48 protein-coding genes and 1 pseudogene (1 of these 49 cut by a window edge) are annotated in these 48,305 nt (G+C 67.3%); 34 read left to right on the forward strand and 15 right to left on the reverse strand.

What is annotated here, in order from left to right; genetic code table 11:
* A protein-coding gene (gene tsf / locus BN972_RS07610; RefSeq protein WP_036354668.1) for a translation elongation factor Ts crosses the window boundary here: on the forward strand, positions 1 to 450 show its 3' portion. It extends 366 nt beyond the left edge of the window; only the last 450 of its 816 coding nucleotides appear in the window; its start codon lies beyond the left edge, outside the window; its stop codon occupies positions 448 to 450.
* 17 nt (positions 451 to 467) lie between these two features.
* Complete coding sequence (locus BN972_RS07615; RefSeq protein ID WP_036354671.1) at positions 468 to 1,868, forward strand: amidase; 1,401 nt, start codon at positions 468 to 470, stop codon at positions 1,866 to 1,868.
* A 4-nt stretch (positions 1,869 to 1,872) separates the two neighbouring features.
* Here BN972_RS07615 and BN972_RS07620 read toward each other — a convergent pair whose 3' ends face one another.
* The gene (locus BN972_RS07620) at positions 1,873 to 2,292 is read right to left on the reverse strand and encodes a MarR family winged helix-turn-helix transcriptional regulator (protein ID WP_036354673.1); all 420 of its coding nucleotides are present in this window, start codon (positions 2,290 to 2,292) and stop codon (positions 1,873 to 1,875) included.
* A 280-nt stretch (positions 2,293 to 2,572) separates the two neighbouring features.
* Here BN972_RS07620 and BN972_RS07625 point away from each other — a divergent pair, with 280 nt between their 5' ends.
* Both BN972_RS07625 and BN972_RS07630 read left to right on the forward strand, forming a co-directional pair.
* Entirely contained in the window at positions 2,573 to 3,253 is a 681-nt protein-coding gene (locus BN972_RS07625; protein WP_065140392.1) for an MPT63 family protein, read from the forward strand.
* Positions 3,254 to 3,382: 129 nt separating this feature from the next.
* A complete protein-coding gene (locus BN972_RS07630; RefSeq protein WP_036354676.1) occupies positions 3,383 to 4,318 on the forward strand; it encodes a lysophospholipid acyltransferase family protein in 936 nt (311 codons plus the stop codon).
* 4 nt (positions 4,319 to 4,322) lie between these two features.
* Here the strand turns inward: BN972_RS07630 and BN972_RS07635 are convergent, their stop codons facing one another.
* Entirely contained in the window at positions 4,323 to 5,039 is a 717-nt protein-coding gene (locus tag BN972_RS07635) for a winged helix-turn-helix domain-containing protein (RefSeq protein ID WP_036356897.1), read from the reverse strand.
* A 177-nt stretch (positions 5,040 to 5,216) separates the two neighbouring features.
* The gene (gene mbp1, locus BN972_RS07640) at positions 5,217 to 5,453 is read right to left on the reverse strand and encodes a microaggregate-binding protein 1 (RefSeq protein WP_036356898.1); all 237 of its coding nucleotides are present in this window, start codon (positions 5,451 to 5,453) and stop codon (positions 5,217 to 5,219) included.
* Between the two features lie 258 nt (positions 5,454 to 5,711).
* Between mbp1 and pyrH the strand changes: the two genes are divergently transcribed.
* The 6 genes from pyrH to BN972_RS07670 all read left to right on the forward strand — a co-directional run bounded on the left by pyrH (position 5,712) and on the right by BN972_RS07670 (position 10,837).
* Entirely contained in the window at positions 5,712 to 6,479 is a 768-nt protein-coding gene (pyrH, locus tag BN972_RS07645; protein WP_036354677.1) for a UMP kinase, read from the forward strand.
* A 66-nt stretch (positions 6,480 to 6,545) separates the two neighbouring features.
* Positions 6,546 to 7,103, forward strand: coding sequence for a ribosome recycling factor (gene frr / locus BN972_RS07650; protein WP_036354680.1), 558 nt, complete (start codon positions 6,546 to 6,548; stop codon positions 7,101 to 7,103).
* A 33-nt stretch (positions 7,104 to 7,136) separates the two neighbouring features.
* Positions 7,137 to 8,063 (forward strand): phosphatidate cytidylyltransferase, encoded by a 927-nt coding sequence (locus BN972_RS07655; protein ID WP_036354683.1) that lies wholly within the window; start codon positions 7,137 to 7,139, stop codon positions 8,061 to 8,063.
* A gap of 13 nt (positions 8,064 to 8,076) precedes the next feature.
* Positions 8,077 to 9,192, forward strand: coding sequence for a 23S rRNA (adenine(2503)-C(2))-methyltransferase RlmN (rlmN, locus tag BN972_RS07660; RefSeq protein ID WP_036354686.1), 1,116 nt, complete (start codon positions 8,077 to 8,079; stop codon positions 9,190 to 9,192).
* A 275-nt stretch (positions 9,193 to 9,467) separates the two neighbouring features.
* Positions 9,468 to 9,980, forward strand: coding sequence for a protein disulfide oxidoreductase (locus BN972_RS07665; protein WP_099051008.1), 513 nt, complete (start codon positions 9,468 to 9,470; stop codon positions 9,978 to 9,980).
* Between the two features lie 2 nt (positions 9,981 to 9,982).
* On the forward strand, positions 9,983 to 10,837 hold the full coding sequence (locus BN972_RS07670) for a cytochrome c biogenesis CcdA family protein (protein ID WP_036354693.1): 855 nt from the start codon (positions 9,983 to 9,985) through the stop codon (positions 10,835 to 10,837).
* Positions 10,838 to 10,840: 3 nt separating this feature from the next.
* On the opposite strand, the gene BN972_RS07675 is transcribed toward BN972_RS07670, so the two are convergent.
* The 4 genes from BN972_RS07675 to BN972_RS07690 all read right to left on the reverse strand — a co-directional run bounded on the left by BN972_RS07675 (position 10,841) and on the right by BN972_RS07690 (position 14,348).
* On the reverse strand, positions 10,841 to 11,098 hold the full coding sequence (locus BN972_RS07675) for a DUF2631 domain-containing protein (protein ID WP_036354697.1): 258 nt from the start codon (positions 11,096 to 11,098) through the stop codon (positions 10,841 to 10,843).
* A 97-nt stretch (positions 11,099 to 11,195) separates the two neighbouring features.
* Positions 11,196 to 11,786: a fasciclin domain-containing protein gene (locus tag BN972_RS07680; protein WP_036354700.1), complete on the reverse strand. Its 591-nt coding sequence runs from the start codon at positions 11,784 to 11,786 to the stop codon at positions 11,196 to 11,198.
* Positions 11,787 to 11,858: 72 nt separating this feature from the next.
* Positions 11,859 to 13,586, reverse strand: coding sequence for a cytochrome c biogenesis protein DipZ (locus tag BN972_RS07685; RefSeq protein ID WP_036354703.1), 1,728 nt, complete (start codon positions 13,584 to 13,586; stop codon positions 11,859 to 11,861).
* A gap of 111 nt (positions 13,587 to 13,697) precedes the next feature.
* Entirely contained in the window at positions 13,698 to 14,348 is a 651-nt protein-coding gene (locus BN972_RS07690; protein WP_036354706.1) for a fasciclin domain-containing protein, read from the reverse strand.
* 121 nt (positions 14,349 to 14,469) lie between these two features.
* Between BN972_RS07690 and dxr the strand changes: the two genes are divergently transcribed.
* From dxr to BN972_RS07750, 12 genes are all read left to right on the forward strand, one after another.
* A complete protein-coding gene (gene dxr, locus BN972_RS07695; RefSeq protein WP_036356903.1) occupies positions 14,470 to 15,672 on the forward strand; it encodes a 1-deoxy-D-xylulose-5-phosphate reductoisomerase in 1,203 nt (400 codons plus the stop codon).
* A 19-nt stretch (positions 15,673 to 15,691) separates the two neighbouring features.
* The gene (locus BN972_RS07700; RefSeq protein WP_036354713.1) at positions 15,692 to 16,906 is read left to right on the forward strand and encodes a M50 family metallopeptidase; all 1,215 of its coding nucleotides are present in this window, start codon (positions 15,692 to 15,694) and stop codon (positions 16,904 to 16,906) included.
* Between the two features lie 20 nt (positions 16,907 to 16,926).
* Complete coding sequence (gene ispG, locus BN972_RS07705) at positions 16,927 to 18,099, forward strand: flavodoxin-dependent (E)-4-hydroxy-3-methylbut-2-enyl-diphosphate synthase (RefSeq protein ID WP_036354715.1); 1,173 nt, start codon at positions 16,927 to 16,929, stop codon at positions 18,097 to 18,099.
* 49 nt (positions 18,100 to 18,148) lie between these two features.
* Complete coding sequence (locus BN972_RS07710; protein WP_036354717.1) at positions 18,149 to 19,003, forward strand: GNAT family N-acetyltransferase; 855 nt, start codon at positions 18,149 to 18,151, stop codon at positions 19,001 to 19,003.
* A gap of 97 nt (positions 19,004 to 19,100) precedes the next feature.
* Positions 19,101 to 20,912: a penicillin-binding transpeptidase domain-containing protein gene (locus tag BN972_RS07715; RefSeq protein WP_036354719.1), complete on the forward strand. Its 1,812-nt coding sequence runs from the start codon at positions 19,101 to 19,103 to the stop codon at positions 20,910 to 20,912.
* Between the two features lie 57 nt (positions 20,913 to 20,969).
* On the forward strand, positions 20,970 to 21,554 hold the full coding sequence (locus tag BN972_RS07720) for a DUF1707 SHOCT-like domain-containing protein (protein WP_036354722.1): 585 nt from the start codon (positions 20,970 to 20,972) through the stop codon (positions 21,552 to 21,554).
* A gap of 37 nt (positions 21,555 to 21,591) precedes the next feature.
* Entirely contained in the window at positions 21,592 to 22,449 is an 858-nt protein-coding gene (gene map, locus BN972_RS07725) for a type I methionyl aminopeptidase (protein ID WP_036354725.1), read from the forward strand.
* 74 nt (positions 22,450 to 22,523) lie between these two features.
* Positions 22,524 to 23,075 (forward strand): hypothetical protein, encoded by a 552-nt coding sequence (locus BN972_RS07730; RefSeq protein WP_036356906.1) that lies wholly within the window; start codon positions 22,524 to 22,526, stop codon positions 23,073 to 23,075.
* Between the two features lie 8 nt (positions 23,076 to 23,083).
* Complete coding sequence (locus tag BN972_RS07735; protein ID WP_036354728.1) at positions 23,084 to 24,445, forward strand: glutamine synthetase family protein; 1,362 nt, start codon at positions 23,084 to 23,086, stop codon at positions 24,443 to 24,445.
* Complete coding sequence (locus BN972_RS07740) at positions 24,432 to 25,160, forward strand: gamma-glutamyl-gamma-aminobutyrate hydrolase family protein (protein WP_261785889.1); 729 nt, start codon at positions 24,432 to 24,434, stop codon at positions 25,158 to 25,160. Before BN972_RS07735 ends, BN972_RS07740 begins: the two co-directional genes overlap by 14 nt.
* Positions 25,157 to 26,533 (forward strand): aldehyde dehydrogenase family protein, encoded by a 1,377-nt coding sequence (locus tag BN972_RS07745; protein ID WP_036354732.1) that lies wholly within the window; start codon positions 25,157 to 25,159, stop codon positions 26,531 to 26,533. The genes BN972_RS07740 and BN972_RS07745 overlap by 4 nt, the downstream gene beginning before the upstream one ends.
* Positions 26,533 to 27,315: a 3-oxoacyl-ACP reductase gene (locus BN972_RS07750; protein ID WP_036354734.1), complete on the forward strand. Its 783-nt coding sequence runs from the start codon at positions 26,533 to 26,535 to the stop codon at positions 27,313 to 27,315. Before BN972_RS07745 ends, BN972_RS07750 begins: the two co-directional genes overlap by 1 nt.
* Here BN972_RS07750 and BN972_RS07755 read toward each other — a convergent pair.
* The 6 genes from BN972_RS07755 to BN972_RS07780 all read right to left on the reverse strand — a co-directional run bounded on the left by BN972_RS07755 (position 27,312) and on the right by BN972_RS07780 (position 33,768).
* Positions 27,312 to 28,250 carry a PPE family protein gene (locus BN972_RS07755; RefSeq protein WP_051545122.1) on the reverse strand — a complete coding sequence of 313 codons (939 nt, stop codon included), beginning with the start codon at positions 28,248 to 28,250 and terminating at the stop codon, positions 27,312 to 27,314. The two genes, BN972_RS07750 and BN972_RS07755, sit on opposite strands and share 4 nt — an antisense overlap.
* A 110-nt stretch (positions 28,251 to 28,360) precedes the next feature.
* Entirely contained in the window at positions 28,361 to 29,476 is a 1,116-nt protein-coding gene (locus tag BN972_RS07760; RefSeq protein ID WP_036356911.1) for an alkaline phosphatase family protein, read from the reverse strand.
* Between the two features lie 20 nt (positions 29,477 to 29,496).
* The gene (gene hypB / locus BN972_RS07765) at positions 29,497 to 30,255 is read right to left on the reverse strand and encodes a hydrogenase nickel incorporation protein HypB (protein ID WP_036356914.1); all 759 of its coding nucleotides are present in this window, start codon (positions 30,253 to 30,255) and stop codon (positions 29,497 to 29,499) included.
* A 22-nt stretch (positions 30,256 to 30,277) separates the two neighbouring features.
* The gene (gene nicT / locus BN972_RS07770) at positions 30,278 to 31,375 is read right to left on the reverse strand and encodes a Nickel transporter NicT (protein ID WP_036354736.1); all 1,098 of its coding nucleotides are present in this window, start codon (positions 31,373 to 31,375) and stop codon (positions 30,278 to 30,280) included.
* Positions 31,376 to 31,384: 9 nt separating this feature from the next.
* Positions 31,385 to 32,764: a mycothione reductase gene (gene mtr / locus BN972_RS07775; RefSeq protein WP_036354739.1), complete on the reverse strand. Its 1,380-nt coding sequence runs from the start codon at positions 32,762 to 32,764 to the stop codon at positions 31,385 to 31,387.
* A gap of 8 nt (positions 32,765 to 32,772) precedes the next feature.
* Positions 32,773 to 33,768 carry an alpha/beta hydrolase gene (locus tag BN972_RS07780; protein ID WP_036354740.1) on the reverse strand — a complete coding sequence of 332 codons (996 nt, stop codon included), beginning with the start codon at positions 33,766 to 33,768 and terminating at the stop codon, positions 32,773 to 32,775.
* 115 nt (positions 33,769 to 33,883) lie between these two features.
* Here BN972_RS07780 and mqo point away from each other — a divergent pair, with 115 nt between their 5' ends.
* From mqo to BN972_RS07820, 8 genes and pseudogenes are all read left to right on the forward strand, one after another.
* Positions 33,884 to 35,368, forward strand: coding sequence for a malate dehydrogenase (quinone) (mqo, locus tag BN972_RS07785; RefSeq protein WP_036354742.1), 1,485 nt, complete (start codon positions 33,884 to 33,886; stop codon positions 35,366 to 35,368).
* 188 nt (positions 35,369 to 35,556) lie between these two features.
* Positions 35,557 to 36,027 (forward strand): GNAT family N-acetyltransferase, encoded by a 471-nt coding sequence (locus BN972_RS07790; RefSeq protein WP_036354744.1) that lies wholly within the window; start codon positions 35,557 to 35,559, stop codon positions 36,025 to 36,027.
* Positions 36,024 to 37,865 carry a magnesium chelatase subunit D family protein gene (locus BN972_RS07795; protein ID WP_036354745.1) on the forward strand — a complete coding sequence of 614 codons (1,842 nt, stop codon included), beginning with the start codon at positions 36,024 to 36,026 and terminating at the stop codon, positions 37,863 to 37,865. Before BN972_RS07790 ends, BN972_RS07795 begins: the two co-directional genes overlap by 4 nt.
* 14 nt (positions 37,866 to 37,879) lie before the next feature.
* The gene (cobO, locus tag BN972_RS07800) at positions 37,880 to 38,494 is read left to right on the forward strand and encodes a cob(I)yrinic acid a,c-diamide adenosyltransferase (RefSeq protein WP_036354747.1); all 615 of its coding nucleotides are present in this window, start codon (positions 37,880 to 37,882) and stop codon (positions 38,492 to 38,494) included.
* Positions 38,491 to 39,867, forward strand: coding sequence for a cobyrinate a,c-diamide synthase (locus tag BN972_RS07805; protein WP_099051009.1), 1,377 nt, complete (start codon positions 38,491 to 38,493; stop codon positions 39,865 to 39,867). Before cobO ends, BN972_RS07805 begins: the two co-directional genes overlap by 4 nt.
* A 70-nt stretch (positions 39,868 to 39,937) precedes the next feature.
* Positions 39,938 to 41,166 (forward strand): annotated as a pseudogene (gene cobA / locus BN972_RS07810) (uroporphyrinogen-III C-methyltransferase).
* Between the two features lie 22 nt (positions 41,167 to 41,188).
* Positions 41,189 to 42,781: an MFS transporter gene (locus BN972_RS07815; RefSeq protein WP_036354752.1), complete on the forward strand. Its 1,593-nt coding sequence runs from the start codon at positions 41,189 to 41,191 to the stop codon at positions 42,779 to 42,781.
* Between the two features lie 194 nt (positions 42,782 to 42,975).
* Positions 42,976 to 44,724, forward strand: coding sequence for a proline--tRNA ligase (locus tag BN972_RS07820; protein WP_036354755.1), 1,749 nt, complete (start codon positions 42,976 to 42,978; stop codon positions 44,722 to 44,724).
* Here BN972_RS07820 and BN972_RS07825 read toward each other — a convergent pair whose 3' ends face one another.
* Entirely contained in the window at positions 44,725 to 45,213 is a 489-nt protein-coding gene (locus BN972_RS07825) for a ferritin-like domain-containing protein (RefSeq protein WP_036354758.1), read from the reverse strand.
* Entirely contained in the window at positions 45,210 to 45,746 is a 537-nt protein-coding gene (locus BN972_RS07830) for a hypothetical protein (RefSeq protein ID WP_036356916.1), read from the reverse strand. Before BN972_RS07830 ends, BN972_RS07825 begins: the two co-directional genes overlap by 4 nt.
* Before the next feature lie 129 nt (positions 45,747 to 45,875).
* Between BN972_RS07830 and rimP the strand changes: the two genes are divergently transcribed.
* The 4 genes from rimP to BN972_RS07845 all read left to right on the forward strand — a co-directional run.
* Complete coding sequence (gene rimP, locus BN972_RS07835) at positions 45,876 to 46,418, forward strand: ribosome maturation factor RimP (RefSeq protein WP_036354761.1); 543 nt, start codon at positions 45,876 to 45,878, stop codon at positions 46,416 to 46,418.
* Positions 46,415 to 47,452 carry a transcription termination factor NusA gene (gene nusA / locus BN972_RS07840; protein WP_036354764.1) on the forward strand — a complete coding sequence of 346 codons (1,038 nt, stop codon included), beginning with the start codon at positions 46,415 to 46,417 and terminating at the stop codon, positions 47,450 to 47,452. Before rimP ends, nusA begins: the two co-directional genes overlap by 4 nt.
* A 238-nt stretch (positions 47,453 to 47,690) precedes the next feature.
* Complete coding sequence (locus tag BN972_RS28155) at positions 47,691 to 47,930, forward strand: YlxR family protein (RefSeq protein ID WP_390176202.1); 240 nt, start codon at positions 47,691 to 47,693, stop codon at positions 47,928 to 47,930.
* A 74-nt stretch (positions 47,931 to 48,004) separates the two neighbouring features.
* A partial coding sequence (locus tag BN972_RS07845) for a translation initiation factor IF-2 N-terminal domain-containing protein (protein WP_036354767.1) occupies positions 48,005 to 48,305 on the forward strand: 301 nt, incomplete at its 3' end.

Here is a 48,305-nt window from a genome sequence, read left to right on the forward strand (position 1 = left end):
GCGCTCTCGGCCAAGATCGGCGAAAAGCTGGAGCTGCGCCGGGTGGCAATCTTCGACGGCACCGTCGAGACGTACCTGCACCGTCGTTCGGCCGACCTGCCGCCCGCCGTTGGTGTGCTGGTCGAGTACAGCGGCGACAACGCCGAGGCCGCTCACGCAGTGGCGCTGCAGATCGCCGCGCTCAAGGCGCGCTACCTTACCCGTGAGGACGTGCCCGAAGACGTCGTCGCGAGCGAGCGCCGCATCGCCGAGGAGACCGCCAAGGCCGAGGGCAAGCCGGAGCAGGCGCTGCCCAAGATCGTCGAGGGGCGGGTGAACGGCTTCTTCAAGGACACCGTGCTGCTGGAGCAGCCCTCGGTGTCGGACAACAAGAAGACCGTCAAGGCGCTGCTCGACGAGGCCGGAGTCACCGTGACTCGGTTCGTCCGGTTCGAGGTCGGCCAGGCCTGACGGGCGGGCGAGCGGCCATGCCTCGCGTACACGCTTTCGGCGACGACGCCCTCGGCGAGCTGGACGCTGTCGGGCTCGCCGAGGCACTGCGATCCCGACAGCTGAGTCCGCATGAGGTCGTCGAGGCGGCGATCGCGCGCAGCGAGGCCGTCAACGAACAGCTCAACGGCCTGGCGTACCGGTCCTACGACACCGCGCGCGAGGAAGCGTCACGCGAGGTCACCGGCTTCTTCTGCGGCGTGCCGACCTTCATCAAGGACAACGTCGACGTCGCCGGTCAGCCGTCGATGCGTGGCACCGACGCTTGGACCCCCTACCCGGCGAAATCGCACAGCGAAGTTGCGCGAGTGGTGCTCGGCACCGGGCTGATCTCGCTGGGCAAGACCCAGCTATCGGAGTTTGGGTTCAGCGGCGCTGCCGAACACCCGCGCCTCGGGCCAGTGCGCAACCCGTGGAACCCCGAATACACCGCGGGTGCCTCCTCGTCGGGGTCGGGAGCTTTCGTCGCTGCCGGAGTGGTGCCGATCGCACACGCGAACGACGGCGGCGGCTCCATCCGCATTCCCGCCGCCTGCAACGGTCTGGTGGGACTCAAGCCGTCACGCGGCCGGTTGCCGCTGGACCCCGAGTTGCGCCGGCTGCCGGTGGTGATTGTCGCCAACGGTGTGGTGACCCGCTCCGTGCGCGACACGGCCGCGTTCTTCCGCGAGGCCGAACGCGCGTACCGGGCACGCAAGCTGCCCCCAATCGGCGATGTCAGCCGGCCGGGCAAGCAGCGGCTGAAGATCGCCGTGCTGACCCGTTCGGTCGATTACGAATCCAGCGCCGAAGTCACGGACCTGACGTTGAAGACCGCCACCCTGCTCGAGGAACTCGGCCACCGCATCGAGCACCTCGATGCCCCGCCCGTGGCAAGCACGTTCGGCGACGACTTCGTGCTCTACTGGGGTCTGTTGGCGCTGGCACAGCTGCGTACTGGCCGGCTCACCTTTGGCAAGACGTTCGACCCGTCCCGGCTGGACAACCTGACCCTGGGATTGGCTCGGCACGCCAGTCGTAACCTGCACCGGATACCCCGGGCGATCGTGCGGCTGCGCGGCGCGCGGCGGCAGAGCGCACCCTTGTACGCCAGTTATGACGCCGTCCTGACCCCGACGGTGGCTGCCGAGCCGCCCCAGATCGGTTATCTGGATCCCAGCGACTACCACCAGGTCATCGACCGGCTGTCACGTTGGGTGGCGTTCACGCCCCTACAGAACGTCACCGGCGACCCGGCGATCTCGTTGCCGCTGGCTCAGTCCGCCAACGGCCTGCCGGTGGGCATGATGCTCTCGGCGGCCGTCGGCGCCGAAGCGCGGCTGCTCGAACTGGCCTTCGAGCTCGAAGAGGCCAGCCCGTGGACCCGGATCCAGGACTGACCGCTCAGTCCGCACCCAGCGTCTCCAGCATGCGGCGGAACTCCCGCTGCTGAGCGTCGGTCAACCGGGCGAGCAACCGGGCGTCCGCGGCAAAGACGACGGTTTCGGCGCGCTGCAACAGCGCGCGGCCCGCGGCGGTCAACGATGCCGGCAGTGCCCGGCCGGAGGACACCGACGCCGGCCGCTCCACCGCCCCTAGGTCCTGCAGCTTGCGCAGCACCGTATTCATTGCCTGCGGTGTGACATTGGCGCGCCGGGCCAGGTCGGCGCTCGACGACCCAGGGGACTGGAAGAGTATCCGCAGGCAGACGAATTCCGCGATGGTGAGCCCCAGCGGGGTCAATGCGGCCGAGACCTCCGGTCGCAGCACGGCCCCCACTCGATATAGCAGGTAGCCCAGCGGGGCATCGCGACCTTCGGTCATATCAAGTATCTTGACATACTGACGGCCCTTTCCCTCGCAGCTTTGCCTGCAATTTGAATTGCCGCGCCTGATGCCAGTGTGAATGCTGTGGCGGAAATGGGATGTGGCTTAAATCAAAATCCGAGCGTCTGTGCAGGTCAGGGCGTGTTCAAAGGGCATTCCCGTAGATGCGCGTGTTTGAGCCTGCAATTCAGCGGCAATGCGGAAAAGCGTGCGGTTGAGCGCCCGATGAAGAGTTGCTGACCGCGTGCAACGAAACCCAACGGAGAGGATTCTCAGCGTGAAGTTCACCAAAACCACTGCAAAGACGGCCCTTGGCGCCGCCGGCATAGCGGCGGTGAGCCTTTTCGGCGCAGCCACTGCGTCGTCCGCGCCCACCATCGTTGAGGGACTTGGCACACCCGAGACTCTGGTCGACGGCCCACTGGTGACTGACTACACCGTCAGCAACCTGCAGCCGGCCAACATCACCATTCCTGGCTACACCCCGAAGGGCCAGCTGTGGCAGGCCGACGTGAACGTCAAGGCCAACAGCGGTGTGGTGACGCCGGTCGTGTCCAACTTCAACGCCCGCGCCGAGGGCCAGAACTACCGGGTGATCAGCGTGCCGGCCACCCCGCAGGGTCTCAGCCCGGCCCCGATCACGCAGGGCAACACCGCGACCGGCAAGATTTACTTTGACGTGACCGGTCCCGCCCCGACCGGAGTCGTCTACAACGACGGCGTCCAGGACGTCCTGGTGTGGGAGACCAGCCCGGGCAGCCTGCCGGCGCCCAACTCGGTGCCCGGCCAGCAGCTGCCGAACACCGTGCCCGGTCAGCCCAACACGGTGCCCGGCCAGGTGAACCCGGCTCCCAACCAGGTCAACCCCAACCCGGCTCCGGGCCAGCCGAACGCCGTGCCCGGCCAGGCCAACCAGGTCCCCGGACCGGTAACGCCTGAGTCGCCGGAACAGGCCTAAGGCTCACGCCTAACCAGGCTTGACCAACCCCTCAGCCACCCCGCGCCACGCCCTTGGCGCGGGGTGGCTGCTGTTGTGAGGCCGAGATTATCTGAATTGTGTGTGGGTGATCTGGGTATGCGAGAACACATGACTCACAGCGATCACCGGCCCTCGGAAGTTGTCGACCAAGCTCAGCGCCAAGCTGACGAAGCCCGTGCGTCCATGCAGCGCAAGCGCGAGAAGCAAGAGGGAGGCATCAGCGGTTGGGTGGCGCAGCGGGCCGGCCAGTGGGACCTGGAAGGGCAGGACGAGGCCACCATGCACCGCCAGAAGTTCTTCTGGAACGCGTTGGTGGATTACTGGTTCCGGATGGAGATCGACGGTTGGGAGAACATCGGCGAGGCACCCGTGCTATTGATCGGAATCCACTCCGGTGCCCCGTTCGTGTGGGATGCGTGGACGGTGGGACTGCAGTGGTGGCGGCGCTTCGGGCCCGAACGGCCGTTGCACGGGACCGCCCACGACGCGCTGATGGCCATCCCGGGAATCGGTCGTTACTTTCGGGCGATGGGTGTGTTGCCCGCGGCGCCGGACGCGATCGCCACCGCGCTTGCCGAGGGACGAGACGTCGCTTTGTGGCCCGGCGGGGAGGTGGATTCGCTTCGCCCATGGATCGAACGCGACCGTGCCAACCTGGCCGGTCGCAAGGGGTTCGTGAAGATGGCGATCCGGGCCGGGGTGCCGATTGTCCCGATCGCCACCGTAGGCGGGGCCGACGCGATGCCTGTGTTGATCCGCGGAGATCGCCTGTCGCGGGCGCTGCGGCTGGACAAGTTGCTGCGGCTAAAGGTATTTCCAGTGGCGATATCGCTGCCCTGGGGCATCGCGCCTGCGGCCCTGCCGCAACTGCCGCTGCCCGCCAAGATCAGGACTCGCTTCATGCCGCCGGTCGAGTTGGATAACGACGCCGCCCGCGCCGATGATGACGCGTACGTCGAGGCCAAGTACCGGGAGGTGCAGGACAGCATCCAACGTGGCATGGATGCGCTAGCGCGCAAGCGTGCCCTGCCCGTCTTCGGCTGAGGACTCAGCGAGCGACCGGTTCCCACGCGGGCTTCAGGACCGGCTCGAGGACGATCCAGCGGGGCAGCGGCGGAGAGACTGCCATGTAGCCCACGCCGCGCACGGTGTCGACCATCGACTCATGTGCGGCACCGAGTTTGGCGCGCAGTCGCCGCACGTGCACGTCGACGGTCCGGACTCGGCCGTTGCTCTCATAGCCCCACACCTCGTGCATCAACCGGGTCCGGCTGAACGCCCGGCCGGCGTGCTGCACGAGGAAATTGAGTAATTTGAACTCGGTCAGCGTCAGATCCAGGTCCCGTCCGGCCAACGACGCCGTGTAGCTGGCCGGGTGCAGTCGGAGGTCACCGAATTCCAAGGTGCCGCCGATGGCCTTACGTCGCCGCTGCACCGCCAGTCGCAAGCGTGCCTGCATCTCGGCCGCGCCGGCGGCGGCCACCACTACGTCGTCGTAGTTCCAGTCGACATCGACCTCGCTCAATGTGGCTGGGGCAACGACGACGACCACGGCCACCGCGGGCGCATTGGCAGTCAGCCAGCGACACGCCCGCCGGGCACTCACCGGATCGGTGCGGGCGTCAACAATCGCTACATCAGCACCTTCGGCGGCCTCGTGGTGTGCGGTGTCCAGGGGGAGGCTGCGCACGGTAAGCGCAAAGGTATCCAAATCCGGCAGGGTGACCCGGAAGTCGGCGTCGTCGGTGAACAGAAGCACATCCACCTCGCGCACCCCCGACCCGTAGCCACCTCCGCGGAGCTCCCCCCGACAGCGGTCCGAATACCCCTCTCATCGTGCGATTATTCCAGTTTTGTTACGACCGGGTGGGCCGAACCGGTCCCGGAAAGTTCGATGGGCCCGGTCCGAGATTCCAGACCGGGCCCATCCTGAGACAAGTTTCTATTGGTTGGACTTCTGGCGTTCCTCGGCGACCTGCGCGGCGCTGCGGGCCGCCTCGGCCTGCGCTTCCTTCTTGGCCGCGTCGCGCTGTGCCTCCGCCTTGTCCTGCTGTGCTTCACCCTCGTTGACGAGGTCGCCCCGCCCGGTCACCGTCCCGATGACCTCCTTGGCCTTGCCCTTGACGTCCTCGACGACGCCCTTGACCGCTTCCGCAGGTCCGGAGTTGCTGTCCGCCATGATTTCCTCCTCAGTTACCCGTACCGAGCGCCCAAAAACGCCGATCGAACGAGCGACCGGCAAGTGCGCGGCGGTGCGGGTCCTCAACTTCGCAAGACCGCGTCGACCGCCGCTCGCAGCGAATTCCCGGACCGGCGCAGGATCAAACATGCGCGCGCAATAGTGCACCCCGCCCACGCCAGAGCAGGGCAATGAGGCAGGATTGAGACGCGCCGCCCCGGGTCGTTGCCGGGTTGGCAATCTCGTGCGAGGAGATCGATGACGGAGCCAAAGCCGACGAGCAGCAACGGTGTGCCCGCCCATTCGGTTTCCGGCTCCCCGTCCAAGTATTCGCGGGTGCTGCTCAAACTCGGGGGAGAGATGTTCGGCGGCGGACAGGTGGGACTGGATCCCGATGTCGTCGCGCTGGTGGCTCGGCAGATCGCTGAGGTGGTCCGCGGCGGCGTACAGGTTGCCGTCGTGATCGGCGGCGGCAACTTCTTCCGCGGGGCGCAGCTGCAGCAGCGCGGCATGGAACGCACCCGCTCGGACTACATGGGGATGCTGGGCACCGTGATGAACAGCCTGGCGCTGCAAGACTTTCTGGAAAAGGAAGGCATCGCGACCCGGGTTCAGACGGCGATCACCATGGGCCAGGTCGCCGAGCCGTATCTGCCGTTGCGGGCGGTCCGCCACTTGGAAAAGGGCCGGGTGGTGATCTTCGGCGCCGGCATGGGGTTGCCGTACTTCTCCACCGACACCACCGCGGCGCAGCGAGCGCTGGAGATCGGCGCCGAGGTAGTCCTGATGGCCAAAGCGGTGGACGGGGTGTTCGCTGACGACCCGCGCGAGAACCCCGAAGCGGAGTTGCTCACCGCGATCAGCCACCGCGAAGTCATCGACCGGGGCTTGCGGGTGGCTGACGCCACCGCGTTCAGTCTGTGTATGGACAATGGCATGCCGATCCTGGTTTTCAATTTGCTGACCGACGGCAATATCGCCCGCGCGGTCGCTGGTGAGAAGATCGGGACGCTGGTCACCACCTGAGGGGAAGGCGCGCAAACCGCGCGCGGTGACGATGCAGAGGCAAACGATGAGGAGGAGCGGCGCAAGATGATAGACGAGGCTCTCTTCGACGCCGAGGAGAAAATGGAGAAGGCCGTATCGGTGGCCCGGGACGACCTCTCGACCATTCGCACCGGCCGCGCAAACCCTGGCATGTTCAACCGGATCGTCATCGATTACTACGGCGCCTCCACCCCGATCACCCAGCTGGCCAGCATCAATGTGCCCGAGGCGCGCATGGTGGTGATCAAGCCCTACGAGGCCAGCCAGCTGCACGCCATCGAGACGGCCATCCGCAACTCCGACCTCGGCGTCAACCCCACCAACGACGGCACCATCATCCGGGTGGCCATCCCGCAGCTGACCGAAGAGCGCCGGCGCGACCTGGTCAAGCAGGCCAAGGCCAAAGGCGAGGACGCGCGCGTTTCGGTGCGCAACATCCGTCGCAAGGCGATGGAGGAATTGCACCGCATCCGCAAGGACGGCGAGGCCGGCGAGGACGAGGTCGGCCGCGCCGAGAAGGACCTGGAGAAGGCCACTCACCAGTACGTCGCCCAGATCGACGAACTGGTCAAGCACAAAGAAGGCGAGCTGCTGGAGGTCTGAGGACCTGTCCAGCGGTTGAGTCCATCCACGTCCGTGGCAGCTACTGAAGCCGACGCCGGCAGCACGCCCGACGAGCCGGTTGACGCCTCACAGCAGCCAGACAAGAAGACCTCGCGGGCTGGCCGCGATCTGCCCGCCGCGATCGCGGTCGGGGCGAGCATCGGCGCGGTCCTGATTGCGACCTTGCTGTGGGTGCCGCATGTCTGGGTGCTGTACTGCGCGATGGCCGCTTTGGTGGCCAGCCACGAGGTGGTGCGCCGGCTGCGCGAGGCCGGCTATCTGATCCCGGTCATCCCGCTGCTGGTCGGCGGCCAGGTCACCGTCTGGCTGACGTGGCCGTACCGGGCCGTCGGCGCGGTCGCCGGGTTCGGCGGGATGGTCGTCATCTGCATGATCTGGCGGCTGTTCATGACCGACAAGCACTCGCCCGACATCCACGGTGCCGATGGCGCGCCGCCACCCAGCAACTACCTGCGCGACGTCTCGGCGACCGTCTTCCTGTGCGCCTGGGTGCCGCTGTTCGCGTCCTTCGCGGCGATGCTGGTCTACGACCCGCAACACGGGCCGGGCTGGGTCTTCTGCATGATGATCGCGGTCGTCTGTTCCGACACGGGCGGCTACGCGGTGGGGGCGCTGATCGGCAAACATCCGATGGTTCCGCGAATCAGTCCGAAGAAGTCCTGGGAGGGTTTCGCCGGTTCGCTGGTGTGCGGGATTACCGCGACCGTCCTTACCGCCACGTTCCTGGCCGGCAAGGAATGGTGGGTCGGTGCACTGCTGGGTTTGCTGTTCGTGCTCACCACGACGCTTGGCGACCTGATCGAATCGCAGGTCAAGCGTGATCTTGGCATCAAAGACATGGGTCGGCTGCTGCCCGGCCACGGCGGTCTGATGGATCGGCTGGACGGCATCCTGCCCTCGGCGGTGGCCGCGTGGACCGTTCTGACGCTGTTGCCCTGATACTGGACTGGTAATGGTTCAACAATTGATGTTCGAAGAGCCGTCGCCGCGCGGCTCCGTTCGGCGACCGCCGCGGCACCTCGCCGATCTCGATGCCGATGGCCGCGCCGCCGCCGTCTCGGAGCTCGGCCTGCCGGCGTTCCGGGCCAAACAGCTCGCCCACCAGTACTACGGACGGCTGATCGCCGACCCGCACCAGATGACCGATTTGCCCGCCGCGGTGCGCGACCAGGTCGCGACCACCATGTTCCCGACGCTGCTCACCGCGGTGCGCGAGGTGACCTGCGACGCCGGCCAGACGCGAAAGACGTTGTGGCGAGCCGGCGACGGTGCCACCGTCGAGTCGGTGTTGATGCGCTACCCGCAGCGCAACACCGTGTGCATCTCTTCGCAGGCCGGCTGTGGCATGGCCTGCCCGTTCTGCGCGACGGGCCAAGGCGGGCTGACCCGCAATCTGTCGACCGCCGAGATCGTCGAGCAGGTGCGCGCCGCCGCGGTGGCATTGCGAGACGATTTCGGACCCCAACCGCAGCGACTGTCCAATGTGGTGTTCATGGGGATGGGGGAGCCGCTGGCCAATTACGCCAGGACGGTAGCCGCGGTGCGTCGCATCATCGAGCCGCCGCCGTCCGGCTTCGGCATCTCGGCGCGGTCGGTGACGGTTTCGACGGTCGGGCTGGCACCGGCGATCCGTAAGCTGGCCGACGAACGCCTCGGCGTGACCCTGGCGCTGTCGCTGCATACACCCGACGACGAGCTGCGCGACACACTGGTGCCGGTGAACAACCGGTGGAAGGTCAGTGAGGTGCTCGAGGCCGCCCGCTACTACGCCGACGTGACGGGCCGGCGGGTGTCGATCGAGTACGCGCTGATCCGCGACGTCAATGATCAACCGTGGCGGGCCGACCTGCTGGGCAAGCGACTGCACCGGGCGCTGGGGCCGCTGGCGCACGTCAACCTCATCCCGCTCAACCCGACGCCGGGCAGCGACTGGGACGCCAGCCCCAAGCCGGTGGAGCGTGAGTTCGTCAAACGTGTTCGCGCGCAAGGGGTTTCATGCACGGTGCGAGACACGCGCGGCCGGGAGATCAGCGCGGCCTGTGGACAGCTGGCCGCCGAAGGCGGGTAGCTGGAGCACAGGCCGTTCGGCTTGAGCCTGTGGACAGCTGGCCGCCGAAGGCGGGTAGCTGGAGCACAGGCCGTTCGGCTTGAGCGTGTGGACAGCTGGCCGCCGAAGGCTAGACCGTTCCCGCCCAGACTGAAAATCTGCAGCCAAAGTTCAAGTAAACCCCTGCAGATTTTCAATCTCGAGGCCACGCGCGACTGACGGCACATCCAGGCGCCACGCGCACAGGTGTTGAACCATGCTCAGCGGGCAATACGTGATCAGGCAAATGCCAGCGAATGAGGTGTGCCATGAAACTGTTCTCCCCGCTCAAGACGTATATAACGATCGCGATCGCCACCGTGCTCTTGCTCGGACTGGGCACGGCACCGCGCGCGGACGCGGCAGACGAACGCCTGAATTTCACCGCGACCACCCTCAGCGGCGCACCGTTCAACGGCGCCACGCTGCAGGGCAAACCGTCGGTGCTGTGGTTTTGGACGCCGTTCTGCCCGTTCTGCAATGCTGAGGCGCCCGGATTGAGCCAGGTGGCGGCCGCCAACCCGGGTGTGACTTTCGTTGGTATAGCCGCACATTCGGACGTCGGCCAGATGCAGGGCTTCGTCGCCAAATACGGCCTGAATTTCACCAACCTCAACGACGCGGACGGTGCGATCTGGGCGCGCTACAACGTGCCGTGGCAACCGGCCTGGGTGTTCTACCGCGCCGACGGCACCTCCACTTTCGTCAACAACACCACCTCGGCCATGTCGCAGCAGGAGCTGGCCGGCCGGGTCGCCGCGCTGTCCTGACGTTGAATCAGCCCCTGATTGGGTTGGCGTTCGCCGCCGGACTGGTTGCCGCGCTGAACCCGTGCGGATTTGCGATGCTGCCCGCCTACCTGGTTCTGGTGGTTCGCGGGCAGCGCACGGCGCCGGTAACTGCGATCGGGCGCGCCTTGGCGGCAACGCTGGGAATGGCGCTGGGGTTCGTCACGGTCTTCGGTGCGTTCGGAGCGCTGACCATCTCGGCGGCCTCTTCGGTACAGCGATACCTGCCGTTCGTGACGGTGCTGATCGGTGGCCTGCTCATCTTGCTTGGCGGGTGGCTGCTAGCCGGTCGCGAGATTACGGCGCTGAAGCCGTTCGGCCCCCGCTGGGCGCCGACCGCGCGCCTGAGCTCCATGTACGGCTATGGCATCAGTTACGCGATCGCCTCGCTGTCGTGCACGGTCGGCCCATTTTTGGCGGTCACCGGCGCTGGGTTGCGGGGCGGCACGATACTCGACAGGATCACCGTCTATGCCGCCTACATCGGCGGCTTGACGCTCGTCGTGGGTGCCCTCGCCATTTCGGTGGCTACGGCGGGCTCCGCGCTGATCGACCGCATGCGGTCGGTGCTGGCGCTGGTCAACCGGGTCAGCGGAGCCTTGTTGGTGCTGGTCGGGGGCTACGTCGGCTACTACGGCCTCTACGAGATACGGCTGTTCCACGCGAACGGCGACCCGCGGGATCCCTTGATAATGGCGGCCGGGCGGTTACAGGGCACGCTCGCGGGTTGGGTGCACCAGCATGGCGGCTGGCCGTGGTTGGTGATGGCGGGCGCCGTGGTGACGGCCGCGATCGTCATCAGCCGGTTCGGCCGCAAGGCCAAGACGCGTCAGGGCTGAGCGTTAGCGCAACCAGCCGCGCCGACGGCCCCAGATGTCGCGCACCAGGACGAACAATGTGAGCGCGGCGAATCCGATCAGGAACCAGTCCTCGACGTGCCCGACGTGGTTGCCGTGCAGCATCGCCAGCAGGAAGATGACCGCGAAGATGCCCACGCCGTACCAGGTGCGGTAGTTGATCCTGCTCCATCCCCACTGCGCGGACGGCACTTCGGCTTCGTCGACGTCGCCGGTGAAGCGTTCCACCTCGGTACTGGGCACGGGGATCCTCCGCTCGGACTGGACTCGGACTGCCTCATTCTGGCACAGGCAGATTCCCCCGGGGCAGGTCAGCACCCGGGGGAATCGCCGTGACCGGTTACGCGGGCGGCATCAGCACCGTGTCGATCATGTACACCTGCGCGTTGGCCGTAGACACTCCGCCGCAGACCAGGCCGGCGTTGTTCACCCTGATGTTGTTGCCCTGGCCGGTCACCGTGACGGTGCCGCCCTGCAGGGTCTTGTGCGTGCCCAACACCCGGGCCGGGCTGGCCTGGCCCGACACGACGTGGTAGGTGAGGATGTTGTTCAGCAGCGCCGAATCCGTCTTGAGCTGCTCGATCGTGGCCGGCGGCAGCTTGTTGAACGCGGCGTCGGTGGGTGCGAACACCGTGTACTGGCCGCTGTTGAGGGTGTCGACGAGGTTCACCTGCGGGTTGAGTTTGCCTGACAGGGCCGAGGTCAACGTGGTCAGCATCGGGTTGTTGGCCGCGGCCTCGGTAACCGGCACCTGCGACATGCCTTGCACGGATGCCGGTCCGCTCGGGTTGGTGGCTGCGTAGTCCGCGCAACCGGGGCCCACCAGGTCACTGGCCGCAGCGGTGGGGGCCAGGGCCACACCGAAGGCCACCCCGCCGGCCATCAGCGCGGCGGTGAAACCGGTTCTTGCAATCGAGCTTCGAGCTTTCATGTCGTTCTCCTCATTGAGTGCTGGCTGTCCCCGACATTGCTGATTCGGAGCGGATCGGATTCCGGACGGGTCTCAGCCGTAGGTGAACGAAAAAAGCTGCAATCCCTTGCTCGGCCGCACCTCGATGGTCCCGGCCGACTGCGCAGTGTCGGCGACGATCTGGTGCGACGTCGGCGGTCCGCTGATCGGGAGCACGGTGGGCTTGCCGTTGCGCAGCACCGTGAGGGTGCCAGTGCCGCCGACGACGACATAGACGTCCTTGGCGTGGTAGTTGAGCTTGACCGCCGAGTCCTCCCCGGCCGCCGTCGCGCCCTGGTAGTCCAGCGACCAGGGACCGGTCAAGGCGAAGCTGTCCGACGCCAGGGTGGGCGGGTAGCGGAACGTTGCCGATCCTTCGTCATACACACCGCCGCCGCCGTAGTTCAATGCCTTGCCGACGGCGAAGTAGGTCTCGGCGGTGGTGAACGTCTTCGGCGTCAGGTCCGGCGCGTCCACCGGGGCCGGGAGTTGGGTGCCGGGCTTGGCGTCTGAGAGCAACTGCCGGATCAGAGCTTCGGTGGCGTCGTAGTCCCCCTCGCCGAACTGGAGGTGGCGCACGGTGCCGCTGGCGTCGATCAGGTATTCCGCGGGCCAGTAGCTGTTGCGGTAGTTCGTCCACGTCGAATAGTTGTTGTCCAGTGCGACTGGGTATTTGATGCCCAGGTCGGCCGCACCCTTGGCGACGTTCTCCGGCACTTTCTCGAACGCGTACTCGGGAGTGTGCACGCCGATGACTTCCAGTCCACGGTCGTGGTAGGCCTGATACCAGCCGACGACATGCGGGATGGCGCGTTGGCAGTTGATGCAGGAATAGGCCCAGAAGTCGATCAGCACCACCTTGCCGCGCAACGCATTCAACACCACAGGCTGCCCGCCCGGTGTGTTGAGCCAGCCGGTGATGCCCCGCAGATCCGGTGCGGCGCCGCAATTTTCGAGCCGGGTACCGCCGTTACTGCAGTTCGACAGCTGCACGTTCTGGTCGGTGACGATGCCACCCAGCTGTTGCCGGATCGGTTCGGTGCCGCCGACCCTGTCCTGTAGCGATGCCGTGTAATCGGGGATGGCACGTTGCAGCGCGGCCGGCAGGTTGAACACCAGCGCGACCGCCAACAGGATCGTGACGAGTCCCGCGCCGATCCGGATCTCGCGTTGGCGACGACGAAATGCGCTGACGCGCTGTGCCACCCGTTGCCCGGCGAGCGCGAAGAACAGCAGCGGCAACGCGGCGCCCACCGCGAACGTGCCGGTGAGCACGACGGTTCCGACGCCGATCTTCGCGGTGGCGCCGGCGACCACGATTGCGGCCAGCACCGGTCCCGCGCACGGAACGTACAGCACCCCGAGCGCCAGGCCGAGCCCGAAACCGTCGCCGCGAGTGACTATTTGCTTCTGCGGGATACGCGAGAACGGCCGCTCGAGAAGTTGCTCGAAGCGCGGGAAGATCAAGCCGAGGCCGATTGCGACCAACGCCAGCAGGGCCACCCAGCGAATGGCGTCTTGCGGTAGGTGCAGCGCGGACAGCATGGCGGACCCGAGCAGGGTCACCACACTGAAGCTGAGCACCAAGCCGCCGATCACCCGGTAGGGCCGCGATGCGGCCGTCCGGGTCGGCTTGGTCTGAACCGCTACCGCGCCGTCGGATTGTGTTGGCGCAGTGCTATTTGCGCCGGAGAAGAAGATCACCGGCAGCACCGGCAGGATGCACGGCGATATTCCGGTGATGAGGCCGCCGAGAAATCCGATCAACGCAAGAGTCCACATGTCAGTTATTCGTCACGGCACCGGCCCCGGATTGGTTCAGCGGCCGGCCAAAACAAAGGCAGCCCACTCGGAAGTGGGCTGCCTTTGCTCCGACGCCGAAACGGCAAACCTTCATTGACCGGGCGGCATCAGCACCGTGTCGATCATGTACACCGTCGCGTTGGCGGTGTGCACCCCTCCGCACACCAGGCCCGCGGTGTTGACCTTCAGGTCGTTGCCGGCGCCGGTCACGGTGACATCCGCGCCCTGCAGCGTCTTGTGGGTGCCGGGAACCTTGGCCGGGCTCGCCTGACCCGAGACGACGTGGTAAGTCAGAATGCTGTTCAGCAGCTTGGCGTCGGTCTTGAGTTGGTCGATGGTGGCCGCCGGGAGCTTGTCGAACGCGGCGTTGGTGGGTGCGAACACCGTGTACTGGCCGCTGTTGAGAGTGTCGACCAGGTTCACCTGCGGATTGAGCTTGCCGGACAACGCCGAGGTCAGCGTGGTCAGCATCGGGTTGTTCGACGCCGCGGTGGCTACCGGGTCCTGCGCCATGCCGGTGACCGATCCCGGGCCGGTGGGGTTCTGCGCGGCGTACTCCGAGCAACCCGGGCCGATCAGGTCGGCGGCCGGATCCGCTTTGGCGGGGCTGGGTGCTGCCGTGGCGTTCATGCTGGGCGCCGCCGCGGGGCTCACCTGCGCCGCGGGTTTGCCGCTCGAGCACCCCGCGAGCGCCAGCGCTGCCAGCGCCGCCGCGGCGATTGTCTTGGCATGTGTGTTCATCTCTCCAATTCCTTTGCACCAGAATGGTTTTGAGACGACGGCCGTCGCCCCTGCACTGAGTCATTCGGAGCGAGGCAGGTTGCGGATGGGTCCGAAAAGCAAAAAGCGGCACAATGGGTGGGTGACTATGTCCGGTGAAGGGGCCGCCGAAGGTCGGGTGCGAGTGCTGGTGCTGGGCAGCACCGGCTCGATCGGTACCCAGGCCCTTGAGGTCATCGCGGCAAACCCGGACCGCTTCGAGGTCGTCGGACTCGCCGCCGGCGGAAGTAACCTCGACACCTTGCTGCAGCAGCGCGCCGCCACGGGCGTGACCAATGTCGCGGTTGCAGACGCCGATGCCGCCGAGCGGGCCGGTGACATCCCCTTCACGGGCCCAGATGCCGTCACCCGGCTGGTGCAGGAGACCGAGGCGGACGTCGTGCTGAACGCCTTGGTGGGTGCGCTGGGGTTGCGGCCGACGCTGGCCGCGCTGGAATCCGGGGCCCGGCTGGCGCTGGCCAACAAGGAGTCACTCGTTGCCGGCGGCCCGCTGGTGCTGCGGGCGGCGCGCCCGGGACAGATCGTGCCCGTCGACTCCGAGCACTCCGCGCTGGCGCAGTGCCTGCGTAGCGGCGCCGCCGACGAGGTCGACAAACTGGTGCTGACCGCCTCGGGAGGTCCGTTCCGCGGCTGGTCAGCGGCCGACCTCGAACACGTCACCCCGGAACAGGCCGGCGCGCATCCCACCTGGTCGATGGGGCCGATGAACACGCTGAACTCGGCGTCGCTGGTCAACAAGGGCCTCGAGCTCATCGAAACCCACCTGTTGTTCGGCATCGCTTATGACCGCATCGAGGTCGTTGTGCACCCCCAGTCGATCGTCCACTCGATGGTGACCTTCAACGACGGGTCGACGATCGCGCAAGCCAGCCCGCCGGACATGAAGCTGCCGATCTCGCTAGCGCTGGGCTGGCCGCGCCGGGTCGCCGGAGCCGCCCTGGCCTGCGACTTCAGCACCGCCTCCAGCTGGGAATTCGAGCCGTTGGACAGCAATGTGTTCCCGGCCGTCGAGCTCGCTCGGCACGCCGGCGAGGCCGGTGGCTGCCTGACGGCGGTGTACAACGCGGTCAACGAGGAGGCGGCGCAGGCCTTCCTCGAGGGCCGGCTCCGATTCCCGGCGATTGTCGCCACCATTGCCGACGTGCTGCACGGCGCCGACCAATGGGCCGTTCCACCCGCTACCGTGGATGAGGTACTCGAGGCGCAGCGCTGGGCCCGTGAGCGAGCGCAACGCGCGGTCGCTACCGCTGGCTCGGCGCCGGTCAGAGTTTCCGGCTTGGCGTAAGAAAGGTCGTAACAGGCTGATGATGTTCGTTATCGGCATTGTGCTGTTCGCACTTGCCATCCTCATCTCGGTCGCGCTGCACGAATGCGGCCACATGTGGGCGGCGCGGGCCACCGGAATGAAGGTGCGGCGTTACTTCGTCGGGTTCGGTCCCACGCTGTGGTCCACCCGGCGCGGGGAAACCCAGTACGGCATCAAGGCCATCCCTGCGGGCGGCTTCTGCGACATCGCCGGCATGACGCCGGTCGAAGAGCTCGCGCCCGACGAGCAAGACCGGGCCATGTACAAGCAGGCGACGTGGAAGCGGGTCGCGGTGCTGTTCGCCGGCCCGGGGATGAACTTCGTCATCTGCCTGGTGCTGCTCTACGCGATCGCCCTGATCTGGGGCCTGCCCAACCTGCACCCGTCTAACAAGGCGATCGTCGGCGAAACCGGGTGTGTCGCGCAGGAGGTCTCGCAGGGCAAGCTCGACAAGTGCAACGGCCAGGGCCCTGCCGCACTCGCCGGGATCCGGGTCGGTGACGTCGTCGTCAAGGTGGGCGACACCCCGGTCTCCACGTTCGAGCAGATGGCGACGGCGGTGCGCAAGCTGCACGGCACCGTTCCGGTGGTCGTCGAGCGGGACGGCAAGACCATCACCACCAGCGTCACCGTCGAAAGCACCCGGCGCTACATCCCCACCGGCCAGGGCAACCAGGTTCAGCCCGCCACCGTCGGCGCCATCGGCGTGGGCGCACCGCGCAACGAGCCGACCCAGTACAACGCGCTCACGGCCGTGCCGGGCACCCTCGCGTTCGCCGGCCAGCTGACCGTCGAGGTCGGCAAGTCGCTGGCCGCCATCCCGACCAAGGTCGGGGCGTTGTTCAACGCGATCGGCGGCGGCGAGCGTGACCCGCAGACGCCGATGAGCGTGGTCGGCGCCAGCATCATCGGCGGCGACACCGTCGACCACGGCCTGTGGGTGGCGTTCTGGTTCTTCCTGGCGCAGCTGAATCTGATCCTCGGCGCCATCAACCTGCTGCCGTTACTGCCTTTTGATGGCGGCCACATTGCTGTTGCGCTGTTCGAGAAGGTGCGCAACATGATCCGTTCGGCACGCGGCAAGGTGGCGGCGGCGCCGGTGAACTACCTCAAACTGATGCCGGCGACCTATGTGGTGCTGATCTTCGTGGTCGGCTACATGCTGTTGACCGTCACCGCTGACCTGGTCAACCCGATCCGGCTCTTCCAATAGAGAGAGAAGGCGAAAAAGAAGTGACCGTTGGCCTGGGCATGCCGCAATCTCCGGCGCCCACGCTGGCCCCTCGGCGAACCACCCGTCAGCTGATGGTTCGCGACGTCGGGGTCGGCAGCGACTATCCGATTTCGGTGCAATCGATGTGCACCACCAAGACGCATGACGTCAACTCGACCCTGCAGCAGATCGCGGAATTGACTGCGGCGGGTTGTGACATTGTCAGAGTGGCCTGCCCCCGGCAGGAGGACGCCGACGCGCTCGGCGAGATCGCGCGGCACAGCCAGATCCCCGTCATCGCCGACATCCACTTCCAGCCGAAATATATTTTCGCCGCCATCGACGCCGGGTGCGCCGCGGTGCGCGTCAACCCGGGCAACATCAAGGAATTCGACGGCCGGGTCGGCGAAGTCGCCAAGGCCGCCGGCGCCGCGGGCATCCCCATCCGCATCGGCGTCAACGCGGGATCGCTGGACAAGCGGTTCATGCAGAAGTACGGCAAGGCCACCCCCGAAGCGCTGGTCGAGTCGGCGCTGTGGGAGGCCTCGCTCTTCGAGGAACACGGCTTCGGCAACATCAAGATCAGCGTCAAGCACAACGACCCCGTGGTCATGGTCGCCGCCTACGAGCAACTGGCCGCACAGTGCGACTACCCGCTGCACCTCGGCGTCACCGAGGCCGGCCCGGCTTTCCAGGGGACGATCAAGTCCGCCGTCGCCTTCGGTGCGTTGCTGTCGCGCGGGATCGGCGACACCATCAGGGTGTCCCTGTCCGCACCTCCGGTCGAGGAAGTGAAAGTCGGCACCCAGATCCTCGAGTCGCTCAACCTGCGGCCGCGGTCGCTCGAGATCGTGTCCTGTCCGTCCTGCGGGCGCGCCCAGGTGGATGTCTACACGCTGGCCAACGAAGTGACCGCCGGTCTGGACGGCCTGGACGTCCCGTTGCGGGTGGCCGTGATGGGTTGCGTCGTCAACGGCCCCGGCGAGGCGCGCGAGGCTGACCTCGGCGTCGCCTCCGGCAACGGCAAGGGCCAGATCTTCGTCAAGGGCGAAGTGATCAAGACCGTGCCCGAGGCGCAGATCGTCGAGACGCTGATCGAGGAAGCCATGCGGCTCGCCGAGCAAATGGGTGAGGAATCGGAAACGGATCCGGGGACGGCAGCAAGCGGTTCGCCTATTGTGACCGTAAGCTGATAGGGCCACAGCTCACTGGCCCTCGGTTCGCACCACAGAGAGTTTCCCGATGTCGGCTCCGCCCATCTTGCGCCTTGTCGGCGAGCGACGGGTATCGGTGGTGCGTGACGCCGCCACCGTGTGGAAGGTGCTGGGCGACAACCCCGTCGAATCGTGCATGGTCGCCGCGCGCGTCGCCGATTACGGCGTCGAACCCAATTCGATCGGCGGCGAACTGTGGACGGTACGCGGTGCCGAGGAATCGCTGTGCTTCGCCGGCGCGAACCTGATTCCGCTGCGCGGCAACCTGATCGACCTGAGGGCGTTCGCCGACGAGGCCAAGAGCACGGCGCGCCGCTGCTCGTCATTGGTCGGTCGGGCCGACCTGGTGCTGCCCATGTGGCAGCGGCTGGAACCCGCCTGGGGGCCGGCGCGGGACGTGCGCGACAACCAACCGCTGATGGCGCTCAACTCCCACCCGAGCTGTGCGCTCGACACCGAGGTGCGCCAGGTACGGCCCGAGGAACTCGACGCCTACCTGGTGGCCGCCGTGGACATGTTCATCGGTGAAGTCGGCGTCGACCCGCGAGTCGGTGACGGCGGGCGGGGCTACCGCCGCCGGGTGGCCAGCCTCATCGCGGCCGGGCGGGCCTGGGCCCGTTTCGAACAGGGCCAGGTGGTCTTCAAGGCCGAGGTGGGCTCGCAGTCGCCGTCCGTCGGGCAGATCCAAGGGGTGTGGGTGCACCCCGAGCGGCGCGGGCTGGGCATCGGCACCGCGGGCACGGCGACGCTGGCCGCGGTCATCGTCGGCAGCGGGCGGATCGCCAGCCTCTACGTCAACGACTTCAATGCGGTGGCCCGCGCCGCCTATGCGCGGGTGGGATTCAAGGAAGTCGGGACTTTCGCCACGGTTTTGTTGGACTAGCACAGCTGGACTAGCACTGTCCGACCCGCGCGCGTCACGGTTCGATCTCGGTGTGTCGGCGATGCGGTGACGGCATCTGTTCATAACATCAGTAACGATGGTAACTAGAAGAACTTTGGCCTCATCTGTCACAGGCTTGTTGCTGGTCGCGGTGATCGCGCTGCCTGGCTGCACCCCCAAGCCCGAAGGGCCCGGCCCGACGGCGGAGAAGTTCTTCGCTGCGCTGTCCGTCGGCGACACCGCGACGGCCGCGCAGCTCAGCGACAGCCCCAACGACGCCCGCGAAGCGCTCAACGCCGCCTGGGCCGGCCTGCAGGCCACCCATCTCGACGCGCAGGTGCTGAGCTCTAAGTACGCCGAGGACACCGGCACCGTCGCCTACCGCTTCACCTGGCACCTGCCGAAGAACCGGACCTGGACCTACGACGGGCAGCTGAAGATGGCCCGCGACGAGGGACACTGGCAGGTCCGATGGGCGACCACCGGGCTGCACCCCAAGCTGGGTGAGCACCAGACGTTCGCGCTGCGCGCCGACCAGCCGCGGCGGGCCTCGGTGAACGAGTTGGGCGGCTCCGACGTGCTGGCGCCCGGCTACATCTACCACTACGCGCTGGACGCCGGCCAGGCCGGACCCGCCCTGATCGAAACCGCACACGCCGTCGTGGACGCGCTGCGGCCGTTCAACGACACCCTGAACGACCCGCAACTGCTGGCCGAAATGGCCAGCTCGACGACCAAGCCGGTCGATCTGGTGACGCTGCTGCCCGACGACAGCAACAAAGTCTTCCCGGCCATCGGCACGCTGCCCGGTGTGGTGATCACCCCACAAGCCGAACTGCTCCCCACAGATCCGCACTTCGCGCCGGCGGTCATGGCGGAAGTCAAGAAGGCGGTGGTCGATCAGCTGGACGGCCAGGCCGGATGGCGCATCGTCAGCACCAATCAGAACGGCGTCGACGTCGCCGTCCTGCACGAGGTCGAGGGTTCACCGGCGCCGTCGGTGTCGATCACGCTGGACCGGGCCGTGCAAGACGCCGCTCAGCATGCGGTCGACACCCGGGGCGGCAAAGCGATGCTGGTCGTGATCAAGCCGTCGACCGGGGAGATCCTGGCGGTCGCCCAGAACGCCGGCGCCAACTCCGAGGGCCTGCTGGCCACCACCGGCCTCTACCCGCCCGGGTCAACATTCAAGATGGTGACCGCGGGCGCCGCCGTCGAACGGGACATGGCCACCCCGAACACGATGCTGGGCTGCCCCGGGCACCTCGACATCGGCCACCGCACCATCCCGAACTACGGCGGCTTCGACCTCGGTGTGGTGCCGTTGTCGCGGGCGTTCGCGAGCTCGTGCAATACCACCTTCGCCGAGCTGAGTAGCAAGTTGCCGCCGCGCGGTCTCACCCAGGCCGCCAGCCGGTACGGCATCGGCCTGGACTACCAGGTCGAGGGCATTACGACGGTGACCGGCTCGGTGCCGCCCACGGTAGATCTGACTGAGCGCACCGAGGACGGCTTCGGCCAGGGCCGCGTGCTGGCCAGCCCGTTCGGCATGGCGCTGGTGGCGGCCACGGTCGCCGCAGGCAAAACCCCGGTGCCGCAACTGATCGTCGGCCGGCCGACCGCAGTCGCCGGCGACAACACCCCGATCAGCCCGAAAATGGTCGAGGCGCTGCGGCCGATGATGCGGCTGGTGGTCACCAACGGCACCGCAAAGGACATCGCCGGCTGCGGCGAGGTGTACGGCAAGACGGTGGAGGCCGAGTTCGCCGGTGGGTCGCACTCCTGGTTCGCCGGGTACCGCGGTGACCTGGCGTTCGCCGCGCTCATCGTCGGGGGCGGCAGCTCGGAATACGCGGTCCGGATGACCAAGGTGATGTTCGACTCCCTCCCCCCGGGCTACCTGGCTTGAGGCGGCCTCGGTGATCGGGTCGCGGTAAGTTGCGAGAGTGAGCTTCCGGGGGCCGCGATGACTGAGTCCGGCGGGGACATGGTGTCGATGCGGGTGTCGGACGCCGACCGCAACGGGACCATGCGGCGACTGAACAACGCGCTGGCACTCGGCTTGATCGACATCGACGAGTTCGAGCAGCGCTCGCGCGGGGTCTCCTTCGCCCGGACCCGTGATGAGCTGGACGGCTTGGTCAGCGACCTGCCCGGGCCGGGTGCGATCGTCACCTCCGCGACCGACCGGGTGGAACTGCGCGGCTGGGCGGGTTCCCTCAAGCGTCACGGCGAATGGACGGTGCCCACCCGGTTGTCGCTGGTCCGGCGATTCGGCAACATCGACCTGGACCTGACCAAGGCGCGGTTCGCCGGGCCGGTCGTGGTCATCGAGATCGACATGAAGTTCGGCTCGCTGGATCTGCGGTTGCCCGAGGGGGCCAGCGCCTCGATCGACGACGTCGAGGCCTACGTGGGCAGCGCCAGCGACCGCCGCAAAGACCCGCCGGCCGAGGGCAATCCCCACGTGATCCTGACCGGCCAGGTGGTGTTCGGCTCGGTGATCATCCGCGGGCCGCGCCGTGCGCTGCTGCGCCGTCCCCGGTTCTGAGCGCAGGTAAGCAGCCCGAATCGCTAAGCTGTCTGCCATGCCTGCTCGTACCGCGCTTTCTCCCGGCGTGCTGTCCCCGACGCTGCCGGTGCCCAAGTGGATCGCGCGACCGGAATACGTCGGCAAGCCGACCGCCAAAGAGGGCAGCGAGCCATGGGTGCAGGAGCCCGAGGTTATCGAGAAGATGCGGGTGGCCGGCCGGATCGCGGCCCGCGCGCTGCAGGAGGCCGGCAAGGCTGTCGCACCCGGCGTCACCACCGACCAACTCGACCGGATCGCACACGAGTACATGGTCGATAATGGCGCCTATCCATCGACGCTGGGCTACAAGGGTTTTCCCAAATCGTGCTGCACTTCGGTCAACGAGGTCATCTGCCACGGCATCCCCGACTCGACCGTGATCGAAGACGGCGACATCGTCAACATCGACGTCACCGCCTACATCAACGGCGTGCACGGCGACACCAACGCGACCTTCTTGGCCGGGGACGTCTCCGAAGAGCACCGGTTGCTGGTGGAACGCACCCACGAGGCCACCATGCGTGCCATCAAAGCCGTCAAGCCGGGACGCGCGCTGTCGGTGATCGGCCGCGTCATCGAGGCGTACGCAAACCGGTTCGGCTACAACGTTGTTCGCGATTTCACCGGCCACGGCATCGGCACCACGTTCCACAACGGTCTGGTGGTCCTGCACTACGACCAGCCCGCCGTCGAGACCATCATCCAGCCGGGCATGACCTTCACCATCGAGCCGATGATCAATCTGGGTGGGCTGGACTACGAAATCTGGGACGACGGCTGGACGGTGGTCACCCGGGACCGCAAGTGGACCGCACAGTTCGAACACACGCTGTTGGTCACCGACACCGGCGCCGAGATCCTCACCCTGCCCTGAGGTGATCCGTCCGCCGATGTTCGGGCACACGCAACCGGCCAAACTGCGGTAACTTTTCGGGAGTGCCCAACTTGATGACGACGCTCGAAGGATTCGCGGTCCCGGTGGCAGTGTCCGGGCCGGAAAATGGCACCGTCGTCGTCCTGCTAGCGGCCGAGCAACGCCCGCCCGGCGCGTATGACGCACTCTGCCAACGCCTGCACAACGCATCGCTGCGCACCGTCGTCGTCGGCGCCGACCCGCGGCTGACCGCCAAATCGGTGATCGGACTGCTGGACTCGCTGGGCATCTCCTGGGCGGTGGTGGTCGGCGACCGGGACAGCGCCGACCTGGCCTGGAAACTCGCAGCGACCAAACTGGGCCGGTTCGCCGGCCTGGTCGCCATCGACCGCGCCCATCCGCGGGTACCCGACCCGACCGGCGCGATTCGCGACGACAACTGCCCGCCGGTGGAGATCGCGACCACCGTCCTGGTCAGCTCCCCGGCCGCACGGGAGGCGGCCCGGGAAGGCCAGCGGTTCGTCTTCGGTGACTACCGGGTGGTCGATCTGCTCGGACGCCGCAACGCACACGAGTCGACGGCGCAGCTGGCAACCGAGATCGTGCTGCGCACCAGCGGCTGGTAACGGCGCTCATGTCTGGACTGCTCTCGCGGGCCGACCTGGAACACCTGGTCGCGGCCGGCGAGGTCGACACCGTGGTGGTCGCGTTCACCGACATGCAAGGCCGCCTGGTAGGCAAACGGGTATCCGGGGCCTTCTTCGTCGACCAGGTGGCCGCGCACGGCGCCGAGTGCTGCAGCTACCTGCTGGCGGTGGACGTCGACGTGAACACCGTGCCCGGCTATGCGATGTCGAACTGGGAAACCGGCTACGGCGACATGGTGATGACGCCCGACCTGAGCACGCTGCGGCGCATTCCCTGGCAGCCGGGCACCGCTCTGGTGATCTCCGACCTGTCCTGGGCCGACGGAAAACCGGTCGCGGTGTCACCGCGGGCCATCCTGCGCCGCCAGCTGGACCGGCTGCGAGACCGCGGGCTGACGGCCGATGTCGCCACTGAGCTGGAATTCATCGTGTTCGACCAGTCCTATCGCCAAGCCTGGGCCAGCGCTTACCGGGACATGACTCCGGCCAGCGATTACAACATCGACTACGCGATCATGGCCTCGTCGCGGATGGAGCCTCTGCTGCGCGACATCCGGCTGGGCATGCAGGGTGCGGGCCTGCGCGTGGAAGCGATCAAGGGCGAATGCAACAACGGCCAGCAGGAGATCGGCTTCCGTTACGACGAAGCGCTGATCACCTGCGACAACCACGCCATCTATAAGAACGGCGCCAAAGAGATCGCCGACCAGCACGGCAAGAGCCTGACCTTCATGGCGAAATACGATGAACGCGAAGGTAATAGCTGTCACATTCATCTGTCGCTTCGGGATGCCGACGGCACGGCGGTGTTCGCCGACGCCGACCAGCCGCACGGCATGTCGGCGACCTTCCGCAGCTTCGTGGCCGGCCTGCTGGCCGGCCTGCGCGAACTGACGCTGTTCTTCGCGCCGAACATCAACTCCTACAAGCGATTTGCCGAGGGCAGTTTCGCGCCCACCGCGGTGGCGTGGGGTCTGGACAATCGGACCTGTGCGTTGCGGGTCGTCGGACACGGAAGCAGCATCCGGGTCGAATGCCGGGTACCCGGCGGCGACGTCAACCAGTACCTGGCGGTGGCGGCGGTGATCGCCGGAGGTCTGTACGGTGTCGAACAGGGACTCGAACTGGGTGAGCCCTACGCCGGTAACGCCTACCAGGCCGGCGATGTCGAGCGGTTGCCGACCACCCTGGCCGAATCCGCCAAGGTGTTCGGGTCGTCGGAGCTGGCTCACGCCGCCTTCGGCGACGACGTGGTTGCCCACTATCTGAACAACGCGCGTGTGGAACTGACGGCATTCAACGCCGCGGTCACCGACTGGGAGAGGATTCGGAGTTTTGAACGCCTCTAGCAGCGTCGTCGTGGGGTTGACGATGTATCTCGAGCAGGTTCGGACCGGGGTCTGGGACATTCCGGCGGCCTACTTGCCCGCCGACTACTTCGAGGGCGTGGTGCTGGCCGGCGGCATCCCGGTACTGCTGCCGCCGCAACCGGAAGCCGCCGACACGGTCGAGCGGCTGCTGGACAGCCTGGACGCGCTGGTGATCACCGGCGGGTACGACCTGGACCCCGCCGCCTACGGTCAGCAACCACACCCCACCACCGACCGGCCCCGGGGTGACCGGGACGCGTGGGAATTCGCCCTGTTGCGGGGCGCGCTGCAGCGGCGGCTACCCGTCCTGGGCATTTGCCGCGGCGCGCAACTGCTCAACGTCGCGTTCGGCGGCACCCTGCACCAGGACCTGCCGGAGGTGATCGGCCATTGTGGGCATCGCGCCGGCAACGGGGTCTTCAGCAGGTTGCCGGTGCGCACCGTGTCGGGCACCCGGGTGGCCGCGTTGCTCGGTGACACCGCCGATGTGCCCTGTTATCACCACCAGGCCATCGACAAGGTCGGCGAGGGCTTGGTGGTCGGTGCCTGGGACGCCGACGGGGTGGTCGAGGCGGTGGAGCTGCCCGGGGACACCTTTGTGCTTGCGGTGCAATGGCATCCGGAGAAGTCGCTCGACGACCTGCGGCTGTTCACCGCCCTCATCGACGCCGCCCGATCGCACGCACACCGATGACCGCCACCGAGCTGATCAATCCCGCGACCGAGGAAGTGCTGCGGACGGTTGAACACGTCGACGTGGCGGGCGTCGACGACGCTGTGGCGCGGGCGAAGTCCGCACAGCGCCGCTGGGCACGGCTGGCACCGGCCGAACGAGCCGCCGCCCTCCGTGCCTTCGCCGCTGTCGTCGATGCCCACGTCGGTGAACTTGCCGCGCTGGAGGTTGCTAACTCCGGCCACCCGATCGGCTCGGCCGAGTGGGAGGCCGGCAACGTCCGCGACGTGCTGCAGTACTATGCCGCGAGCCCGGAACGTCTGTCCGGCAATCAGATTCCCGTCGCCGGCGGAATCGACGTCACCTTCAACGAGCCGCTGGGTGTGGTCGGGGTGATCACGCCCTGGAACTTTCCGATGGTGATCGCCATGTGGGGGATAGCGCCGGCGCTGGCCGCCGGCAACGCGGTCCTGGTCAAGCCCGCCGAATGGACGCCGCTGACCACCATCCGGCTCGGTGAGCTGGCCGTCGAAGCCGGGCTTGAGCCGGACCTGTTGCAGGTACTGCCCGGCCGGGGATCGGTGGTGGGGGAGCGGTTTGTCACCCATCCCGACGTCCGCAAGGTGGTGTTCACCGGGTCCACCGAAGTTGGCAAGAAGGTGATGGCCGGCGCCGCGGCGCGGGTGAAGCGGGTGACCCTGGAGTTGGGCGGCAAGAGCGCCAACATCGTATTCGCCGACTGCGACCTGGCGCGTGCTGCCGCGACCGCGCCGGGCGGTGTCTTTGACAACGCCGGCCAGGATTGCTGCGCCCGCAGCCGAATCCTGGTGCAGCGCAGCGTTTATGACCGATTCATGGAGCTGCTCGAACCGGCTGTCAAGGGCGTCGTGGTGGGAGACCCGGTGTCGCGCGACACCGACATGGGCCCCCTGGTTTCCCGCCCGCACTGGGAGAAGGTGGCCTCCTACGTGCCCGAGGGCACACCGGTGGCGTTTCGGGGCAGCGCACCGACCGGGCCCGGTTTCTGGTTTCCGCCAACCGTTCTCACCCCGCCGCCCACCGATCGCACTGTGACCGAAGAGATCTTCGGGCCGGTGGTGACGGTTTTGCCGTTCGACGACGAGAGCGACGCCATCGGGCTGGCCAACCACACCGAATACGGTCTGTCCGGGTCGATCTGGACCGATGACCTGTCCCGGGCGCTGCGGGTGTCGCGGGCGGTGGAATCCGGCAATCTGTCGGTGAATTCGCATTCCTCGGTGCGCTACAGCACCCCGTTCGGCGGGTTCAAGCAGTCTGGTCTGGGTCGTGAGCTCGGACCGGATGCGCCGCTGCACTTCACCGAGACCAAGAATGTGTTCATCGCCGTCAACGATCTCGAAGGGGAGGCCTAGTGGTTGCGGTTGACTTGACTCGACGGCTGGCGGGCCGGGTGGCGGTGATCACCGGCGGCGGCAGCGGTATCGGCCTGGCCGCGGCGCGGCGTATGCACGCCGAGGGCGCGACGGTAGTGATCGGTGACATCGACGCCGACTCGGGCGGTGCCGCCGCCGAACAGCTCTCGGGCCTCTATGTCCCAGTGGATGTTTCCGACGAGGACTCGGTGAACAGGTTGTTCGACTCCGCGGCCGGCACCTGCGGTTCGGTCGACATCGCTTTCAACAACGCCGGCATTTCGCCGCCCGAGGACGACCTCATTGAGAACACCGAACTGGCGGCCTGGCAGCACGTGCAGGACGTCAACCTGAAGTCGGTGTATCTGTGTTGCCGAGCGGCGTTGCGGCACATGGTGTCAGCCGGACGCGGGTCGATCGTCAACACGGCATCATTTGTGGCGGTGCTCGGATCTGCGACCTCGCAGATCTCCTACACCGCGTCCAAGGGCGGCGTACTGGCCATGTCGCGGGAACTCGGGGTGCAGTTCGCCCGGCAGGGCATCCGCGTCAACGCCCTGTGTCCGGGGCCGGTCAACACGCCCCTGCTGCAGGAGTTGTTCGCCAAGGACCCCGAGCGCGCGGCGCGGCGGCTGGTGCATGTGCCGTTGGGCCGTTTCGCCGATCCCGACGAAATCGCCGCAGCGGTGGCCTTTTTGGCCAGTGACGACGCATCCTTCATCACCGCGTCGACGTTCTTGGTGGACGGCGGCATCAGCTCCGCCTACGTAACCCCGCTCTAGGAATAGACGAGACAGCCGTTGACTGCCCGGCCGCCGATCTGCCGCATCCGCCGGGCGGAAACGTTGAAGTCGACGGTGACCGGGCTGGGCGGCTCCTGCCTCCCCCAAACCGGGGGCACCGACAACCGACCGATCTTCATCCCGCCGCCCCAACGTGCCTGCATGGTCTTGGTGTCGGCCGTCTTGCGGCCGATACCGAGGAAAGTCAGTAGGTGCATTGGGAATTTGACCGGCACGGCTAAGGAACTCAGTCGTGCGAGGGAAGTGGAGACGGACGCGAGCGCGACGTCGAGCGCGGTCAACGGGGAGGCCGAAAGTGCCTGCAGCGCATGGGGCAACGCTGAAATCAGTTGCGAGCCCGCAGACAACACTTCGGGGTCGGCTGCCACACCGCTGTGAGTGTAAATCGGCAAGTCCAAAGTTTGCGGTGCCGAGGTGAACGGCGTCACCCGCGAGGCGGCCGCCGATGCCTGAGCGTAGGTGTACATCGCGTCGACGTCCTGGGCCCACATCTGTTCGTATTCGGCATCCATGGCCGCGATCGTCTGGCTGCCCTGGGCCAGCGGGTTTCTCCTGGCCAGCCACGCGCGGCGGGATCGGTTGGCTGCAACGACCGGTGGCGGAACCACGGCCGCGTGCGCCTCCTCATAGGCCGTTGCGGCGGCCCTCGCGTGGGCCGCGGCCTGCTCTCCCTTCGCGGCGGCAGCGTGTAGCCACCCCAGGTACGGTGCGGCGGCCTGGGTCATCGCTATCGCCGCGGTCCCTTGCCATCCGCCGTTGAGCTTCGCCGTGACCCCGCAGAACCCGTCCGCCGCCTCATTCAGTCCGTCGGCTGCTGTGTGCCACGCGGCCGCGGCCGCCATAAAGGATTCCGAGCCTGGGCCGGCATATAACCTGGCGCTGTTGATCTCCGGTGGTATTTGCCCGTAATCCATTGCCAGGGCTCCTGATTCGAAAGGGCCGCGGTAATTCCCGAGTATCGGCGCGCAAATCCAACCTATCGCGGCCCGCTGCGCCCGACCATGGAAAAAAGATTTGAGTTCGCTTAGAGCAGCTCTATCAGGGGGATAGCCATTTCGGCGTCAGTGCCGCCACCGTGAAAGCCGACGAGCCGAGCCGTCTCCGGTGGTTCGTGGCTAGTCGCCAACACGGCCGATTCTCCCGTGCAGACCACCACGACGTCACCGATCCGGGCGAGGTGCCGGGGATTCATGGGTCCGAACAAGCCCGATGCAACCGCCTCGTCGCGGGCCAGCACGTCAGCCCGACCGGCGAGGATTTCGCGCCATACGGCAAGGACGTCGGCTGCCGCGCCCGGCTCGGTGTGCAGATATCGCACTCGCGGCTCCCCGGCGACCACCCGGATGTTCGCGCGCAGCCGTGCGTCAGCGTCGAGGTCGATGCGCGCGTCCGGCGGCACGTTCAGCCCACCGTGGTCGGCGGTCACCAGCAATGCCGCGCCGGCCGGCATCGACTCGACCACCCTGCTGAGCAGCGCGTCGACCCGAGCGGCCGCTTCGTGCCATTCGATGGACCCGACACCGAAGAGGTGCGCCGCGGTGTCCAGGTCCGCGGTGTAGCCGTACACCAAGCCCGGTGCGGCCCGCAGTTCGTCGATCATCCGTTGGGCGTAGTCGTCGTCGGATCGGACGGCTACGAAATGGGCGCCGCGGTAGGCGGCTTCGGTCAGCCCGCTCCCGACGAACCACTCCGGTAGCACCGCACGCGCGCTGACCCCCGCGCGCGCCATCCGCTCGAACCACGTCGGAACGGGCTGCCACTGGTCGGGTGGTGGTTCATCGCGCCAGCGGATGTGGCTGAGCACGCGGTCGGTGCCGGGGATGTTGAGTGTGAAGCCCAGGATGCCGTGTTCTCCGGGCTGCGCGCCGGTACCCAGGGAGACCAGGCTGGTCGGCGTGGTGGACGGGAAAGTGCAGGATAGCGGCCGCAAGCGGCCCATGTCGCCGGCCAACACGGAGGCGAGCAGCGGCGCGTCGCCGGCCAGCTCCGGCAACAAGTGCCAGCCCATTCCGTCGACGAGCACCACCGCCACCCGGTCGACGGCGCCGATCGACGCCCACAGGCCCAAGGTGTCGTCGGCGTCCGGAACGCCCAGCAACGCGGCCGTGCTGGGCAGCACCTCGCATATTGAGCTGGGCACGACGTCAGTCTGGCACGAAGTCATGCGGTCAAGGAGCCACGCGCGAACCGTCGCAACCAGCCGTACCAGGCGGCCATCCCGGTGCCGGTGCGGGCGCTGATGGGTAAGACCGTGGCGGCCGGGTTCACCTGATTGACGTGAGCGATGTAGGCGTCGACGTCGACATCCAGATAGGGCACCAGATCAATCTTGTTGAGCAGAACCAGCTCGACCGAGCGGAACATGACCGGGTACTTCAGCGGTTTATCCTCGCCCTCGGTGACCGAATAGACCATCGCCTTGGCGTGTTCGCCGACGTCGAACTCGGCCGGGCACACCAGGTTGCCGACGTTCTCGATGATCACCAGATCCAGGCTCGGCAGATCCAGCCCCGGCAGGGCCCGGTTGACCATCGGCGCGTCAAGGTGGCACTCGCCACCGAAACCGTTGCTGGTGTTGAGCAGTGACACCTGGGCACCGCGACCGCTGAGTTTGGCGGCATCCAGGTCAGTAGCGATGTCGCCCTCGATCACGCCGACGGCGAAGTCTCCCGCGAGCTCGTCCAGCGTTGCCTGCAGCACGGTCGTCTTGCCTGATCCCGGCGAGCTCATCAGGTTGAGCGCCCGAATCCCGTTCTGGTCGAACGCGGCACGATTGAACTCCGCGCGCACGTCGTTCTCCGTGAAGATTTCCTCTAGCACCTCGGCACGCTGCGCTGCGGTGTCGTAGTGGCTGTGGTCGCCATGGTCGTGCTCATGGCTGTGCACAGTCCCATCATCGTGGCGGTGGAATCTGCCCACCCGAGCGCCTTTCACGAGACGGTCAGGGAGATTCGGCGGCGGCCGAAGTCCATTTTTCCTCGATGCGACCGTAACGCCACACCAGCAAGGCCAGCGCCCAGGCGGCCACGAACAATCCCACCACGACGAAGCCGATCGTGTTGAGGTCCAGACCCGCCAGCCAATCCCAGAACGAACCCTGCCAATGGAGCTGCTCGGCGAACAGGCCGAGCAACTCCACGGTGCCGATCAGCAACGCGACGACCACGGACAATCCGGTGATGGCGATGTTGTAGTAGATCTTTCGCACGGGATTGGAGAACGCCCACCCGTACGCGAAGTTCATGAAAGAGCCGTCGACCGTGTCTAACAGGCACATTCCCGCGGCGAAGAGCACCGGCAGGCACAGGATGGCGTACCACGGCAGCCCGGATGCCGCGGTGGTGCCGGCCAGCACCAACAGGGCGATCTCGGTAGCGGTGTCGAAACCCAGGCCGAACAGAATGCCTATCGGGTACATGTGCCAGGACTTGCCGATCGACCTGGTGAAGCGGCCGAGAAAACGGTTGATCAATCCCCGGTTGTCCAACTGCCGCTCGAGTTCGGCTTCGCTGAATACGCCTTGACGCAACTTGCGGAAGACCCGTATGACGCCGATCAGCACGATGACATTGAGGATCGCGATCAGATAGAGGAACAGGCCCGAGACGCTGGTGCCTATCAGGCCCGTGTAGTGGCGCAGCTGCGAGGAGTCCTGTTGGACCGGTCCGACGAGGGCCCGCAGCCCGAACGCCAGCAGCAGGGCCAGCGCGAACACCACGGTGGAATGGCCCAGCGAGAAGAAGAATCCGACGGCAAGTGGTCGTTTCCCGTCGTCCAGTAGCTTGCGGGTGGTGTTGTCGATTGCGGCGATATGGTCGGCGTCGAAGGCGTGCCGCAAGCCCAGGGTGTATGCGGTGAGGCCGACGCCGATCCCGAAAGCCTTGCCGCCCAGCGTCAAATGGGCCGGCTCAACGACCAGGAGCAGTGTCGCCCAACCGATCAGGTGCAGCCCACCGATGACGGCGAACATCATCCCCAAGCGCCACCACTGCACGGGGGACAGAACCGTCGTGGTCCGAGTGGCGTCAGGGGCAGTCACCGGTCGGCGTCAGTCCAGGCCAAGCAGAGCGTTCTCGACCACCTCGGACAGCGCCGGGTGAATCCAGTACTGACCGCGCGCCATCTCGTGGGCGGTGAGGCCGAAGCTCATCGCCTGGATCAGCGGCTGAATGAGCGACGAAGCCTGATACCCCATGAAATGCGCACCCAGCAGCTTGCCGGTGCCGCGCTCGGCGATCAGCTTGAGAACCCCGGTGGTGTCTTCCATCGCCCATCCGTACGCGACGTCGCCGTAGTCCTGCATCTTCACCGAGATGTCGTATCCCTGTGCCAACGCTTGGTTTTCGGTCAGTCCGACGCTAGCCAACTGGGGGTCGGTGAACACCGCCGACGGTACGAAGCGGTGATCGGTGACCAGCATCGAATCAGTGTCGTCCCAGTCGCACAGCAGGTTGTGCTGCACCACGCGCGCTTCGTGGTTGGCCACGTGCTTGAGCTGGTATGGCGAAGAGACATCTCCCAGCGCGAAGACGTTACGCGCTGAGGTTCTTTGGTATTCGTCCACCACCACCCGGCCCTGCGCGATGTCGACACCGGCCTGTTCGGCGTCCAGCAGATCGGAGTTGGCGACGCGGCCCGTGGCCACCAGCAGCAGGTCGGCGTCGAGGGTGCTGCCGTCGTCCAACTCAAGTGTGACGCCGCGGTCGTGATTCTCGGCGTTGACCACGTTGCGCATCGCGCGCAACTCCCACTTGTTGGACGCGATGCGGGTGAACCGTTCACAGATGGCGTCGTCGGAGTGCTTCAACAGGGTGCCGCCGCGCATGATGATGGTCACCCGCACCCCGAGGGCGGAGAAGACATGAGCGAATTCGGCTGCTACGTAACCGCTTCCGACGATCGCCAGATGCTCGGGCAGTTCCGGGATGCGCATCACGGTGTCGCTGGTGTGGTAGGTGACGCCGGACGCGGCGATGGCCGGCGGGACCGTGGGCCGCGAACCCGTCGCGATCACCACCTGGTCCGCGGTGAATTCGTCACCGGCGTCGGTGCGCAGCAGGTAGCGCCCGTCGGACTGTACCGGCCCGAACCGGGTGTGCTCGCCGTACACGTCGACGTTGGGCAGTGAACGGCGGTAATCCTCGCCGCTGTTGGCGATCGGGTCGATCCGCCCGAAGACGCGCGAAACGATGTCGTCCCAACGCACCCCGTCGATATGTGCGTCCACGCCGTACCGCGCGGCTTCCCGGACGGTGTGCGCCACCTCGGCGGCATAGACGAACATCTTGGTCGGGATGCACCCGACGTTCAGGCAGGTGCCGCCGAAGGTGCCCTGCTCGCAGATCGCTACCCGCTTCTTGGTGAACCTTTGGTCGACAATGGTGTTGCCCGACCCGGTTCCGATGATGGCAAGGTCGTAGGTCTCCATTGGGCTGCTTACCCTTTCCCTGACAATGCCGAGGCGGTGCTGAGGTAGTCGTCGAGCCAGCGGTCGAGATGGCGATAGGCTATCCGGCGCGGTTGTTCCAGGGACAAGAACACATCGTGTTTGGCGTCGGGCACCGGAATGATGGTGCTGCGGTTCCCGATACAGCCCGCCCAGCGTGCGATCTGGCTGACGTCGAGCACCGCGTCGCCGCGTTGCAGGGCAGCCGGTCCGGCGTCCTCGCTGACCGTGTGATCTGACCGCAGAATCAGGTTCGGCACACCTACGTCGAGCCCGCGGTGCAGCCGAGCGTGGCCGCGGCGTATCGCGTGCAACCAGCCGAATGTCACCGGAAACCCGCCGAGCGGCTTCCATTCCAGGTTGTAGTCGAACTCGCCGTGGTAGTCGCGGTGCAGGCTGGATCCATAACCGCCGGTGCCGCTGGCCCGCGCGATCCCCTTGCTGCGCATGCGCGACACCGCGGCGATGGTCGCCGAGGTCACGCCGAGCCGCAGGATGGCCCGCCCCTGCAGATCCAGGAACGGGCTGTTGAGTACCAGGCCTGTCACGCCGTTCATGGCGTCCTTGCGGCGCAGGCGGTCCAGCCACAGCGACACGATCAGGCCGCCTGCCGAATGCCCGTACATCAGCACCTGGGCGTCCGGGGACTGCTCGCAAATCAGCGTCACAGCTCGGCTGAGCTCGGCGTCGTAGTAGGCAAGATCGGTGGTGAAGTGCGGCGTCTGGCCCGGCCGCCGGGATCTGCCGCACTTGCGCAGGTCGAGTGCGTAGAACGCGAAGCCGCGCTCGGCGAAGTGGTCGGCCAGCGCGGTGTTGAAGAAGTAGTCCGTATAGCCGTGTACTGCCAGCACCGCCCGGTCCGCCGAAGGGCTATCGCCGCGCCGGATCAGCGTCGCGACGACCTCGCCTTCACCGTCGGGATCGGGTCCCAGCGCAATGGTGCATTGCCAGTAACCGGGCAGGACATCGGGCACCCAGCCAGTCACGCAGGCAAGCTTAGAGCGCGAGGGGAGCCGCCGCCGGTCCGCCGCCCGGCGAGGCCACTACCACCGGCGATAACCTTGGTGAACCGCCACGCCTCGAGGAAGGACCGACCACCCGGTGGCAGAGCTGACCAGAACCGACGTCGTATTGGTGGGTGCCGGCATCATGAGCGCCACCCTGGGTGCGATTCTGCGGCGGCTGGAACCGGATTGGTCGATCACCGTCGTCGAGCGGCTGGACGGCGTAGGCGCGGAGAGCAGCGGCCCGTGGAACAACGCCGGCACCGGCCACGCGGGACTGTGCGAGATGAACTACACCCCGGCCCGGTCCGACGGATCGATCGACATCACCAAGGCGGTCTTCGTCAACGAGCAGTTCCAGGTCACCCGGCAGTTCTGGGCCTATGCGGCAGAGAACGGCATCCTGACCGACGTCCGGGGATTCTTGAACCCCGTTCCGCACGTGAGCTTCGTTCGCGGCGCGCAGGGGGTCGACTATCTGCGCCGGCGCCGCGCGGCGTTGGTGCACAATCCGTTGTTCGCCGGGACCGAGGTGATCGAGGATCCCGACGAGTTCGCCCGTCGGTTGCCGCTGATGGCCGCCGAGCGGGATTTCGCCGAACCGGTGGCCCTGAACTGGGCGGCCGACGGCACCGACGTCGACTTCGGTGCCCTGTCCAGGCAGCTGATCGGCTACTGCACGCGCACCGGTGCGGCGGTGTGGTTCGGTCACGAGGTGCGTGAGCTTTCCCGTGAGGGCGACGGCAGCTGGACGTTGACCGTCGTCAACCGCCGCACCGGGGAGAAGCGCAAACTCAACGGCAAGTTCGTCTTCGTCGGCGCGGGCGGTGATGCGCTGCCCGTGCTGCAGAAGGCCGGCATCTCCGAGATCAAGGGCTTCGCCGGTTTCCCGATCGGCGGCCGGTTCCTGCGCGCCGCTCGCCCGGCGCTCACCGCGGCGCATCGAGCCAAGGTGTACGGCAGCCCGGCGCCGGGAGCTCCGCCGCTGGGTGCCCTGCACCTGGACTTGCGGTTCGTGAACGGCAAACCATGGCTGGTATTCGGGCCCTACGCCGGGTGGTCACCGAAGTTCCTGAAGCACGGGCACTTCAGCGATCTGCCGCGCTCGATCCGGCCCGACAACGTGGTGTCGATGCTCGGCGTCGGAATGCGGGAGGTGACCCTGGTGAGTTATCTGATCGGCCAGCTGCGGCTCACCGACCCCGGTCGCGTTGCCGCGCTGCGCGAATTCGTGCCCAGCGCCGTGGGTTCGGACTGGGAGCTGACGGTGGCCGGCCAGCGGGTGCAGGTGATCCGGCGGCACAAGGGCAAAGGCGGGGTGCTGGAGTTCGGCACCACGATCGTGGGTGCGGCCGACGGCAGCATCGCCGGGCTGCTGGGCGGTTCGCCAGGCGCCTCGACGGCCGTCCCGGCGATGCTGGACGTGCTGCAACGGTGCTTCGCGGCGCGGTATCAGTCCTGGCTGCTGACCCTGAAGGAAATCGTGCCGTCACTGGGAGCACAGTTGTCCGAGGAACCGGCGTTGTACGACGAATTGCGTTCGTGGACGAATGCGACGTTGCAGCTGGACGTTGCGGCATGACTCGCGCGGCGACTATGCAGTGGGCAGCACGGCCCGCGCGCGGGGGAGAGTGGCGCAAATGAGTCGCGCCGTCGACGATGCAGAGCGTAGCGATGCTGTGGGGGCACCTCCCGCTTGCGGGGGAGAGTGGCGCAAATGAGTCGCGCCGTCGACGATGCAGAGCGTAGCGATGCTGAGGAGTGGCGCAAATGAGTGAAGCTTTGCGCCGCGTCTGGGCCAAAGACCTTGATGCGCAGATACTTTACGAGTTGCTCAAGCTGCGGGTGGAGGTGTTCGTGGTCGAGCAGGCCTGCCCGTACCCCGAACTCGACGGGCGCGATCTGCTCGCCGAAACCCGGCACTTCTGGCTGGAAACCCCTGAGGGAGAAGTCATCTGCACGCTGCGGTTGATGGAGGAACACGCCGGCGGGGAGAAGGTGTTCCGGATCGGCCGGGTGTGCACGAAACGCACCGCCCGCAACCAGGGCCACGCCACCCGGTTGCTGCGCGCCGCGCTCGCCGAGGTCGGCGACTACCCTTGTCGCATCGACGCGCAGAAGTACCTCAGTGACATGTACGCCCAGCACGGGTTCGTTCGTGACGGCGCCGACTTCCTCGATGACGGCATACCGCACGTGCCGATGCTCAAGCCCGGCACCGGGCCGGCGGGGGCGCGGTGAAGCCTTACCCGTTCAGCGCGATCGTCGGGCACGACCAGCTGCGGCTGGCGCTGCTGTTGTGTGCCGTTCGCCCGGAGATCGGCGGGGCGCTGATCCGCGGCGAGAAGGGAACCGCGAAATCGACGGCGGTGCGCGGGCTGGCGGCCTTGCTGTCGACCGCAACCGGCGCAGACGGCGCAGGACTGGTCGAGATGCCACTGGGCGCGACCGAGGACCGGGTGGTGGGTTCGCTGGACCTGCAGCGGGTACTGCGCGACGGCGAGCACGCCTTCTCACCAGGCCTGCTCGCTCGCGCCCACGGTGGCGTGCTCTACGTCGACGAGGTCAATCTGCTACACGACCACCTGGTCGACATCCTGCTGGACGCCGCCGCGATGGGCCGGGTGCACATCGAACGAGACGGCATCTCCCATTCGCACGAGGCGCGCTTTGTGCTGATCGGAACCATGAACCCCGAAGAGGGCGAACTGCGTCCGCAGCTGCTGGACCGGTTCGGCCTCACCGTCGATGTGCAGGCCTCCCGCGATGTAGACGTGCGGGTGGAGGTGATCCGGCAGCGGATGGCCTATGAGGCCGACCCGGACGGGTTCGCAGCGCGCTATGCCGACGCCGATGCCGAGTTGGCCCGGCGCATCGCCACGGCCCGGGCAAATGTCGACGATATTGTATTGCCGGACAACGAATTACGACGGATCGCGGCGCTGTGTGCCGCGTTCGACGTCGACGGTATGCGGGCCGACCTGGTGGTGGCTCGCACGGCCGCGGCCCACGCCGCGTGGCGCGGCGCACGCACCGTCGAGGAACAGGACATCCGGGTGGCGGCCGAGCTGGCGTTGCCGCATCGGCGCCGTCGGGACCCCTTCGACGATCACGGCATCGACCGCGACCAGCTTGACCAAGCCTTGGCCCAAGCCGCCGCCGACACCCAAGCCGAACCCGAACCGGAACCGGACCCGCCCGGCGGCGGCCGCTCGGAAGGCGCAGATTCGCCTGCACCACAACAGAATTCTCATGCCGGAGCGCAGCCGCCGCGGCCCAGCGCACCGCCGTCGAAGGTGTTCCGCACCAAAGCGCTGACCGTCCCGGGAGTCGGCGAAGGTGCGCCCGGCCGGCGCTCGCGAGCCCGCAACGCCTCGGGGAGCGTGATCGCCGCCGCCGATCCCGCGGACCCCGACGGACACGGTCTGCACCTGTTCGCCACGGTGTTGTCGTCGGCCGAAAACGCCCGGGCCGCAGGGCCGTTGGCGTTACGCCCCGACGATTTGCGTCGCGCCGTCCGCGAAGGCCGGGAGGGCAACCTGGTGATCTTCGTCGTCGACGCGTCCGGTTCGATGGCCGCCCGGGACCGGATGGCGGCGGTCGGCGGGGCCACCCTGTCGCTGCTGCGGGACGCGTACCAACGACGCGACAAGGTCGCGGTCATCACGTTCCGCGGGCAGGGCGCCAGGATCCTGCTGCCCCCGACGTCGTCGGCGCACATCGCCGGGCGACGACTGGCCAGGTTCGACACCGGCGGCAAGACTCCACTGGCCGAAGGTCTACTGGCGGCGCGTGAACTCGTCGTCCGGGAAAGGGTGCGGGACCGGGCGCGACGGCCGCTGGTGGTGGTGCTCACCGACGGCCGTGCGACCGCCGGCCCGGACCCGTTGGGCCGCAGTCGCATTGCGGCCAAGCGGCTGGTTGCCGAGGGTGCCGCCGCCGTGGTGGTGGACTGCGAGACGTCCTACGTCCGGTTGGGGCTGGCCGGACAACTCGCCCGCCAATTGGGCGCGCCGGTCATGCGGCTCGAACAGCTGCACGCCGAGCAGCTGACCCAGGCCATCCGCAGCGTGGCGTAGGGACGGTACCGACTATGCCGCAAGGAAATCCGGTCGACATCCCGGACGACGGCCTGACCACCCGGGCCCGGCGCAACACGCCGGTGCTGGCCGTGCACACCGGCGACGGCAAAGGTAAGTCAACGGCCGCGTTCGGAATGGCGTTGCGCGCCTGGAACGCCGGTCTCGACGTCGCGGTTTTCCAGTTTGTCAAGAGCGCGAAGTGGAAGGTGGGCGAGGAGGCGGCCTTTCGGCACCTGGGCGAGTTGCACGACCAGCAGGGCGTGGGCGGTGCGGTGGAGTGGCACAAGATGGGGGCGGGCTGGTCCTGGACCCGCAAGCACGGCAGCGAGGTCGACCATGCGGCCGCGGCGGCCGACGGCTGGGCGGAGATCGCGCACCGATTGTCCGAGCAGCGCCACGACTTTTATGTGCTCGATGAGTTCACCTATCCGCTGAAGTGGGGCTGGGTGGATGTTGACGAGGTGGTGCGGATCCTGATCAATCGGGCAGGCCACCAGCATGTCGTGATCACCGGCCGCGACGCCCCGCCGCAACTGACCGACGCCGCCGACCTGGTGACCGAGATGACCAAGCGCAAGCACCCCATGGACGCCGGGCGGAAAGGGCAGAAGGGCATCGAGTGGTGAGCACGCCGGCCGTCGTCCTGGCCGCCCCGGCCTCCGGCAGCGGAAAGACAACGGTGGCAACGGGTTTGATTGGCGCGCTGCGCCAGGCCGGGCACCGCGTGGCGCCGTTCAAGGTCGGTCCGGACTTCATCGACCCCGGTTACCACACCCTGGCCGCGGGGCGGCCCGGCCGCAACCTGGACCCGGTGCTGGTGGGCGAGCGGCTGATCGGCCCGCTGTTTGCGCACGGCACCCGGGGCACCGACATCGCGGTGATCGAAGGGGTGATGGGACTTTTCGACGGTCGCATCGGCGAGGCCTCGACCGGGCCGGCGCAGGGCTCCACCGCCCACGTCGCGGGCCTGCTGCGGGCGCCGGTGATTCTGGTCGTCGACGCCCGCGGTCAGAGCCACAGCATCGGCGCACTGCTGCACGGCTTTTCCACCTTCGATGCCCAAACCCGGATCGGCGGCGTGATCCTCAACCGGGTCGGGTCGGCCCGGCACGAGCAGGTGCTGCGCCAAGCCTGCGAGCAGGCCGGTGTCCCGGTCCTGGGGGCGATTCCGCGCAACGATGAGCTAGAGCTCCCGACGAGATACCTGGGCCTGGTCACCGCGGTGGAGTACGGGCGCCACGCCCAGCAGGCGATCGAGGCAATGACGGCGCTGGTGGCCCGGCATGTCGACGTGGGCGCGGTCCTCGCGGCCGCGGGGGGCAGGGTCGACGCCCCGGCATGGGACCCAGCCGGCGCGGTCGGCGACGTCGCCACCGATCGGCGCCCCGTCGTCGCCCTGGCGGCCGGCAAGGCATTCAGCTTCGGCTACGCCGAGCACGCGGAGTTGCTGCGGGCCGCCGGCGCTGAGGTCACCGAATTCGACCCGCTGAGCGAAGCCCCGCCGGATGGCACCGACGCGGTGCTGCTGCCTGGCGGGTTTCCCGAGCAGTTCGCGGCGGAACTGTCCGCCAACGACACCGCCCGGCGGCGGATCGCCGAACTGGCGGCCGGCGGTGCGCCGGTCCACGCCGAATGTGCGGGTCTGATCTATCTGGCCGCCGAACTCGACGGATATCCGATGTGCGGCGTGCTCGAAGGATCGGCGCGCTTCACCCAGCACCTCAACCTGGGTTACCGCGACGCCGTCGCGGTGGCTGAATCGCCGCTGTACTCGGTCGGCGAGCGGGTGGTGGGACACGAATTTCACCGCACCGCAGTCACGTTCACCGGCAGCTACCAGCCGGCATGGGTGTACCGGGGTCAACAGGTGGACCGGGTACGCGATGGTGCGGTACACGGCGGCGTGCACGCGTCGTATCTGCACACCCATCCAGCGGCGACGCCGGGCGCGGTCGCGCGCTTCGTGTCGCACGCCGCGGCCGGCGGTCCGCGAAACTGATCCCACTGCGAAAAAACCGGCCGGAAGTCGCAATGCGGTTCGGTTCGCAGTCGAACATTAAACTTGCCCGGTGACCGAGAGCCCCTACCTGGTGGGACTGCGACTGACCGGCAGGAAGGTGGTTGTCGTCGGCGGGGGCAGCGTCGCGCAGCGGCGTCTACCACTGCTGATCGCCAGCGGCGCCGACGTGCACGTCATCTCCCGCAGTGCCACCCGTTCCGTCGAGGCGATGGACGGGATCACGCTGTCGCTGCGCGAGTACGCCGACGGCGACCTGGACGGCGCCTGGTACGCGCTGGCGGCCACCAATGACCCCGACGTCAACGCGGCGGTCGTTGCCGAGGCCGAACGGTCCCGGATCTTCTGCGTCCGTGCCGACATCGCGGTCGAGGGCACCGCGGTTACCCCGGCCTCGTTCGAGTACGCCGGGTTGTCGGTGGGTGTGCTGGCCGGCGGCGAGCACCGGCGTTCGGCGGCCATCCGCTCGGCGATTCGCGAGGCCCTGCAGACGGGCGTGATCGCCCCGGCACGGACAGGTCGGATCCGACGTCGTCCGGGGCGGCGTCGCGCTGGTCGGAGGCGGACCCGGAGACCCCGAGCTGATCACCGTCCGTGGCCGCCGGCTGCTCGCCCAGGCCGACGTGGTGGTCGCCGACCGGCTGGCACCACCGGAACTGTTGGCCGAACTCGGGCCGCACGTCGAGGTGATCGACGCCGCCAAAATTCCATACGGCCGGGCCATGGCTCAGGACGCCATCAACGCCGTCCTGGTCGAACGGGCCCCGAGAGGGCAAGTTCGTGGTCCGCCTCAAAGGGGGCGACCCGTTCGTGTTCGCCAGGGGCTACGAGGAAGTGCTGGCGTGCGCGGAAGCGGGGATTCCGGTGACGGTGGTGCCAGGTGTGACCAGTGCCATAGCGGTGCCCGCGCTGGCCGGTGTTCCGGTCACACATCGGGCCACAAATCACGAGTTCGTGGTGGTCAGCGGCCATTTGGCGCCCGACCATCCCGAATCGTTAGTCAATTGGGACGCTTTAGCAGCAATGTCCGGCACCATCGTTTTGCTGATGGCGGTCGAACGCATCGAACTCTTCGTCGCCGCGCTGCTGAAAGGCGGCCGACCTGCGGATACTCCAGTTTTAGTGGTGCAACACGGGACAACGCCCGCGCAACAAACGTTGCGGACCAGGTTGGTTGACACGCCGGAGCGGGTACGTGCAGAGGGGATCCGACCTCCCGCAATCATCGTTATCGGCCCAGTGGCGGGCCTCACGGCCGCTGAGGCTTTAAACAATTCTTAAGATTACTGTAAGGTAACCTGCTATGACGGCTCTCAACGACTCAGAGCGCGCGGTTCACACTTGGACCGAAGGGCGCTCAGAACGTTCGGCCCAGGAGCGTCCCACGCGTTCGGTGGAGACCCCTTTGCAGCGCTTGAGCAGGTATTACCCGGCGTGGATGCCTTCGTACCGCTTCATCGCGGCGGTCATCGCGATCGGCGGGATGCAGCTGCTGGCCACCATGGACAGCACGGTCGCCATTGTGGCGCTTCCTAAGATTCAGGACGAGCTCAGCCTGTCTGACGCCGGTCGCAGCTGGGTGATCACCGCCTACGTGCTGACGTTCGGTGGGCTGATGCTGCTCGGTGGACGCCTCGGCGACACCATCGGACGCAAGCGCACCTTCATCGTCGGCGTCGCCCTGTTCACCATCTCCTCGGTGCTGTGTGCGGTGGCCTGGGACGAGGTGACCATGGTCATCGCCCGGCTTTCCCAGGGCATCGGGTCGGCGATCGCCTCGCCCACCGGATTGGCGCTGGTAGCGACGACATTCCCCAAGGGGCCCGCCCGTAACGCCGCGACCGCGGTGTTCGCCGCGATGACTGCCATCGGTTCGGTGATGGGTCTGGTCGTCGGCGGCTTCCTGACCGAGTACTCCTGGCGGCTGGCCTTCCTGGTCAACGTCCCGATCGGTCTGGTGATGATCTACCTGGCCCGCACGGCGCTGCGCGAGACCAACCGCGAGCGGATGAAGCTCGACGCGGCCGGGGCCATGCTGGCCACTCTGGCCTGCACCGCCGCCGTGTTCGCCTTCTCCATCGGCCCGGAAAAGGGCTGGATCTCGGTCACCACCATCGGCTCCGGCGTCGTGGCGCTGGCCGCGGCCATCGCCTTCGCCATCGTGGAACGCACCGCCGAGAACCCCGTCATCCCGTTCAGCTTGTTCCGCGACCGCAACCGGTTGGTCACCTTCGGTGCGATCTTCCTGGCTGGTGGCGTCATGTTCAGCCTGACCGTGTCCATCGGCCTGTACGTGCAGGACATTCTGGGCTACAGCGCGCTGCGCGCCGGCGTGGGCTTCATCCCGTTCGTCATCGCTATGGGTATCGGCCTCGGGATCTCCTCGCAGCTGGTGTCCCGGTTCTCACCGCGCGTGCTGACGATCGGTGGCGGCTGGTTGCTGCTGGGCGCAATGCTCTACGGCTCGTTCTGCATGCACCGCGGTGCACCGTACTTCCCCAGCCTGGTGCTGCCCATCGTCGTGGGTGGCATCGGGATCGGCATGGTGGTTGTGCCGCTGACCCTGTCGGCCATTGCGGGCGTCGGTTTCGACCAGATCGGTCCGGTCTCGGCCATGACGCTGATGCTGCAGAGCCTTGGCGGGCCGTTGGTGTTGGCCGTCATCCAGGCCGTGATCACGTCGCGCACGCTGTACCTGGGCGGGATCACCGGCCCGGTCAAGTTCATGAACGAAGCCCAGTTGCACGCGCTCGACAAGGGCTACACCTACGGCCTGCTGTGGGTGGCCGGCACGGCCGTGATCGTCGGCTGTGCAGCGCTGTTCATCGGCTATACGCCGGAACAGGTTGCGCACGCGCAGGAAGTCAAGGAAGCGATGGACGCCGGGGAGCTGTAGCTCTCCCGGTTCGCTTTCCCGCGAGCCTTTCGCCGAGCGTCACGCTGCGCTCTTTCGCCGCAGCGTCACGCTGCGCCCTTTCGCCGAGCGTCACGCTGGCGTGGCGTTGGCCGCTGACTGCCACGCTGGCGTGACGCTCGGCGCAGTCTGGCGTGACGCTCGCCGCACCGGCCCGCCCGCTAGGCTTGCCGCCTGTGATCACCCGGATGTCCGAGCTGTTCCTGCGCACGCTGCGCGACGACCCCGCCGACGCAGAAGTGCCCAGCCACAAACTGCTGATCCGCGCGGGATACGTCCGGCCGATCGCGCCCGGGTTATACAGCTGGCTGCCGCTGGGGCTGCGCGTGCTGCGCAAGATCGAACGAATCGTGCGCGAGGAGATGAACGCGATCGGCGGCCAGGAGATCCTGTTTCCCGCCCTGCTGCCGCGTGCGCCGTACGAGACGACGAACCGCTGGACTGAATACGGCGACAGCGTCTTCCGGCTCAAAGACCGCCGCGGCAACGACTACCTGCTCGGCCCCACCCACGAGGAGCTGTTCACCCTGACCGTCAAGGGCGAATACAGCTCTTACAAGGACTTTCCGCTGACGCTCTACCAAATCCAGACCAAGTACCGCGACGAGGCGCGGCCTCGCGCCGGCATTTTGCGGGGCCGTGAGTTCGTGATGAAGGACTCCTACTCCTTCGACGTCGACGCCGCCGGCCTCAAGTCCTCCTACCACGCGCACCGGGAGGCCTATCAGCGCATGTTCGACCGCCTGCAGGTGCGTTACGTCATCGTCTCGGCGGTCTCGGGCGCGATGGGCGGCAGCGCCTCCGAGGAATTCCTGGCCGAAAGCCCGATCGGCGAGGACACCTTCGTGCGCTGCCTGGAATCCGGGTACGCGGCCAACGTCGAAGCGGTCATCACCGCGCAACCTGAGGCCAAACCCGTCGACGGGCTGCCGGAGGCGCAGGTCCACGACACCGGTGACACACCGACCATCGCCACCCTGGTGGCCTGGGCCAACGAGGCCGGCTTGGGCCGGACCGTCACCGCCGCGGACACCCTCAAGAACGTTCTGGTCAAGGTGCGCCAGCCCGGCGGGGACTGGGAGCTGCTTGCCATCGGGGTGCCCGGCGACCGCGAGATTGACGACAAGCGCCTGAGCGCGGCCCTCGAGCCGGCCGAGTACGCGCTGCTCGACGACGCCGACTTCGCCCGGTACCCGTTTCTGGTCAAGGGATACATTGGCCCGAAAGCGCTGCGCGACAACGACGTTCGTTATCTTGTCGACCCGCGCGTGGTGGAGGGCAGCAGCTGGATCACCGGGGCGGACGAGCCCGGCCGTCATGTCGTCGGGCTGGTGGCCGGCCGCGACTTCACCGCCGACGGCACCATCGAAGCCGCCGAGGTGCGTGAGGGCGATCCCTCGCCGGACGGCGCCGGCCCGCTGGTGATGGCGCGAGGCATCGAGATCGGCCACATCTTCCAGCTCGGCCGCAAGTACACCGATGCCTTCACCGCCGATGTGCTCGGGGAGGACGGCAAGCCGGTCCGGCTGACCATGGGCTCCTACGGCATCGGGGTGTCGCGCCTGGTTGCCGTCGTCGCCGAACAGCACCACGACGAGCTGGGGCTGCGCTGGCCTTCCTCGGTCGCGCCGTTCGACGTGCACCTGGTGATCGCCAACAAGGACCCCGAAGCGCGCCTGGGCGCGGCCAAGCTGGCCGCCGACCTGGACAAGGTGGGTGTTGAGGTGCTGCTGGACGACCGCACCGCCTCACCGGGGGTCAAGTTCAAGGACGCCGAGCTGCTCGGCATGCCGTGGATCGTGGTGGTCGGCCGCGGCTGGGCGGACGGCCGGATCGAACTGCGCGACCGGTTCAGCGGCCAGACGACCGAGCTTCGAGTCAACGACGCTCTGGTGACCGACCTGTTGGCCGCCATCAGCGGCTGACTACTCGTTCCCGCCCGGGAAGGGTGCGGTAATCGGCCAACCGCCGAGCACCTTATTCCAGCGGGAAGCCATAACCGCGCTCTGGGTCAGCGCGGTGGAGGCGAAGGCGCGGTCATCGGCACTGTCGGCGTACTCCACGACCGCCCGCCACGCCGTCGCGCCGTCGTTCTCCATCCGCGCCGCCAGGCGCGCCGCCTCGGCGGGGGAGCCCACCGGCGACGGCAACTGATAGCCGGGCGCGGCGACGACCGCGGTGGCCTTGCGTGCGGTCAGCATGGCGATGACGTCGTCGCGGCGCTGGCGATGCTGATTGAGCGCCTCCACCACCAGGTCGTTGACGCTGGGGGGTGACATCGCCGACACGATCCCGTAGCCGTAGATGGTGGCGTGCTCGACGGCCAGCGCGTCGTTCAACGCAGTGATGTCGGCGTCTTTGCCCGCGGGGGAGCGCTTCGGGCTGGCGCCGAAGCTGGGTTCCGACGACGTCATATCGACGGCCCTCCGGGCACCAGCGCCACCTCGTAGGAGGCGGTGCAGGACGCAACGATCGAGGCCAGGAGCCCTGCTCGGTAGCCCGACATCGTGGCCACCAGGCGATTCGCGTCCTCCGCGGACTTGCGCAGCGAGTCGATGACCTCCGACACCGGCGGCGGGGGCGGCGGCGGAGCCTCCGGATCGGTGGAGGTGGTCGTAGTCGAACTGCTCGTCTCGCTGGTGGACGACACCAACTTGCCCGCAGCCCGCGAGACCTCGGTGGCCAGCGCCCGCGCGTGCGCTGCGCGCTGGGAGGCCACCACGCTCAGCGCGGCGGCGACCTGGGGCGGACTGCCGATGGCTCCCGCGGCCGCGGTGGCCAGCGCACTGTCGCGGCGGGCCTGCTCCAGCGGGCCTAACAACTCCTCGACAGATGGGGGCTTGGGGGCGGGCTCGCCACAGGCGGTGGCCACCACCCCAAGTGCAGCGAGAGCGGCACCACCGGCGAGCACACCCCGCCTGCTGATGACGGGTACTGCTCTTGGCACGCCCCACATCCTGCCATCACCGCGTCGCAGGAGAACGCCTGCCACGATCACGGTGTCATTGCCCGATCCTGGCGTATCGTTGGTAGCTGGCTCGCCAGTGACCGGACAACTTCAGATGAGGAGCTCGCCGTGACCACCGGGCTACCGTCGCAGACGCAGGTGATCGAGCTACTCAGTGGTGAGTTCGCGCGCGCCGGCTACGAGATCGAGGACGTGGTCATCGACAGCCGCACCCGTCCGCCCCGGATCACGGTGATCGCCGACGGCGATACGGCCCTCGACCTTGACACCATCGCCGACCTGTCCCGCTCGGCATCGACTTTGCTGGATGACCTCGACGACGCGAGCCCCCGCTACATCCTCGAGGTCAGCTCGCCCGGCGTGGAGCGCCCCTTGACCAGCGAGAAGCATTTCCGGCGTGCCCGTGGCCGCAAGGTCGCACTGGCGCTTTCCGACGGCACCGAAGTGGCCGGCCGCATCGGTGAGACACGCGACGGCGTGACGGCGCTGGTCATCCGGCAGGGCCGCGACTGGGCCGTGCGTGAGATCGCGCTCGCTGACGTCGCGAACGCCGTCGTCCAGGTCGAGTTTTCGCCACCCGCGCAGGCAGAGCTGGAGCTGGCGCAGATGGCTCAGGCGGGTCGGGCCGCGGAGACGGAGGCCGAAACATGAACATCGACATGGCCGCGCTGCACGCGATCGAGGTGGACCGGGGCATCTCGGTCAACGAATTGCTCGAAACAATCAAGTCCGCGCTGCTCACCGCCTATCGGCACACCGAAGGCCACCAGACCGACGCCCGCATCGAGATCGACCGCAAGAGCGGGGTGGTTCGCGTCATCGCCCGCGAGACTGACGAAGACGGCAACCTGATCAGCGAATGGGACGACACCCCGGAGGGATTCGGCCGCATCGCCGCCACGACGGCCCGCCAGGTGATGCTGCAGCGATTCCGCGACGCCGAAAACGAGCGCACCTTCGGTGAGTTCTCCACCCGCGAGGGTGAGATCGTGGCCGGCGTCATCCAGCGGGACAGCCGCGCGAACGCCCGCGGCCTGGTCGTCGTCCGGATGGGTACCGAAGCCAAGGCCTCCGAAGGCGTCATCCCGGCGGCCGAACAGGTGCCGGGCGAGAGCTACGAACACGGCAACCGACTGCGCTGCTATGTCGTCGGGGTCAGCCGCGGCTCCCGCGAGCCGCTGATCACGCTGTCGCGCACCCATCCGAATCTGGTGCGCAAGCTGTTCTCGCTGGAAGTGCCGGAGATCGCCGACGGGTCGGTCGAGATCGTGGCGGTGGCCCGGGAGGCCGGCCACCGATCGAAGATCGCGGTGACGTCGCGGGTGCCCGGTCTGAACGCCAAGGGCGCCTGCATCGGCCCGATGGGACAGCGGGTCCGCAATGTGATGAGCGAGTTGTCCGGCGAGAAGATCGACATCATCGACTACGACGAGGACCCGGCCCGCTTCGTGGCCAATGCGTTGTCGCCGGCCAAGGTGGTGTCGGTGTCGGTGATCGACCAGACCGCCCGCGCCGCGCGCGTGGTGGTGCCCGACTTCCAGTTGTCGCTGGCCATCGGTAAGGAAGGGCAGAACGCGCGGCTGGCCGCGCGGCTGACCGGATGGCGCATCGACATTCGTGGCGACGCGCCGGGCCAGTCCGCCGGCCACCCCGAACACGGGGCCAGCCACGGGATGACTCACTAATCTCTGGCCGAGCAGACGCAAAACCCCCCGACACGCCGGGTAATTAGAGGCTTTTGCGTCTGCTCGCGCGTTGGGCGCACGGGCGGTTCGGACTGAGCTCCGAGTGACGCTAGACTTAGCCGTGATCCAGCGCGAGCCTTCGGCCTCGGCGCGCAGACGCCCGGACAACCCCAGCGGACCCGTGCGGACGTGCGTCGGATGCCGAAAGCGAGAGTTGGCCGTCGAACTGCTTCGAGTGGTGGCCTCGTCTACGGGGAACGGCAGCTACGCCGTAATCGTTGACACGGCCAGACGCCTGCCGGGGCGAGGTGCATGGCTGCATCCCGCGCCGCAGTGCGTACAACAAGCGATTCGGCGGCGAGCTTTCAACCGCGCGCTGCGCATCACCGGTTCACCGGATACATCCGCGGTGGTCGAGCACCTCAGCCCGGCCCACCGCGCAACAGAACAGGTAGCAACGAACATGAGCACACCGTGAAGTCCCGATGACCATGTGTCATAGCTAAACCCGAGGCGCGGCCCACGACTGTCGCCTCTTAGACAGGAGATGTAGTGGCAGGTAAGGCCCGCGTACACGAGTTAGCCAAGGAACTCGGTGTCACCAGCAAGGAAGTCCTCGCCCGACTGAATGAACAGGGCGAATTCGTAAAGTCCGCGTCCTCGACGGTAGAAGCGCCGGTTGCCCGGCGGCTCCGCGAGTCGTTCGGCGGCGGCAAGCCGGCCGCCGCCAAGAGTCCCGCGGCCGGTCCGCAAGGCAAGGCCCCCGAGAAGGCCGGTCCGCTCCCCGGTGCCGTCAAGGCCGATTCGGCCCTGGACCGGGCGCTCGACAAGGCGATCGACCCGGCCGGAAATG

Source organism: Mycobacterium asiaticum DSM 44297 (assembly GCF_000613245.1).
GTDB lineage: Bacteria > Actinomycetota > Actinomycetes > Mycobacteriales > Mycobacteriaceae > Mycobacterium > Mycobacterium asiaticum.

Excerpts from the sequence above, each read along its gene's own strand:
- nusA (WP_036354764.1), top strand. The coding sequence starts at position 46,415 with ATGAACATCGACATGGCCGCGCTGCACGCGATCGAGGTGGACCGGGGC.
- BN972_RS07825 (WP_036354758.1), bottom strand. The coding sequence starts at position 45,213 with ATGACGTCGTCGGAACCCAGCTTCGGCGCCAGCCCGAAGCGCTCCCCC.
- mbp1 (WP_036356898.1), bottom strand. The coding sequence starts at position 5,453 with ATGGCGGACAGCAACTCCGGACCTGCGGAAGCGGTCAAGGGCGTCGTC.
- cobO (WP_036354747.1), top strand. The coding sequence starts at position 37,880 with ATGCCGCAAGGAAATCCGGTCGACATCCCGGACGACGGCCTGACCACC.
- BN972_RS07790 (WP_036354744.1), top strand. The coding sequence starts at position 35,557 with ATGAGTGAAGCTTTGCGCCGCGTCTGGGCCAAAGACCTTGATGCGCAG.
- BN972_RS07730 (WP_036356906.1), top strand. The coding sequence starts at position 22,524 with ATGACGACGCTCGAAGGATTCGCGGTCCCGGTGGCAGTGTCCGGGCCG.
- BN972_RS07665 (WP_099051008.1), top strand. The coding sequence starts at position 9,468 with ATGAGGTGTGCCATGAAACTGTTCTCCCCGCTCAAGACGTATATAACG.
- BN972_RS07630 (WP_036354676.1), top strand. The coding sequence starts at position 3,383 with ATGACTCACAGCGATCACCGGCCCTCGGAAGTTGTCGACCAAGCTCAG.
- mtr (WP_036354739.1), bottom strand. The coding sequence starts at position 32,764 with ATGGAGACCTACGACCTTGCCATCATCGGAACCGGGTCGGGCAACACC.
- BN972_RS07735 (WP_036354728.1), top strand. The coding sequence starts at position 23,084 with ATGTCTGGACTGCTCTCGCGGGCCGACCTGGAACACCTGGTCGCGGCC.
- frr (WP_036354680.1), top strand. The coding sequence starts at position 6,546 with ATGATAGACGAGGCTCTCTTCGACGCCGAGGAGAAAATGGAGAAGGCC.
- pyrH (WP_036354677.1), top strand. The coding sequence starts at position 5,712 with ATGACGGAGCCAAAGCCGACGAGCAGCAACGGTGTGCCCGCCCATTCG.
- BN972_RS07690 (WP_036354706.1), bottom strand. The coding sequence starts at position 14,348 with ATGAACACACATGCCAAGACAATCGCCGCGGCGGCGCTGGCAGCGCTG.
- BN972_RS07715 (WP_036354719.1), top strand. The coding sequence starts at position 19,101 with ATGGTAACTAGAAGAACTTTGGCCTCATCTGTCACAGGCTTGTTGCTG.
- BN972_RS07685 (WP_036354703.1), bottom strand. The coding sequence starts at position 13,586 with ATGTGGACTCTTGCGTTGATCGGATTTCTCGGCGGCCTCATCACCGGA.
- BN972_RS07680 (WP_036354700.1), bottom strand. The coding sequence starts at position 11,786 with ATGAAAGCTCGAAGCTCGATTGCAAGAACCGGTTTCACCGCCGCGCTG.
- BN972_RS07815 (WP_036354752.1), top strand. The coding sequence starts at position 41,189 with ATGACGGCTCTCAACGACTCAGAGCGCGCGGTTCACACTTGGACCGAA.
- BN972_RS07710 (WP_036354717.1), top strand. The coding sequence starts at position 18,149 with ATGTCGGCTCCGCCCATCTTGCGCCTTGTCGGCGAGCGACGGGTATCG.
- BN972_RS07620 (WP_036354673.1), bottom strand. The coding sequence starts at position 2,292 with ATGACCGAAGGTCGCGATGCCCCGCTGGGCTACCTGCTATATCGAGTG.
- BN972_RS07745 (WP_036354732.1), top strand. The coding sequence starts at position 25,157 with ATGACCGCCACCGAGCTGATCAATCCCGCGACCGAGGAAGTGCTGCGG.
- rlmN (WP_036354686.1), top strand. The coding sequence starts at position 8,077 with ATGGTTCAACAATTGATGTTCGAAGAGCCGTCGCCGCGCGGCTCCGTT.
- BN972_RS07615 (WP_036354671.1), top strand. The coding sequence starts at position 468 with ATGCCTCGCGTACACGCTTTCGGCGACGACGCCCTCGGCGAGCTGGAC.
- map (WP_036354725.1), top strand. The coding sequence starts at position 21,592 with ATGCCTGCTCGTACCGCGCTTTCTCCCGGCGTGCTGTCCCCGACGCTG.
- BN972_RS07700 (WP_036354713.1), top strand. The coding sequence starts at position 15,692 with ATGATGTTCGTTATCGGCATTGTGCTGTTCGCACTTGCCATCCTCATC.
- BN972_RS07755 (WP_051545122.1), bottom strand. The coding sequence starts at position 28,250 with ATGGATTACGGGCAAATACCACCGGAGATCAACAGCGCCAGGTTATAT.
- BN972_RS07720 (WP_036354722.1), top strand. The coding sequence starts at position 20,970 with ATGACTGAGTCCGGCGGGGACATGGTGTCGATGCGGGTGTCGGACGCC.